This window comes from Arthrobacter sp. 260, from assembly GCF_013116745.1.
GTDB lineage: Bacteria > Actinomycetota > Actinomycetes > Actinomycetales > Micrococcaceae > Arthrobacter_D.
Genome location: NZ_JABFOE010000016.1, coordinates 1 through 55320, shown reverse-complemented (window position 1 = coordinate 55320; position 55320 = coordinate 1). Strand labels below are relative to the sequence as shown.

59 protein-coding genes (1 of these 59 only partly in view) are annotated in these 55320 nt (G+C 65.1%); 37 read left to right on the top strand and 22 right to left on the bottom strand.

All coding sequences use genetic code 11. The annotated features are described in order from the left end of the window. Positions 1-491 carry the 5' portion of a tartrate dehydrogenase gene (locus HMI57_RS15915; protein WP_171586991.1) on the bottom strand. Its footprint begins 607 nt before the window's first position, so the window shows 491 of its 1098 coding nt (coding positions 1-491); the start codon lies at positions 489-491; its stop codon lies beyond the left edge, outside the window. A gap of 265 nt (positions 492-756) precedes the next feature. Between HMI57_RS15915 and HMI57_RS15910 the strand changes: the two genes are divergently transcribed. The 3 genes from HMI57_RS15910 (at position 757) to HMI57_RS15900 (ending at position 3720) form a co-directional block, all read left to right on the top strand. Continuing rightward, entirely contained in the window at positions 757-2385 is a 1629-nt protein-coding gene (locus HMI57_RS15910; RefSeq protein ID WP_171586990.1) for a DASS family sodium-coupled anion symporter, read from the top strand. Between the two features lie 107 nt (positions 2386-2492). After that, positions 2493-3383 carry a LysR family transcriptional regulator gene (locus HMI57_RS15905; RefSeq protein ID WP_171586989.1) on the top strand — a complete coding sequence of 297 codons (891 nt, stop codon included), beginning with the start codon at positions 2493-2495 and terminating at the stop codon, positions 3381-3383. After that, a complete protein-coding gene (locus HMI57_RS15900; RefSeq protein WP_171586988.1) occupies positions 3376-3720 on the top strand; it encodes a hypothetical protein in 345 nt (114 codons plus the stop codon). Before HMI57_RS15905 ends, HMI57_RS15900 begins: the two co-directional genes overlap by 8 nt. Here HMI57_RS15900 and HMI57_RS15895 read toward each other — a convergent pair. From HMI57_RS15895 to HMI57_RS15885, 3 genes are all read right to left on the bottom strand, one after another. Further along, the gene (locus HMI57_RS15895; RefSeq protein ID WP_171586987.1) at positions 3707-4195 is read right to left on the bottom strand and encodes a pyridoxamine 5'-phosphate oxidase family protein; all 489 of its coding nucleotides are present in this window, start codon (positions 4193-4195) and stop codon (positions 3707-3709) included. The genes HMI57_RS15900 and HMI57_RS15895 overlap by 14 nt on opposite strands. A 3-nt stretch (positions 4196-4198) precedes the next feature. After that, positions 4199-5065, bottom strand: coding sequence for a universal stress protein (locus HMI57_RS15890; RefSeq protein ID WP_171586986.1), 867 nt, complete (start codon positions 5063-5065; stop codon positions 4199-4201). A gap of 131 nt (positions 5066-5196) precedes the next feature. Further along, positions 5197-5898, bottom strand: coding sequence for an FCD domain-containing protein (locus tag HMI57_RS15885; protein WP_171586985.1), 702 nt, complete (start codon positions 5896-5898; stop codon positions 5197-5199). A 157-nt stretch (positions 5899-6055) separates the two neighbouring features. On the opposite strand from HMI57_RS15885, the gene HMI57_RS15880 reads away from it, so the two are divergent. Genes HMI57_RS15880 through HMI57_RS15870 form a run of 3 tightly spaced genes read left to right on the top strand, consistent with a single transcriptional unit; the run spans position 6056 to position 10237 of the window. Next, positions 6056-7435 (top strand): SLC13 family permease, encoded by a 1380-nt coding sequence (locus HMI57_RS15880; RefSeq protein WP_171586984.1) that lies wholly within the window; start codon positions 6056-6058, stop codon positions 7433-7435. 59 nt (positions 7436-7494) lie between these two features. Next, positions 7495-8709, top strand: coding sequence for a CoA transferase (locus HMI57_RS15875; RefSeq protein ID WP_171586983.1), 1215 nt, complete (start codon positions 7495-7497; stop codon positions 8707-8709). Between the two features lies 1 nt (position 8710). Continuing rightward, positions 8711-10237 (top strand): carboxyl transferase domain-containing protein, encoded by a 1527-nt coding sequence (locus HMI57_RS15870; protein ID WP_171586982.1) that lies wholly within the window; start codon positions 8711-8713, stop codon positions 10235-10237. A 40-nt stretch (positions 10238-10277) separates the two neighbouring features. Here the strand turns inward: HMI57_RS15870 and HMI57_RS15865 are convergent, their stop codons facing one another. The 3 genes from HMI57_RS15865 to HMI57_RS15855 all read right to left on the bottom strand — a co-directional run bounded on the left by HMI57_RS15865 (position 10278) and on the right by HMI57_RS15855 (position 13115). Further along, a complete protein-coding gene (locus tag HMI57_RS15865; protein ID WP_171586981.1) occupies positions 10278-11663 on the bottom strand; it encodes an MBL fold metallo-hydrolase in 1386 nt (461 codons plus the stop codon). A 70-nt stretch (positions 11664-11733) separates the two neighbouring features. Further along, a complete protein-coding gene (locus HMI57_RS15860) occupies positions 11734-12507 on the bottom strand; it encodes a sulfite exporter TauE/SafE family protein (RefSeq protein ID WP_171586980.1) in 774 nt (257 codons plus the stop codon). After that, a complete protein-coding gene (locus tag HMI57_RS15855; RefSeq protein WP_171586979.1) occupies positions 12504-13115 on the bottom strand; it encodes a rhodanese-like domain-containing protein in 612 nt (203 codons plus the stop codon). Before HMI57_RS15855 ends, HMI57_RS15860 begins: the two co-directional genes overlap by 4 nt. Before the next feature lie 124 nt (positions 13116-13239). On the opposite strand from HMI57_RS15855, the gene HMI57_RS15850 reads away from it, so the two are divergent. The 3 genes from HMI57_RS15850 to HMI57_RS19615 all read left to right on the top strand — a co-directional run bounded on the left by HMI57_RS15850 (position 13240) and on the right by HMI57_RS19615 (position 15105). Then, complete coding sequence (locus tag HMI57_RS15850; RefSeq protein ID WP_171586978.1) at positions 13240-13497, top strand: metal-sensitive transcriptional regulator; 258 nt, start codon at positions 13240-13242, stop codon at positions 13495-13497. A gap of 185 nt (positions 13498-13682) precedes the next feature. Next, on the top strand, positions 13683-14264 hold the full coding sequence (sigK, locus tag HMI57_RS15845) for an ECF RNA polymerase sigma factor SigK (RefSeq protein WP_346655241.1): 582 nt from the start codon (positions 13683-13685) through the stop codon (positions 14262-14264). Between the two features lie 7 nt (positions 14265-14271). Beyond that, the gene (locus tag HMI57_RS19615) at positions 14272-15105 is read left to right on the top strand and encodes a GAF domain-containing protein (RefSeq protein ID WP_171586976.1); all 834 of its coding nucleotides are present in this window, start codon (positions 14272-14274) and stop codon (positions 15103-15105) included. Positions 15106-15133: 28 nt separating this feature from the next. Here the strand turns inward: HMI57_RS19615 and HMI57_RS15835 are convergent, their stop codons facing one another. Further along, entirely contained in the window at positions 15134-16156 is a 1023-nt protein-coding gene (locus HMI57_RS15835) for a hemolysin family protein (protein ID WP_171586975.1), read from the bottom strand. Continuing rightward, positions 16153-17583: a hemolysin family protein gene (locus HMI57_RS15830; RefSeq protein WP_171586974.1), complete on the bottom strand. Its 1431-nt coding sequence runs from the start codon at positions 17581-17583 to the stop codon at positions 16153-16155. Before HMI57_RS15830 ends, HMI57_RS15835 begins: the two co-directional genes overlap by 4 nt. A 247-nt stretch (positions 17584-17830) precedes the next feature. On the opposite strand from HMI57_RS15830, the gene HMI57_RS15825 reads away from it, so the two are divergent. The 4 genes from HMI57_RS15825 (at position 17831) to HMI57_RS15810 (ending at position 20675) form a co-directional block, all read left to right on the top strand. Continuing rightward, a complete protein-coding gene (locus tag HMI57_RS15825) occupies positions 17831-18310 on the top strand; it encodes a DNA alkylation repair protein (RefSeq protein WP_171586973.1) in 480 nt (159 codons plus the stop codon). Positions 18311-18411: 101 nt separating this feature from the next. Then, on the top strand, positions 18412-19188 hold the full coding sequence (locus HMI57_RS15820; protein WP_171586972.1) for a thioesterase family protein: 777 nt from the start codon (positions 18412-18414) through the stop codon (positions 19186-19188). A 70-nt stretch (positions 19189-19258) separates the two neighbouring features. Then, positions 19259-20290 carry an aldo/keto reductase gene (locus HMI57_RS15815; RefSeq protein ID WP_171586971.1) on the top strand — a complete coding sequence of 344 codons (1032 nt, stop codon included), beginning with the start codon at positions 19259-19261 and terminating at the stop codon, positions 20288-20290. Positions 20291-20390: 100 nt separating this feature from the next. Further along, on the top strand, positions 20391-20675 hold the full coding sequence (locus HMI57_RS15810) for a DUF427 domain-containing protein (RefSeq protein ID WP_171586970.1): 285 nt from the start codon (positions 20391-20393) through the stop codon (positions 20673-20675). On the opposite strand, the gene HMI57_RS15805 is transcribed toward HMI57_RS15810, so the two are convergent. Both HMI57_RS15805 and HMI57_RS15800 read right to left on the bottom strand, forming a co-directional pair. Beyond that, positions 20665-21096: a DUF2177 family protein gene (locus HMI57_RS15805; RefSeq protein WP_171586969.1), complete on the bottom strand. Its 432-nt coding sequence runs from the start codon at positions 21094-21096 to the stop codon at positions 20665-20667. The genes HMI57_RS15810 and HMI57_RS15805 overlap by 11 nt on opposite strands. Beyond that, on the bottom strand, positions 21093-21476 hold the full coding sequence (locus HMI57_RS15800; protein WP_171586967.1) for a DUF2177 family protein: 384 nt from the start codon (positions 21474-21476) through the stop codon (positions 21093-21095). The genes HMI57_RS15805 and HMI57_RS15800 overlap by 4 nt, the downstream gene beginning before the upstream one ends. 19 nt (positions 21477-21495) lie before the next feature. On the opposite strand from HMI57_RS15800, the gene HMI57_RS15795 reads away from it, so the two are divergent. Then, positions 21496-22248 carry a lipoate--protein ligase family protein gene (locus HMI57_RS15795; RefSeq protein WP_171586966.1) on the top strand — a complete coding sequence of 251 codons (753 nt, stop codon included), beginning with the start codon at positions 21496-21498 and terminating at the stop codon, positions 22246-22248. Positions 22249-22282: 34 nt separating this feature from the next. Continuing rightward, the gene (locus HMI57_RS15790; protein ID WP_228721154.1) at positions 22283-23089 is read left to right on the top strand and encodes a PIG-L family deacetylase; all 807 of its coding nucleotides are present in this window, start codon (positions 22283-22285) and stop codon (positions 23087-23089) included. A gap of 95 nt (positions 23090-23184) precedes the next feature. Here HMI57_RS15790 and HMI57_RS15785 read toward each other — a convergent pair whose 3' ends face one another. Then, positions 23185-23814, bottom strand: coding sequence for an MBL fold metallo-hydrolase (locus HMI57_RS15785; RefSeq protein ID WP_171586964.1), 630 nt, complete (start codon positions 23812-23814; stop codon positions 23185-23187). After that, positions 23814-24899 (bottom strand): S-(hydroxymethyl)mycothiol dehydrogenase, encoded by a 1086-nt coding sequence (locus tag HMI57_RS15780; protein ID WP_171586962.1) that lies wholly within the window; start codon positions 24897-24899, stop codon positions 23814-23816. The genes HMI57_RS15785 and HMI57_RS15780 overlap by 1 nt, the downstream gene beginning before the upstream one ends. A 708-nt stretch (positions 24900-25607) precedes the next feature. Between HMI57_RS15780 and HMI57_RS15775 the strand changes: the two genes are divergently transcribed. The 8 genes from HMI57_RS15775 (at position 25608) to HMI57_RS15740 (ending at position 31565) form a co-directional block, all read left to right on the top strand. Further along, positions 25608-25868 (top strand): hypothetical protein, encoded by a 261-nt coding sequence (locus HMI57_RS15775; RefSeq protein ID WP_171586960.1) that lies wholly within the window; start codon positions 25608-25610, stop codon positions 25866-25868. A gap of 221 nt (positions 25869-26089) precedes the next feature. Continuing rightward, positions 26090-26227, top strand: coding sequence for a hypothetical protein (locus HMI57_RS15770; protein ID WP_171586959.1), 138 nt, complete (start codon positions 26090-26092; stop codon positions 26225-26227). A 387-nt stretch (positions 26228-26614) separates the two neighbouring features. Then, on the top strand, positions 26615-27214 hold the full coding sequence (locus tag HMI57_RS15765) for a hypothetical protein (protein WP_171586958.1): 600 nt from the start codon (positions 26615-26617) through the stop codon (positions 27212-27214). Positions 27215-27255: 41 nt separating this feature from the next. After that, positions 27256-28608, top strand: a complete 1353-nt coding sequence (locus HMI57_RS15760) for an IS256 family transposase (protein ID WP_171586957.1) — start codon at positions 27256-27258, stop codon at positions 28606-28608. 48 nt (positions 28609-28656) lie between these two features. Next, on the top strand, positions 28657-29625 hold the full coding sequence (locus HMI57_RS15755) for an HNH endonuclease signature motif containing protein (RefSeq protein ID WP_228721157.1): 969 nt from the start codon (positions 28657-28659) through the stop codon (positions 29623-29625). Positions 29626-29777: 152 nt separating this feature from the next. Next, the gene (locus HMI57_RS15750) at positions 29778-30245 is read left to right on the top strand and encodes a hypothetical protein (protein ID WP_171586956.1); all 468 of its coding nucleotides are present in this window, start codon (positions 29778-29780) and stop codon (positions 30243-30245) included. Between the two features lie 75 nt (positions 30246-30320). Continuing rightward, positions 30321-30551, top strand: a complete 231-nt coding sequence (locus HMI57_RS15745) for a hypothetical protein (protein ID WP_171586955.1) — start codon at positions 30321-30323, stop codon at positions 30549-30551. A gap of 144 nt (positions 30552-30695) precedes the next feature. Further along, positions 30696-31565 (top strand): NAD(P)H-binding protein, encoded by an 870-nt coding sequence (locus HMI57_RS15740; RefSeq protein WP_171586954.1) that lies wholly within the window; start codon positions 30696-30698, stop codon positions 31563-31565. A gap of 13 nt (positions 31566-31578) precedes the next feature. On the opposite strand, the gene HMI57_RS15735 is transcribed toward HMI57_RS15740, so the two are convergent. Together HMI57_RS15735 and HMI57_RS15730 are read right to left on the bottom strand one after the other, a co-directional pair. Continuing rightward, positions 31579-31836, bottom strand: a complete 258-nt coding sequence (locus HMI57_RS15735; RefSeq protein ID WP_318779267.1) for a mycoredoxin — start codon at positions 31834-31836, stop codon at positions 31579-31581. Positions 31837-31973: 137 nt separating this feature from the next. After that, positions 31974-32411 carry a VOC family protein gene (locus tag HMI57_RS15730; RefSeq protein ID WP_171586953.1) on the bottom strand — a complete coding sequence of 146 codons (438 nt, stop codon included), beginning with the start codon at positions 32409-32411 and terminating at the stop codon, positions 31974-31976. A gap of 128 nt (positions 32412-32539) precedes the next feature. On the opposite strand from HMI57_RS15730, the gene thrS reads away from it, so the two are divergent. The 4 genes from thrS (at position 32540) to pdxS (ending at position 36837) form a co-directional block, all read left to right on the top strand. Then, positions 32540-34555: a threonine--tRNA ligase gene (gene thrS / locus HMI57_RS15725; protein WP_171586952.1), complete on the top strand. Its 2016-nt coding sequence runs from the start codon at positions 32540-32542 to the stop codon at positions 34553-34555. Between the two features lie 5 nt (positions 34556-34560). Continuing rightward, positions 34561-35244 (top strand): HIT domain-containing protein, encoded by a 684-nt coding sequence (locus HMI57_RS15720; RefSeq protein ID WP_171586951.1) that lies wholly within the window; start codon positions 34561-34563, stop codon positions 35242-35244. Then, positions 35234-35854: a phosphatidylinositol phosphate synthase gene (gene pgsA, locus HMI57_RS15715; protein ID WP_171586950.1), complete on the top strand. Its 621-nt coding sequence runs from the start codon at positions 35234-35236 to the stop codon at positions 35852-35854. Before HMI57_RS15720 ends, pgsA begins: the two co-directional genes overlap by 11 nt. 68 nt (positions 35855-35922) lie before the next feature. Continuing rightward, positions 35923-36837 (top strand): pyridoxal 5'-phosphate synthase lyase subunit PdxS, encoded by a 915-nt coding sequence (pdxS, locus tag HMI57_RS15710; RefSeq protein ID WP_171586949.1) that lies wholly within the window; start codon positions 35923-35925, stop codon positions 36835-36837. A gap of 76 nt (positions 36838-36913) precedes the next feature. On the opposite strand, the gene HMI57_RS15705 is transcribed toward pdxS, so the two are convergent. The 3 genes from HMI57_RS15705 to HMI57_RS19610 all read right to left on the bottom strand — a co-directional run bounded on the left by HMI57_RS15705 (position 36914) and on the right by HMI57_RS19610 (position 40025). After that, a complete protein-coding gene (locus HMI57_RS15705; RefSeq protein ID WP_171586948.1) occupies positions 36914-37624 on the bottom strand; it encodes a GNAT family N-acetyltransferase in 711 nt (236 codons plus the stop codon). A gap of 6 nt (positions 37625-37630) precedes the next feature. Next, positions 37631-39640, bottom strand: a complete 2010-nt coding sequence (locus HMI57_RS15700) for a M3 family metallopeptidase (protein ID WP_171586947.1) — start codon at positions 39638-39640, stop codon at positions 37631-37633. 94 nt (positions 39641-39734) lie between these two features. Further along, complete coding sequence (locus HMI57_RS19610; protein WP_346655240.1) at positions 39735-40025, bottom strand: hypothetical protein; 291 nt, start codon at positions 40023-40025, stop codon at positions 39735-39737. On the opposite strand from HMI57_RS19610, the gene HMI57_RS15695 reads away from it, so the two are divergent. Next, the gene (locus HMI57_RS15695) at positions 40015-41031 is read left to right on the top strand and encodes a CapA family protein (RefSeq protein ID WP_346655239.1); all 1017 of its coding nucleotides are present in this window, start codon (positions 40015-40017) and stop codon (positions 41029-41031) included. The genes HMI57_RS19610 and HMI57_RS15695 overlap by 11 nt on opposite strands. A gap of 44 nt (positions 41032-41075) precedes the next feature. Here HMI57_RS15695 and HMI57_RS15690 read toward each other — a convergent pair whose 3' ends face one another. Together HMI57_RS15690 and HMI57_RS15685 are read right to left on the bottom strand one after the other, a co-directional pair. Further along, positions 41076-41798, bottom strand: coding sequence for a glutamine amidotransferase (locus tag HMI57_RS15690; RefSeq protein WP_171586946.1), 723 nt, complete (start codon positions 41796-41798; stop codon positions 41076-41078). After that, positions 41798-43069 carry a Mur ligase family protein gene (locus HMI57_RS15685; RefSeq protein WP_171586945.1) on the bottom strand — a complete coding sequence of 424 codons (1272 nt, stop codon included), beginning with the start codon at positions 43067-43069 and terminating at the stop codon, positions 41798-41800. Before HMI57_RS15685 ends, HMI57_RS15690 begins: the two co-directional genes overlap by 1 nt. Before the next feature lie 69 nt (positions 43070-43138). Here HMI57_RS15685 and pdxT point away from each other — a divergent pair, with 69 nt between their 5' ends. The 9 genes from pdxT (at position 43139) to HMI57_RS15640 (ending at position 53229) form a co-directional block, all read left to right on the top strand. Then, a complete protein-coding gene (pdxT, locus tag HMI57_RS15680; protein ID WP_171586944.1) occupies positions 43139-43855 on the top strand; it encodes a pyridoxal 5'-phosphate synthase glutaminase subunit PdxT in 717 nt (238 codons plus the stop codon). Further along, entirely contained in the window at positions 43839-44597 is a 759-nt protein-coding gene (locus tag HMI57_RS15675) for a YebC/PmpR family DNA-binding transcriptional regulator (protein WP_171586943.1), read from the top strand. The genes pdxT and HMI57_RS15675 overlap by 17 nt, the downstream gene beginning before the upstream one ends. A gap of 49 nt (positions 44598-44646) precedes the next feature. Beyond that, positions 44647-45219 (top strand): crossover junction endodeoxyribonuclease RuvC, encoded by a 573-nt coding sequence (gene ruvC / locus HMI57_RS15670; RefSeq protein ID WP_171586942.1) that lies wholly within the window; start codon positions 44647-44649, stop codon positions 45217-45219. A 105-nt stretch (positions 45220-45324) separates the two neighbouring features. Beyond that, complete coding sequence (ruvA, locus tag HMI57_RS15665; protein WP_171586941.1) at positions 45325-45951, top strand: Holliday junction branch migration protein RuvA; 627 nt, start codon at positions 45325-45327, stop codon at positions 45949-45951. Beyond that, positions 45951-47090 carry a Holliday junction branch migration DNA helicase RuvB gene (gene ruvB / locus HMI57_RS15660; protein ID WP_171586940.1) on the top strand — a complete coding sequence of 380 codons (1140 nt, stop codon included), beginning with the start codon at positions 45951-45953 and terminating at the stop codon, positions 47088-47090. The genes ruvA and ruvB overlap by 1 nt, the downstream gene beginning before the upstream one ends. A gap of 106 nt (positions 47091-47196) precedes the next feature. Next, a complete protein-coding gene (locus HMI57_RS15655) occupies positions 47197-47748 on the top strand; it encodes a preprotein translocase subunit YajC (protein WP_346655238.1) in 552 nt (183 codons plus the stop codon). An 86-nt stretch (positions 47749-47834) separates the two neighbouring features. Then, positions 47835-49571 (top strand): protein translocase subunit SecD, encoded by a 1737-nt coding sequence (gene secD / locus HMI57_RS15650; protein WP_171586938.1) that lies wholly within the window; start codon positions 47835-47837, stop codon positions 49569-49571. Beyond that, on the top strand, positions 49572-50582 hold the full coding sequence (gene secF, locus HMI57_RS15645) for a protein translocase subunit SecF (protein WP_171586937.1): 1011 nt from the start codon (positions 49572-49574) through the stop codon (positions 50580-50582). Between the two features lie 397 nt (positions 50583-50979). Beyond that, positions 50980-53229 (top strand): bifunctional (p)ppGpp synthetase/guanosine-3',5'-bis(diphosphate) 3'-pyrophosphohydrolase, encoded by a 2250-nt coding sequence (locus HMI57_RS15640; protein WP_171587009.1) that lies wholly within the window; start codon positions 50980-50982, stop codon positions 53227-53229. On the opposite strand, the gene HMI57_RS15635 is transcribed toward HMI57_RS15640, so the two are convergent. Next, a complete protein-coding gene (locus HMI57_RS15635; protein ID WP_171586936.1) occupies positions 53226-53867 on the bottom strand; it encodes a hypothetical protein in 642 nt (213 codons plus the stop codon). The genes HMI57_RS15640 and HMI57_RS15635 overlap by 4 nt on opposite strands. A 90-nt stretch (positions 53868-53957) precedes the next feature. Further along, the coding region (locus HMI57_RS15630; protein ID WP_171586935.1) for a DUF349 domain-containing protein at positions 53958-55320 on the bottom strand (1363 nt) is incomplete at its 5' end.

Genomic DNA, 55320 nt, shown 5'->3' with positions numbered 1-55320 from the left:
GAGGACTGAATGGCAATCTCGTTTCCCGGGCCCCGGCCGCTGAGATTACGCCCGCCGAGCCCGGCATATTCACCCTCGCTGTTTTCCCGGACAACCACCCAATCCAGCTCGGTGTGGTCGGCCTTCCGCAGTGGCGACTGGATTCCAGGCAGGAACCGCACGGGCCGGATATTCGCCCACTGGTCGAAGTTCTGGGTGATATTCAGCCGCAAGCCCCACAGGCTGATGTGGTCGGGCACATTGTCCCAACCCACTGCCCCAAAGTAGATTGCATCGAAATCCTGCAGGATTTCCAGGCCGTCGTCGGCCATCATCTTTCCGGTTTCCGCGTGATAGCCACAGCCCCAGGGAAACTCGGTCCACTCGAAAGCGAACCGCCCCGAGGAGTGCTCCGCCAGAGCATCGAGGACACGTTGTCCGGCTGTCACCACTTCCTTCCCGACGCCGTCAGCTGGGATAGCAGCGATTCTGAAAGTCTGGGTGGCGCTCATCAAAGTCTCCTAGGCAGTGGTGTGCAGCGAACGGGTATGTCACGAAGGCTGCCTACCTCCAGTAGAGCGGTACATCATGTGCTGCGTCCAAGACCCAGATCTGATACGACACATAGGCTGCGCCTATCTATGGCCGCAACTCCAGAGGCGGCAGATCGCAGAACCAATAGATTGGTTTTTCCTATTAGTTCGGTAGGGAACTGGTCTTAGACGGTCTTAAGCGGATCGGTGCATTGTGGGACCAACCTACGACGGAAGGACGAAGATGTCCGAAAATCCCCCGGCACCCGCCTCCCCGGCCGGCCAGCCGCAACGCACCGACGTTCGTGCTGCACTCCTCGGCGGGCGAACCTTTCGCAGCCTGAGCGAACAGCAACTCTCGCCCCGCGAGGAAAGATTTGAGCGGGCCCGGCAAACGCTGGGCTTCTTCCTTGCCCCAGCGGTCGCCATCATCTTCGCGCTGCTGCCGACCGGAATGGATCGCACACAGCAGCTGCTGGCCGCTGTGCTCCTCGGCGTCATCATTCTGTGGATTTGTGAGCCGGTGCCGATTCCGATCGGCGGTTTGATGGGCGTAGCCGCGGTGGTGCTGCTGGGAATAGCTCCAGCCAGCGAGGTTCTGGCACCGTTCGGCTCGACCACCATCTTCACCTTTATCGGTGCGTTCATCCTGGCCGCCGCAATGCTCAAACACGGCATAGCCCAACGGCTGGCCTTCGCCGTGCTCTCGGTTCCGGGTGTGGCCAAGTCGACGTACCGGATCATCATTGCGTTCGGCGTGATTACCTGCATCCTGTCGGCGTTCGTCTCCAACACCGCAACGGTGGCCATGCTGATGCCGACCGCGCTCGGCATCCTTGCCGTGATCGGGCAGCTGATGCAGGACCGCGGGGTCGTCAAAGCCACCTTCGATCCGCTGAGGCTGCGGGTGGGTGCAGCGCTCATGTTGATGCTCGCCTACGGCGCCAGCGTCGGCGGTCTCCTCACTCCGGTTGGTTCCCCACCCAACCTCATCGGCCGGGGGCTGATCGAGGAAGCCACGGGCGTGCGCATCTCGTTCGTTCAGTGGACCGCTACCGTCGCTCCACTCTGCGCCGCAATGTTCGTAGTCCTCGCCCTGACCATGTTCCTGCTGAACAAGCCGGAAATCCGCGAGATTGAAGGTGTGGGCGAGTTCATTCACGAGCAGAAGGCCGCTCAGGGGAAGATGTCGCGTGCCGAAATCAACACCCTGGTCGCCTTCGCCCTGACAGTTACCCTGTGGCTCCTTCCGGCGTTTGCGAGCCTGTTCGCCGGGCCTGACTCGGAGGTCTACCTCTTCCTCGATGAGCGGCTCGATGAGGGAATTGTCGCGGTTATCGGAGCGTCGCTGCTGTTCATCCTCCCCACCAACTGGAAGGAACGCAAAGCGACGATGACCTGGACCGATGCAGCAAAGATCGACTGGGGGACGATCATTCTCTTCGGGACCGGCATCATCTTCGGTGCGCTCCTTTCAGCCACAGGTCTCGCCGAAACCATCGGAAACTCAGCGGCCGAGAACCTCGGTGTCACCAACGTCATTGCGATCACCGCCTTCTCTGCCATCCTTGCCATCTTGATCTCGGAGACCACCAGCAACACGGCCTCAGCCGCCGTCGTCGTTCCGATCGTCATTCCGCTCTGTGTCGCCATCGGCGTGGACCCGTTCATTCCGGCGCTGGCGGCTACCTTCGCCGCGTCGTTCGGGTTCATGCTGCCGGTGTCCACTCCGCAGAACGCGATCGTGTACGGATCAGGGACCGTGCCCATCACGCGGATGGTTCGCACCGGCTTCGTCTTCGATGTGCTGGGAGCGATCCTGATCATCAGCATCGTTCCGGTGATGGTCGGAATCACCGGCGTTGGGGGGTAGGTCTGCAGGGCGATGGGGGTACCGTGGGGCCGGTCGGCTGCCTAGGGTGGGTATAGGGGCCACCCACTGACCGGCCGCCTATTCGCGCACGACGTCGAGGAGACTGCATGGACACGAGGAAGCTGAAGTACTTCCTCGCCGTCGTCGACTGCAATGGCTTCAACCGCGCCGCTGAGGAACTGTTGATCGCGCAACCGTCGCTGTCGCAAACCATTGCGGGTCTGGAACGCGATCTGGGTGTGCCGCTGTTCCACCGGATCGGCCGGCGGGCGGTACTGAGCGAGGCAGGGAAAACCCTTGTGGGGCCGGCCCGTCAGGTGATGCGCGACCTCGAGGCGGCCGAATCAGCCGTCCACGCGTTGCGCGGGTTGCAGAGCGGTCAATTGGACATCATCACCATGCCGTCACCAGGTATCGAGCCCCTCACCTCAATGATCACCAGCTTCACCGAACTGCACCCCTCGGTCCGGCTCAACGTCGAGGCAGCCTTCACCCCCGAGGAGGTCATCGAGTCAATCCGCAACGGAACCTCGGAACTGGGCCTGGCGGGATCACATGGCGCCATCCGGGTGCCCGGGGTCGATGTGCTGGAGCTGGAGCACCAGCCCCTCATCCTGATCGTTAACCCGTTGGCGGACACCTTTGGCGATGCGGACAGGATTCAGCGGGAGGATCTCGGCGGCCACCGGCTCATCGCCAGTCAGCGTGGATCCCTGATGCGCTGGCTGGTCGACGACGCACTGGCCCACGGCGTCGAGACGGAAATAGTGGTGGAGGTTGCCCACCGCACCTCGATTCTCCCGCTGGTTCTCGGTGGGGTGGGCCATGCCGTGATGCCCTCGTCCTGGGCGGCGCTGGCTAACCGCTCCGGGTTGCGTACCCTGCTGATTGAACCGGTGTTCAGGCTCGACGTCGCACTCCTCAGCCGGGAGGCGAACCTGACGCCGGCGGCTGTCTCCTTTCTCGCCGTCGCCAAGCAGCATGCCGCCCATGGATGAGAACCGGCTGGCGTTGAGGGCTGTCAAGGCCTTCCACACCCTCGCTTGGTTCTCCATTGAAGCCTGCGTGGTGTACGTGCTCTACTCGGGCCTCGCTGGCAAGACCGACCGACGTGCAGGGATTGCCGCAGCAGTGGTTGGTGGCGAGGTTCTTATCTTTGCTGGCAACGGTTTCACGTGCCCGTTGACTCCGCTGGCCCAACGTCTGGGCGACCCTACCGGATCGGTGACCGACATCTACCTGCCGCGTTGGTTTGCGCACAATCTGCCAGCAATCCACGTGCCCCTGATTGGCGTGGCTATCTGGGCACATCTGAGAAACCTCAGGTCGTCCTAGGCGAACCGTACTCCAGCCCCGCCCGGGTAGCGTCGTCCAGCTGACCACCCCAGGACAACGGCGCGGCGATGGTGAACCGCCGCCCACTAAGGGTTTCCGGCGTGATACCGATGAAGTGGTCCTTCGTCCCGGCATCCCACGGGACAAGCAGCCTGCCCACCGAATCCATGATCTCGGGTGTTCGATCCAACCGGTTCGCGTGGCCTTTGACCACGACACTCCACGCGACGCTGCCGTTGCTTTCGGTTCCGTCCGTTTCAAAGGCAACCACCCTGCCCAGTGCTGTAGCCAGCTTGGTGCCATGACCGGTCCGGAACACCAGCAGACCGCGATCGATCCTGTAGTTCACCGGAAAGATCTCGGGATGATCGTTGACCCAGACGGCGAGACGGCCGTAGGAGCCAGCACGCAAGAGCTGCCAGCACTCATCGGCGGACAGTGAGGATTTCTGGGGAACGGCGTCGTCGGAAGCCATGACCTAGTCCAGATGCTTGATGCTGTGAAGTGGCGTCACCACGGTGGGACAAGGGAGGTGGTGCAGGACGGCATGGGCCGTCGATCCGAGCAGGAGCCGTCTGAAGCCGCCCCGACCGCGGCTCCCCACCACCAGAAGGGCAGCATTCGCCGCCGCATGCAGCAGCGCGGCCGCTGGTTCCCTGTCGGTTTCCAGCACCTTGCGGACCGCGAGGTCGGGGTAGTCCTGCCCGATGCCCGAAACTGTCTCGGACAAGACCACCCGTTCCTCTTCCTCAAGGGACTGGGTGAGCGTTCGGGGCAGCAGGCCCTCGTCCAACAGATGGTTGGGCGTATGCAGGGCGTAGACCACCACCAGTTCCTGGGCATCCCGGTCCGCCTCGGCAGCAGCGAAGGCAACCGCCTGGATCGCTTCCTCTGACCCATCAACGCCCACCACCACTCCCCGCCGTTCCCCAATCTCTTGAGGGCCAATCACAGCTACCGGGCAGTCAGCGGTGGCAGCGATCTGAAGCGCACGGTCGGTGAGGGAGCCACCCAGATGGACGCTGCCCGAGCCGACCACCAACAGCGATGCCTCGCTCGAGTACTGTCCCAACTTACCGGCCACTCCACCTTCAAGGAGCTTGGTGGTGACCTCCACCTGGTGATCCGCCCGGACACGCCGAGCGGTATTCTCCAGCAGTTGCTCGCCGAGTTTCAGGAGATTGTTGGCCCACGGAATGGGCTCTGTCACCCAGCGGTCATCGACAACGTAAAGGATGACCAGGGGAAGTTTGAGGCGCTCCGCCCTGCGCGCAGCCCACCTCACCGCGGCCTGGCTTTGGGCATTGTCCGTGGTGGCCACGGCAATCGGTTTGGACGCATTCATGGCGGGCCTCCAGGTCGGCTGAGTGGGGGGCTTCAGCGTCCCGCACCATCACAGCGTCCCGCACCACCACCAAGAAACCGTAGGGCCGAAAGTCACAAGTATGGGCACCTCGCGGCCCTCGTGATCCGTACCTACTTCAGCAACGCGACGTCCGACACCAGATCGATGTGCGACTGCATCGCGGCAGCGGCCGCTGCCGCATCCTGCGCACGGATTGCTTCGGCAATGACTCGATGCGACCGCAGCGACTGCTCCGGCCTGCCGGGTTGACCCAGCGACTCAATCCGGGTTTCCAGCACCATCTCCGCGATGAACGCCATCAACTGCCCCAGTACGGGGGAGTGGGCCGCCGCGGTCACCGACTGGTGGAACAGCTCATCCCCGCGCGTCCCCCGGTCCCCGCCGTCGATCTCCGCCGCCATGGCGTCCAACGCGGCATCGATCGCCGCGAGGTCCTCAGGAGTTCGCCGCTCAGCCGCCAGCGCAGCCAGCTTGACCTCCAGCGTGCTGCGCGCCTCAGCGATCTCGGGCAGCCGGGACTGGTGTTCACGCAGTTTCCTGATCACCGTCGCCAGAGATGGCCGGTAGACCAGCACCGCTCCCGTCCCATGCTGCACGTCAATGATGCCGAGCACCTCCAGGGCCACCAGTGCCTGCGCCAACGTTGCCCGCGAAACCCCCAGCTGCTCGGCGAGGATGCGTTCGGCCGGCAATAGGTCGCCGGGTCCCAGCTGGGCTTCCTCGATATAGACGAGGATCTGCTCCACCAGCTGCTCATACAGGCGTGGCCGCGGCGCGCGAACCAGTTGCCGTGGATCGGGCGGTGAGTTCATCAGCGGTCCTCATCGTCAACGGGAAAGGTCATGCCAGTGTATGAGCAGATCCGACGAGGACCGCTTCACAATTGACAAATGGATCAGTGTCTAACAGTCTAGTCCAGTGCGCCGGTAACGTGCGTCACATCACACTTTCACCGGCGAAAGAAGACCTATGTCCGTCCCGCTCCTCTCCATCATCATCCTGGCAGCGATGTTCCTGATTGCCACGTTGCTGCCCGTCAACATGGGCGCCCTCGCCTTCGTGGGCGCTTTCCTGCTGGGTGCAGTCTTCCTCGGCATGGAAACCGATGACATCATCGCCAACTTTCCCGGCGGCCTGTTCCTGACCCTGGTCGGCGTCACCTATCTCTTCGCGATCGCCCAAAACAACGGCACGATCGACCTCTTAGTCAACGGAGCGGTCAAACTCGTCCGCAGCCGGGTGGCCCTGATTCCCTGGATCATGTTCATCATCACCGGCGTGATCACTGCCGTCGGTGCGCTCGGCCCCGCGGCCGTGGCGATCATGGCGCCCGTTGCCCTGGGTTTCGCCGCGAAGCACAAGATCAGCCCCCTCCTGATGGGCATGATGGTGGTCCACGGCGCCCAGGCGGGCGGCTTCTCCCCCATCGCCGTCTACGGCGTCATTGTCAACGGCATCGTCGCCGATACAGGTTTCGAGTACAGCCCGATGGCCCTCTTCCTCTCCAGCCTGATCTTCAACTTCCTCATCGCCGTTGTCCTGTTCCTGGTGCTGGGCGGCCGGAAGCTTTTCTCCGCACGGGTTGAGCAGTTCGTCGAAGGCGCAGCCGACGCCCGGATGCGCGCCAGCGTGGGAGCCCGCGCCTCGGGCGCCGACGTCGACTTCCGCGGCACCGGGTCCGGCACCGATTCGCTGAAGGGCAAAGCCAAGTCGGGGAACGACGGCGGCGCTGTCGCCACCGAGTCCAAGCAGACCCTCGCGCAGTACGCCACCATCGCCGGCCTGATCATCCTGGCCGTCGTCGCCCTCGGCTTCAAGGTCGACGTCGGATTCGTCGCCATCACCGTCGCCGTCGCCCTTGCGCTGATCTCGCCGCGGTCCCAGAAGGGTGCTGTCGAGAAGATCAGCTGGTCAACGGTCCTGCTGATCTGCGGCATGCTCACCTTCGTCGGCGTCCTCCAGGAAGCCGGAACCATCGAGTACGTCTCCGACGGCGTCGCCAGCCTGGGTATGCCACTGCTGGCAGCCCTGCTGATCTGCTACATCGGTGCTGTGGTCTCCGCCTTCGCCTCCTCGACCGCGATCCTGGCAGCACTTATCCCGCTGGCGATCCCGTTCCTGGAATCCGGCGAAATCGGTGCGATCGGTGTAATCGCTGCCCTCTCGATCGCCTCCACGGTGGTCGACGTGTCACCGTTCTCCACCAATGGTGCACTGGTGCTCGCCAACGCACCCGAAGGCACCGACCGGGACCGCTTCTACAAGCAGATCCTCGCCTACGGCGGCATCATCGTCGTCGTCGGACCGCTCGTCGCCTGGCTGGTTTTGGTGGTTCCGGGCTGGCTCTAAGCCCTGCCCCGAGACCCTGAACGCCGGAACCGGACACCCCACTGAGAGGAAAAATCACCATGACCACAGCTACCCCCGCCCCCGCAGAGCGCTCCGGCCCACTCGCAGGCACCCTCGTGGTGGACCTCAGCCGCGCCCTGGCCGGCCCGCACGCCGGAATGATGCTGGCCGACCTGGGTGCCCGCGTGATCAAGGTGGAGAACCCCGGTTCCGGCGACGACACCCGCGGCTGGGGCCCACCCTTTGTGGGCCCCGAAGACAACCCCCAGGCGACCTACTTCCTGTCCTGCAACCGGAACAAGGAATCGATCGCCCTGGACCTGAAAAGCGACGACGGCAAAAAGATCCTCACAGCCCTGCTGGAACGGGCCGACGTCGTCGTCGAGAACTTCCGTCCCGGAGTCCTGGACCGGCTGGGGTTCTCCACCGAGGCGATGCATGAGCTCAACCCACGCCTCGTCATCCTCTCGATCACCGGCTTCGGCCATGACGGACCCGAGTCCAGCCGAAGCGGCTACGACCAGATCCTGCAGGGTGAAGCGGGACTGATGTCGCTGACCGGGCCCAGCCCTGACGACCCGCAGCGCGTCGGCGTCCCCATCGCCGACCTGCTCTCCGGGATGTACGGCGCGTACGGCGCCCTCGCGGCACTCCTCGAACGGGAGAGGACCGGCAAGGGCCAGGTGGTGCGCACATCGCTGCTTGCTGCGCTGGTCGGCGTCCACGCCTTCCAGGGAACCCGGACCACTGTCGCTGGCGAGGTGCCGCAGGCGCAGGGCAACCACCACCCCTCCATCGCTCCCTACGGCCTTTTCAGCTGCGACGCCGGGAAGGTCCAGATCAGCGTTGGTAGTGAGAAACTGTGGCAGAAGTTCGCCACAACCTTCGGGCTCGACGCCGGCCGCGCCGAGTTCGCCACCAACGGCGACCGGGTGCGGAACCGTGACCAATTGATCAGCGAAATCGAGAAGGCCTTTGCCGCCTACGAATCCGTTCCGTTGCTGGCGAAGCTCAACGAAGCGGGAATCCCGGCGGGCAAGGTCCGCTCACTCGATGAGGTCTACGAGTGGGAACAGGTCAAGTCGCAGGGACTGCTGATCGACGTCGAGCACCAGTTGTTGGGCAAGGTCAGCCTCCCCGGCCCACCGCTGCGGTTCTTCGACGGCGCCGAGCAGGAGACCACCAACTCCAACCACACCGCCCCACCCCTGCTGGACCAGGACGGCGCCGACATCCGGCGCTGGCTCGACGACGCTCTCGCGAAGGACTCCTAGGGTGACGGCCGGCCAGCCGGTGCGCCATCTGACCGCTGCGGAACTGATCGACGTCGTCCTCGATCCGGGGACCTTTACGTCCTGGGATGAACCGGTCCCCGGCCCGCACCCTGACGAGAAGTATGAAAGGGAACTGCAGGCCGCGCGGGACAAAAGCGGCGTTGACGAGTCGGTGCTCACCGGCGAAGGGCTGATCCGCGGTCGACGGGTAGCGGTGATCGTGTCCGAGTTCCGGTTCCTCGCCGGTTCCATCGGGCTGGCCGCCGCGAACCGGATCGTAGCGGCCATTGAGCGCGCCACCCGGGAGGAACTGCCCCTGCTGGCAGGACCGGCGTCGGGCGGCACCCGGATGCAGGAGGGTACCCTCGCGTTCCTGTCGATGGTGAAGATCTCGGCCGCGGTCCGCACCCACCGCCGGGCCCGATTGCCCTACCTGGTGTACCTGCGGCACCCCACCACCGGCGGGGTGATGGCCTCCTGGGGATCACTGGGTCACGTCACCGTCGCCGAACCGGGTGCGCTTCTCGGGTTCCTCGGTCCCCGGGTGTACGAGGCGCTGTACGGCGCCCCCTTCCCGGAGAACGTGCAGGTCGCTGAAAACCTGTACGACAAGGGACTCATCGACGCGGTGGTCCCGCCGGAGTTGCTCTCCGAAATCGTCGATCGGGCACTGAACGTGCTTTCCCCGCAGGCCACCGAGCCGGTGGCACCGCCAGCGACTCTTGACGTCGTCCCCGCCGCCGTTGACGCGTGGACCTCCATCGAGATCTCCCGCAACCGTCGCCGCCCGGATCTGCGCCGGCTGCTCGCCTGGGCCGCGCAGGATGTGCTGCCGCTCAATGGCACCGGGCAAGGGGAGAAGGACCCCGGGCTCCAGCTGGCGCTGGCCCGCTTCGGCGACCAGTCCTGCGTGGTCCTGGGCCACAACCGGTCACGGGCTACCCCGGAGAGTGCGATGGGTCCTGCCTCGCTCCGGGAGGCACGGCGCGGGATGAAGCTGGCTGAGGAACTCGGCCTGCCCCTGTTGACGGTGATTGATACGGCTGGCGCGGCGCTCTCCAAGGATGCCGAGGAGGGCGGGCTCGCCGGGGAGATTGCGCGCTCGCTCTATGACCTGATCGGGTTGCACTCGCCGACCGTCTCGGTACTGCTGGGTCAGGGAGCCGGCGGGGGAGCGCTGGCGCTCCTTCCCGCCGACCGGACCATTGCCGCCCACCACGCCTGGCTTTCGCCGCTGCCGCCCGAAGGTGCGAGCGCCATCATGCACCGGAGCACCGAGTTCGCTCCGGCGCTGTCCGAGGCGCAGGGGGTCAACGTGGCTGCGTTGCATGCCAATGGGCTAGTGGACCACATCGTCGACGAGCGCGACGACGCCGCCGAGGAAGCCAAGGCGTTCTGCCTGCGGCTGGGGGCTGCCATCGAGTACGAGCTCGCAGCCCTTGCTGGCACCCCGATGGACGACCTGCTGGTCCGCCGGACCGCCAAGTACCGTGACCTGGGGCCTCGCCTGGCAACCGCCGCTGAATAACGGGGCTGCCTGGGCGGCGCTGAATAACCGGGGCCGTACCCTAGTTCTGGTCCGCCAGCCAGGCGGCATAGCTGCCCTCGAGTTCGACGACGTCGTAGCCCGCGTGGCGGAGCGCATTCGCCGCAACCGAGCTGCGGACCCCGCTCTGGCAGTAGGTGACCACTGTGCCTTGCTGGGGAAGCTGGTCGAGATTCCAGAGCACGCGGCCTCCGCTGAGCTGGTACGAGCCGGGGATGTGCCCCGCAGCGTGCTCGCTTCGGGCACGGACGTCGAGCAGCATGGACCGGTCGAACGACTCCAGCTCCGCGGGCGTGACTGTGCGGGGGACGCTGGTCGGTAGGCCGTCCAGTCCGGTGACGTACCCGGCAACACGGTCAATTCCCACCCGGATCAGGTGGTCCCAGATCTCCTGGGCCTGGTCCCGGCCGTCCGCCAGCAGTACCAGCGGGCGGTGATCCCGGTCCGGATCCACCGCCCAGGCGCCGAAGCTGGCGGTGCTTCTGCCTGCGGGAATGTTCAGCGCGCCGATCACCGTGCCCTGATGGACCATCGTGTTGGGGCGGGTGTCGACAAAGCTCAGTTCATCCGCGGCCAGTCCGTGGGCGACGTCGGCCGCGTCCAGTTGCTGCAGCGGCGGCCTCGGCCCAAGGAGGGCGGGCCCGTCACGGTTCTCCCGCTTCATCCGGGCGAAGTAGGCGTGGGCGTCCGGCTGTCCATCGAGCAGTTCATCAATGAACCCCTGCTCGTCCCCGGCTGCCAGGTAGGGACCCCACCAGGCGTACAGACGCTCGTACCCCACCGTGGTGGAGGGCACAGCACCCAGGGCCTTGCCGCAGGCACTCCCGGAGCCATGGCCCGGGTGGACCTGCACATAGTCGTCCAGGTGCAGGAACACATCCCTCAGGCTGGCGAAGAGTTGCTTCGCCCCGGCAAAGCGGGTGTCAACGCCACCGGCCGCCTCATCCAGCAGATCGGGCCGGCCCAGGTCTCCGGCAAAGACGAAGTCGCCCGAGAGCAGGTAGCCCGGCTGGTCGGTGAAAGCGCCGTCGGTGACCAGGAAAGACAGGTGCTCGGGGGTGTGACCCGGGGTATGGAGTGCTTGGACGGTGATATTACCAATCGTGATCGTGTCGCCGTCGTGCAGCAGGTTGGCGTCAAACCCGTACTGCCAGTCAGGTCCACCGTCCCCCGACACATACAGGGCTGCACCGGTGGCGGCGGCCAGCTCCCGGCTTCCGGACAGGTAGTCGGCGTGGATATGGGTTTCGGTGACGGCAACGATGGTCATACCGTTCGCTGTGGCCAGCGACTGGTAGACACCGATGTCCCGGCGCGGATCCACTACCACTGCCTCACCTTTGCGCTGGCAGCCGATGAAGTAGCTGGCCTGGGCAAGGTCTTCGTCGTAAATGCGTTCGATAAGCATGGAATTCTCCTTCGAAGTGATGCGGAGTGATGCGGAGTGATGCGGTGTGATGAGGGGATGAAGATGGGGGTTATGGGGAGAGGAGTAGTGCGACGGCGGAGGTGGCAACCACCCATGCCGCAACGGTAAAGATGAGGATGGCGAACGAGACCCTGAGGATTCGCTCCGGCAGGAGCGCGGCGAGCCGGCTCGCGATCAACGAGCCGAGGATGGCTGGAAGGGCGAAGGCCAGGACGAGCGGCCAGTCGATAGTGAAGCCGACGGCGTGGGCGCTGAATCCCGCGGCCGAATTGATGGCGATGATCGCTAGGGAAGATCCCACCGCCTGCTTCAGCCCGAGTCCCAGGAACAGGGTCAACGCGGGGGTGAGCAGGAAACCGCCGCCCACGCCCAGCAGGCCGGTGAGGAAGCCGATCAGCAGGCCGACGGCAAGCGCCTTCGGCGCGCAGGTCCTGAAAGAGCGGCGTGGGCCAGAGCTGCAGGACCCGGCAGTTTCGGTGACCGAGCCGAGCATCCGGATTCCCGCGACCATCATGATTACGGCGAAGAACAGCATGAGGAGGTCCGGGTTCAGCATGGTGCTAACCGCTGCTCCGCCCCAGGCGGCCGGGATGCCGGCTGCCCCGACGAGGCCGACGACCGGCCAGTTGATTCCCGCGCGCAGCCTGGGTAGCAGCGCTGTCACCGAGGCCATCCCCACCACCAGCAGGGAGGTGGGGATGGCTTCGCCGGTACTCATTCCGACGCCATAAACGAGCGCCGGAACGGCGATGATTGATCCGCCCGCTCCCACGAGTCCCAACAAGATCCCGACGGCGAGCCCCAGGCTGAGCGCAGTGATCATGAGGCCAGGGCGGTGGAATCCCGGCGTGGCGGCAGTTGTGCGATGGCCGATTCGCGGGTGGGTTCGTTCTGAGCCCGGTTCCAGGGGAGGGCTGAGAGGGCTGTGCCCATGGCGCAGGTGTTGGTGGCCGCGGAGAAGGTCAGCCCTGCACCGATCACGCCGGCCAGACTGCGGATTTTCGGAGAGAGGAATCGGCCGCCGGCCAGACCCAGTAGCACCAGCGAGCCGGCGGTCAGGCGGACCTGGCGTTCTAGATCCCAGCTGGTCTTACCGCTGACCACCGCACCCCCGCCGGCGGCAAACCCGGCGGTGCCTCCAGTGAGGACGTAGGCGGCGTCGAGCCCTGCGCCATGGAGCCGCTGCCGGGCCTGTTCGGCGCGGGCACCCGACTGGCAGACCAGCACTACCCGGCTGTGGAGGCGGGAAGCGAACTCCCCGGCGTGCTCGGACAGGAGCGGAAGCGGGACGTTGTAGGCGCCGCGGATGTGCTGCGAAGCGAACTCGGCCGCCGAGCGCACGTCGATGACGACGACGTCCTCGTGCTCCTGTTGCCAGACGAGTAGCTGCCGAGCGGTCAGGGACTTGAGAGTGTGGGAAGTGGTGGCCATGGGGCGCTATTTCCTTCAGTTGAGCGTGAAAGGTGGATACCCCACTGAGTATTACAGATACCCAAGGGGGTATGCAAAACACCCCATGGGGTATACTCAGATGACACCCCAACCTGGAGAAACCATGCAACTCGACACCTCAGAGCTGACCCCGGTCATCAATCGGCTAAAGCGCGCCCAGGGGCAGCTCGCTGCCGTGACACGCATGCTCGAGGAGGGTAAGGACTGCAAGGACGTCATTACGCAGTTGGCCGCCGTCTCGAAAGCGCTGGATCGCGCAGGATTCGCCATCATCGCGACCGGGTTGGAGCAGTGCCTCACCAGCGAGGACGCGACTATGGACAAGAAGCAACTGGAAAAGCTTTTCCTCTCGCTCGCCTAGCGTCGCCTGACTATATCGATTTGATCTCGATGGGAGGTGTCCTGTTGCGGGCTGGAGCTACTGGTGACATGGTTCGAGTGGTGTGGGGCGCCGCAGAGCTCTCGCGCTGACTGGTTGATTTCGCACCTACTCAGTGGCGAGGTCTCATGGTTCCCAGCAGTATGCACGGCCCTGTTACGCACGGCGTGAGTGATTCCGCCCCGGGTTTCGACCTCTCGGACCTACTGAGGCGTACCGCCGACGGTGACCAGGAGGCTTTCGCGTCTGTCTACGCACAAACCTGTAAACGGGTCTATGGCCTGGTGCTCCGGGTGATCAAAAATGCAGCAATCACCGCCGAAGTGGTGCAGGAGGTCTACCTCATGCTGTGGACGACTGCAGGGCAGTTCGATGCAGGCCGGGGCTCACCCCAGAGCTGGATCTTCACCCTCGCCCACCGCCGTGCTGTCGACCGGGTGCGCAGCGAACAGAGCGCGACGGGGCGCGATACGGCCTACAGCCAGCGGGCGGCTGCGGTCAAGGAAGACAGCATCGAGGAGACCGTCCACCACACCCTGATGTCCGAGAGTGTCAGGAAGTGCCTCGCCTCGCTCACCGAGCGCCAGGCGGAAGCCATCAACCTTGCGTACTATGGCGGACTGACCTATGTTGAGGTCGCCGAGACATTGCAGATCAAACTTCCCACCGCCAAGTCGAGAATCCAGGCTGGACTTACCCGGCTGCGGGACGCACTGGAAGCTGACGGCTACGACTCCCACTCACGGTGAGCAGAAAGTGAAGTTCTCTATGGACCCTTACCTGCAGCAGTGGTTCACCCGCCTCGCCGCCGTGAACTCCGGGTTGAGCCTCGATACCGCGTGGGAGGTCTACGCCAGCATCGGGGGCACCTGCGACGTCATCGATTTCAAGGCTTATGTGAGCGGCCTCCTGCAGCTCAGCGACTTCGAACGGGACATGGTCTCGCACGCCATCAATGAGGTTCTCGACGGCGAGCACTCGCCCGTGCGCCGCGCCGCCTACACCACCGACAACATTTCGCTGGCCTCGGGCACCCCGTCCGAGAGTACGTTCGAGAGCCCGACCGACCCGGCGCTGCGGCGGTTGTCCACCGCGGCCGCCTCGCTGTTCCCCTTGAACGACGCCGAAATCCGGCGCCTGCGGTCGCTGCATCTGACCGGTCTGATGGGGTCTTTGCCTGAGGAACGGTTTGACCGGATTACCCGCGAAGCCCGGGAAGCGTTCGGTGTCAGCTCGGCGTCGATCGCACTTATCGGCCAGCACCGCCAGTTCATCAAATCGGTGACGGGTCCCATCGGTGCGAATGTCCCGCGCCGGATTTCCTTCTGCAACCAGACGATTCGCTGCGAGCAGTCGATGGTGGTGCACGACGCCCGCGATGACACCGCGTTCAGAAACAACCCGCTGGTCCGGCTCAAGCCCCACATCAGGTTCTATGCGGGCTACGCCCTGCGCGGTCCTGGCGGCTGGCCCATCGGCACCCTCTGCGTGATCGACGACGCTCCCCGAGGCTTCTCAGCGGCTGACGAACAGACCTTAAAAAGACTGGCCGCCAAGGCCCAGGATGAAATCGAATCGATTCCGTCCTAGGGCCTCAGCGGCCCGTCGCAGCGACGACCTATGCGGCTGGGGTCATCGACATCGGAAGTACGCGCCGCAGGACGTCCGACAGGGTGATCACGCCGATGAACTTACCGTTGTCCATCACCGCAGCGAGCTGCACGCTCGCGCTTCGGATCTGGGCGAGTGCTTCATACACGGGCACGTCGGCGTCGAGCAGGAATGCTGGCCCTGCCAGTTCCCTGACCTTTCGTTGTGCGGGCTCAAGGAGCGTGTCCCGCACATGGATGACACCCGGCGCCTCACCTGCGGGGCCCTGTACCAGGATCCGGAGGTGCTTGGAGCGGGCAGCTACTTCCTGGACGTCGGCCACCGACGCGGTGTCAGGGACGACTGTAGGTTTCCCATCCGGAGCGATCAGGGAGCGAACGGTGAGCGTCTCCAGCTCCAGGACGCCCGACAGCTGCGTCTCAAATGAAGCGTCGAGTGCTCCCGACGCCGCCGAGTGCTCCACCAAGTGACGGATGGAACCGGCGTCGAGCCCGCCCACCGCCGCGCGGTTGACCGGGGTGACACCGCTCGCGGCCACGAGCCGGTTGGCAATGGCGTTGACCCAAACCAGCAGGGGTCGCACCAACCAGATGAAGCCACGGGAGGGCAGCCCAATCAGTTTGGCCGAACGCTCCGGGTGGGCAATCGCCCAGGACTTGGGGGCCATCTCGCCCACCACCAGGTGGAGGAACGTGACGAAGAGCAGGGACAGCGCGAACGCGGTTCCACCCGCGATGCCGGCAGGCACCCCCCACGATCCGAGGACCGGTCCCAGCCAGGCGTCGACAGCCGGTTTGGTGATTGCTCCCAGGGCGAAGGTACACGCCGTGATACCCAACTGGGCTCCGGCGAGCATGATGGTCAGTTCGTTGATGCCGCGCAAAGCCGCGCGGGCTGACCGGTTGTTGGCGGCCTCGGCTTCCAGACGGTAACGCCGTGCGCCCAGCAGGGCGAACTCGATCACCACGAAGAAGGCACTGAGGACGATGAGCAGCGCGGTCACCAGGGTTACGGTCAATGGGTCAGTCATCGGGTCTCATCCTCGCTGGCGTCATCCTGGGCGTCGGTGCGGCGTTCGGCACGCTCGCTGGCGTCGGCGTTGTCGGTTGTTACCTCGATCAGACGCACGAGCAGCTCGCTCGGTACGTGGCGTGCGACGTCGAGGACTTCGACGTCGAGCACCCGCCGTACCGGTTCGTCCTCCACCACATCGCGGGGATCATCGGGCAGCACCACCGTCACGGTTTCGCCGATGACCGGCAGCTGCCCGCGGGCGGCAATCAGCACACCGGAAATGGTCTCGTAGTCACCCTCGGGCAGGTCATGCCCGATGGCACGCTCCACCTCGTCGACGTGAACATCGCCGCTCATCCGCCACGTGTTGTCTTCCTCGGTTTCGATCGTGGGTGGCGCTTCGTCGTCGTGCTCGTCGGTCAGTTCGCCGACCAGCTCCTCGGCGAGGTCCTCGACGGTAATGACGCCGGTGAAGCCGCCGTATTCGTCGATGACGCAGGCGAGTTCGTTGCGGGAGTTCATCAGCTGCTCCAGCGCGTCGGGGAGTGACATCAACGCGGGCAGGACGAGCGGTGGGTGCATCACTGTGGTGACCAGTGCGTCGTCGCGCACGCTCGCGGGCAGGATGTCCGCAAGCTGCACGACGCCGAGGGGCTCCTCGGTTTCCGATACCACCGGGTAACGGGTGTGGGCATCGGCCATCAGGATGCGTACCTGGCCCACTGTTGCCAGGGGCCCCACGGTGCCGACCTGCGAGCGTGGGATCATCGCGTGCTCGATGTCCCGGTCCGGGAAGTCGAGGATGCGGTCGATCAGCATCGACAATTCTTCCGGCAGGTCGCCACTCCGGCGGGAGTCCGCGACAATCCGGTCGAGGTCCTCCGCCGTGGCAGTGGTGTCGACGTCGTGCACCGGTTCAACGCGCACCAGCTTGAGCAGCGCGTTGGCCGAGTGGTCAAAAATGGTGATCAGCCAGCCGAAGGTGGCGAGGTAGATCGTGGTGGATCGGGCCAGTCCGCGGGCCATGGGCTCGGGATTGGCGATGGCCAGGTTCTTCGGGTACAGCTCGCCGAAGATCATCTGCACTACCGCAGCGATGACCAGTGCCAGCACGGTACCGATTGAGATGCCGAGCGCCATGGGCACTCCGGCACCGCCAAGGAGGATACCCAGCGATTCGCCGACCAGCGGTTCAGCGACGTAACCAATCAGGAGGCCGGTAACGGTGATACCCAGTTGGGCGCCGGACAGCATGAAGGACGTCCGTTTGGTGACCTTCAGGGCGCGTTGGGCAGCTACGTCGCCGGCTTCGGCGCTGGCAGCCAGCTTGTTCCGGTCGACCGACATGTAGGCGAATTCCTGGGCCACGAAATAGCCGTTGGCGGCGATGATGGCGAGGATGATGGTCACGCCGAGCAGAAGCGTGAGCAGGGTGATGGTCATGATGCGGACCCCCCGCGGCTGGCCGGTGAATACTCACGGCAGCGATGTAGCTCAGGATTTAGAGTGAAAGAACAACAATGACTGGGGTCATCAGAGGACCCCGGTTTCGTACGCAGTTAGACCAGCACCTTTAGCAGTCTTGGGACATTGACAATCTTCACTATACCGAGGGTCCGGCAAAACTCAGTAACCTTGCTACACATGTGCGCCATTCGACTGGGTGCCTGCTCCGGTTGAGAATTGAACAATGAGTGACGCCGGGGAGTTCATCGATGCCGGACTGCAGCGTGAGGCATCGTGGGAGCGGGCAGCGGATCCTGGCGCCGATGGCCTGCGGCGGTATGGCTCTTCGGTGGGTGCGGTGCGTGGCACCGTCCGTGATGCCTTCCGCCGCTACCGGGGGATGGAGCACGACGCCGTGCTCGCCCTCAGCTCGGAGCTCTGGGCGATCCCGGTCTTCGAACGTCGGCTCGCGGCAGTAGTCGTCCTGCAGACGAAACTTCCGCTGCTGGTGGCCACCGACCTGACCCGGCTGGAGGGATTCCTTCGCGGGGCCGGAACACGCGAGCTGGTTGACCCGCTCGCGCACGATGTGGTCGGTCCGCTGATCGCGGGACTTTCGCACCGGGATGCCGATCGGGCGGCGTCCATTCTTGCCCGGTGGGCGGCCGACGTCGACCCCTGGCTTGGCCGCGCGGCGGAACTGTCAGGGGTGCGGACGCGCTAGCCCTCACGGCCATCCGATGTCCAACACGTCTAGACTGGTTCCTCGCTGGCGACCGGTTGGTCGCCCGCACCTCCATCGCAGTCAAGCAAAGGTGCTCAGTCATGCCAGGCTCTTACTACCGCTCCCTGGGCGAGGGCAGCTTCGAATCAACCATCCATGCGCAGGGTGCCTGGAACCCGGAAGAGCAGCACATGGCTCCGGCTGCCGGTCTGCTGGCGCACTGCCTCGAAGAGTGCAGCCCGCGCCCCGACCTGCGGATGGCACGGCTCAGCTTCGATATCCTCGGCATGATTCCGGGCGGGACGTTCGATGTGATCGCAAAGGTTATCCGGCCCGGCAAAACCATCGAACTGCTCGAAGCAGAGATGATCTCCGGTGGACGGACAGTGATCCGTGCGAAGGCCTGGCGCCTGGCGAAGGCGGACAGCTCGGCGGTGGCCGCTATCGAAGACGAGTCGATGCCCGGACCCGAGCAGGCGGGACCGTTCGCGGAAATGACCGCCTGGCCGGGTGGCTACATCGAATCGCTGGAGTTCAGGGTTGTCGAGGGACACCGCCCGGGCCGGGGACGGGTCTGGCTCCGGACACCCCACCAGATGGTCGACGGCATTGAGACAGCCGACCTGGTCCGGCTGATCGGGTTAATTGATACCGCCAACGGGGTCTCCGCCCGGGTACCTCCCGGCCCGGGAAGCTGGATGTTCCCCAACCTTGATCTGCAGGTCCACCTGTACCGGGAGCCGGCGGGCGAATGGCTAGGGCTGGAAACCAGCGTCAGCTTCGGAACCGACGGGATCGGGTTGACCTCGGCAGTGCTTCACGACACCGCCGGGCCGTTCGGGCGTGCCGAGCAGATCCTCACCATCAGGAAGCTGTAGTCCCGGGGTGTACCGGTGCAACTAGGGTGGAAGAAGAACACCCGCAATCAATTCCCCTAGGAGCATCCCCATGGAATACCGGAAGCTAGGCAACAGTGGCACGGCAGTCTCGGCGTACGCACTCGGCACCATGACCTTTGGGGCGGAGGCTGACGAAGCGACCTCCCACCAGATTATGAGCGCCTACGCGGCGGCCGGCGGCAACTTCATCGATACTGCCGACGTGTACACGGCCGGCGCGTCCGAGAAAATTATCGGTTCCTGGCTTTCGAAGAACCCTACGGAGCGCGACCGGATGGTCATCGCCTCCAAGGGACGGTTCCCGATGGGTGACGGTGTGAACGACATTGGTCTGTCACGTCGCCACCTGCGCCGCGCGCTCGATGACTCGCTCGCACGGTTGGGGGTCGACCACATCGACCTCTACCAGGTGCATTCGTGGGATCCCCAGACCCCACTTGAGGAAACCCTCGGTTTCCTTGAGGACTCAATCCGCAGCGGCAAGATCGGCTACTACGGTTTCTCCAACTACACCGGCTGGCAGCTGACCAAAGCGGTCTGGCTGGCCAAGGCCCACGGCTGGAACGCCCCCGTCACCCTGCAGCCCCAGTACAGCCTGCTGGTGCGTGAAATCGAGTCGGAGATCGTTCCCGCAGCCCTCGACGCCGGTATGGGACTGCTGCCCTGGTCGCCGCTCGGCGGCGGCTGGCTGACCGGAAAGTACAAGCGGGACACCTCGCCGACCGGGGAAACCCGGCTGGGTGAGAACCCCGAGCGTGGCATGGAGGCGTGGAAGGAACGCAACTCCAAGGAACGCACCTGGCGCATCATCGACACCGTCGTGGACATCGCCGGGTCGCGGGGCATCACCGCGTCCCAGGTTGCCCTCGCCTGGGTGGCGCAGCAGCCAGCCGTCACCTCAGTGATCCTCGGGGCGCGGAACACTGAGCAGCTCACCGATAACCTCGGAGCCGACGCCGTGACCCTCACTGCAGAGGAGATCGACCGGCTCAGCACCATCAGCGCTCCCGAGGTTTCCGACTACCCCTACGGCGTACCTGGGCAGGAACAGCGCAGCCGCAAGATCGACGGCGGACGCTAACCAAGGGTCTTCCGGCACGACCACGGAATTCCGGAGCGGGCACGCTCGTTGAGAAACAGTAGGTGCCCGCCCCGGGTGCTGTGAAAGGAAGGCCAGCATCATGGCAAAGGCAATGTGGAACGACGTCGTCATCGCGGAGTCGGACGAGACAGTGATGGTCGAGGGAAACCACTACTTCCCCCGTGAATCGGTCAAGGCCGAATACCTTAGCGACAGTGCAATGACCACTGTGTGTCCGTGGAAGGGCACCGCCAACTACCTGTCGATCACAGTAGACGGCGACACGAACGACGACGCCGCCTGGACCTACCTGGAACCGAAGTCCGCCGCCGGGAACATCCGTGGCCATGTGGCTTTCTGGCGCGGGGTCACGGTTACCGACTGATCCCGGCTTTTCTCCCGGTACGACGGTCGATGCGCCGGATCGTTGCGTAGGCGGCAGCGCAAATGCCCGCAGTCAGGAAGGTGCCCCAGATGGTGTCGATCAGCAGCATCTGGGCTGGCCAGTCGCGGAGGGTGGCGGCGTTGGTGAAACCGTAGGTGCCGTACGCGGCAAAACCGAGGACGGCACCGGAGATCGCTGCCTCCCGCAGGCTGCCGCGCTCCAGCGCGGGGCGGACGGCGAGCCAACACGCTGCCGCTGAGTACGCGAGGTAGAACACCACCGCGTAGCCCAGCGAGGTGTCCTCGGCCATCAGAGGCCCGATCCAGCCCCGGTACATTCCCGCCATGGCCAGCAGCCAGGGGATGTCGAACAGCAGAAAAAACCCCGCGACCACCGCTGCGTTCCGGATAAACCTGATCATGCGAACACCAGGTAGGTGACAAGGGTGATCAGTGCGGTCAACGCGGTGCCCCACGCCAGATCGACGATGATGAGGAGGGCGGGCCACCGTTTGAGGGTCGACGCGTTGGTCAGGTCGTACGTCGCATAGGCGAAGAGCCCAAGGGCACCACCGTAGCCGAGTGCTGCCAGCCAGGATCCGGCGGCCAGAGCCGGTTGGACTGCGAACATCACAATCCCGGCTATATAGATTAGGTAGAACGCAGCCGCGTAGAGAAAATTGGGTTTGTCGGCGAGCTGGTCGCCCAGCTGACCCCGGTAGAACTTGCTCATCGATTTGAGCCACACGGCGTCCAGCAGCAGGAACGTTGCTGCGGCAACCAGAAACTGCAGGAAGACCATGGACAGGAGCCTAACCTAGATGAGCGGTACCGAGCTGTCCCTGGTGCGCGGCGCCGCCTCAGCGGGGGCCGCCGACGATCTGGCAGCGGGGATCACCCTCCTCCGGGCCGTCGCCGCGGGAAACCAGCCCGCCACGCTCCGGCTCTACCGGCCCCAGCCCACCCTGGCGTTCGGACAGCGGGACACCCGGCTGTCCGGGTTCCCCGCCGCGGAGGCCGCCGCCCGGGAACGCGGGTTTGAGCCGCTGGTCCGGCGGGCGGGAGGGCGTGCGGCCGCCTACCATCAGGGCTGCCTGGTGATCGATCATGTGGAGCCGCAGACCGACGCTGTCGCCGGGTCACGCGCACGCTTCTCCGGATTCGGTGCCCTGCTGGCTGACGCGCTGAAATCCGTTGGCGTCGCAGCGGGCGTCGGGGAGATCCCGGGGGAGTACTGTCCCGGTGAATACAGCGTCCACGGCACCGGCACTGCCGGGCAGCTCAAACTGGTGGGCACCGCCCAGCGGGTGGTTGCGGGTGCGTGGTTGTTTTCGTCGGTGGTGGTGGTTGAGGATTCGGCGCCGATCCGTGAGGTGCTGACGTCGTCGTACGCGGCGATGGGACTCGACTGGGACCCGGCAACCGCTGGGGCGGTGGAGGACCTGGTTCCTGGGGTGACGGTCGGGAGGGTGGAGGACGCGGTTGTGGACGCCTACCGGCGAAGCGGTTACTGGCTTACCGTTCCCACGTCCACCGCTTTCACTTCCGCACCGGTGCAGCCCGGCGTATCCTGACTGCCAGAATTCCCTCAGACCGTAGGAGGCGAGGATGACGGCGCCACCCACCACCGTGCGCAGGTCGGTCATGCTGGTGGTCGCCCACCCCGACGATGACGCCTACGGTGTTGCCGGAAGCGTAGCGCTGCACTCGTCAGATCCTGGTTTCAGGTTTCTCCTGGTCCATGCCACTGACGGGTCGGGTGGCGACATCCCACCGGGCTTCCCGGCTACCCGGGAGTCGCTGGGGGCGGTCCGCCGGGGCGAGTGCCGGAACGCCTGGCGTGCCCTGGGCCGGGTCCCCGACCGTCATATCTGGCTCGACTATCAGGACGGGTCAGTGGCCGAGGTTCCGGACGGGGAGTTGGTCAACCGGATCGCTGCCCTCCTTCAGGAGGAACGCCCCGATGTGGTGGCAACTTTCGGGCCGGACGGGATCACCGGGCACCCTGACCACATCGCGGTCGGCCGGGCCACCGACGCCGCTTTTCACCGGGCTCGCGCCGACGGCGGTCCTGGGTTGCGGCGACTGCTGCACGGGGCGCTGAAGGCATCCACCTTCGAGCGGTGGAACGCCGCGCGCGTCCGGACGGGCAGGGACGCCTGGGACCCGAACCGGGTCTACCACCTGCGGGGCGTGCCCGATGAGACGGTCGCAGTTGAGGTCGACACCAGCCCGGTGGCCGACCGGATTGTGGCCGGGTTGTCGCAGCACCGCAGCCAGTTGCATGTGATCACCGATCCCACCCGGAGTGCCGCAGACTGGCGACGCACCGTCGGCCGCGAGTGCTACGTCATGGCCTGGCCGCCCCGGACCGCCGGGGACCCGCTCCTGCACGACATCTTCGAGGCGCTGTAGCTACGACGAAGCGCTGTAGACAGTCCTGACGCGGACTGCCCCGCAGCCTGGCGAGGCTACGGGGCAGTCGTCGTCGTACTGGTGGAGAATCGTGCCTAGTGGCCGCGTGCAATCCATTCGTCGAGGGATGGTGCTTCAGCGCCGACCGTCGTCGAGTCGCCGTGTCCGGGACGCACCACCGTGTCAGCCGGCAGGGTGAGCAGGCGGTTGCGGATCGATTCGATGATGGTCGGGAAGTCGCTGAAGGACCGGCCGGTGGCCCCGGGACCGCCCTGGAACAGGGTGTCGCCGGTGAAGACCGTCCCGGCCTCCTCAAGGTAGAAACTCACCGAACCGGGGGAGTGCCCCGGGGTGTGCAGCGCCTTGAGGGTAACGCCAGCTACCGTGAACTCGTCGCCGTCGTTGATGTCCTGGTCCGGCGCCGGATCAGGGTACACCTGGTCCCACAGCATCCGGTCCGCCGGGTGCAGGTGGATGGGTGCCCGGACGGCGTCGTACACGGCGCCGACCGCACGGATGTGGTCATCGTGGCCGTGGGTCAGCAGGATGGCCCGGACCTGACGGCCGTTGACCTGCTCGACGACGGCGTCCGCGTTGTGCGCCGGGTCGATGATGATGCACTCGGTGTCGTCGCCGATGATCCAGACGTTGTTGTCCACGTCCCAGGTCCCGCCGTCCAGCGAGAAGGTTCCGCTGGTGAGCAGGTGCTCCACGCGTGCAGCCATTAGAGTTCCACCACCGAGCGCAGCACCGAGCCGTCGTGCATCTTGTCGAACGCGGCCTCCACCTGATCAAGTTTGATGCGTTCGGTGACGAACGCGTCGAGGTCGAGGTTGCCCTGCTGGTAGTGGCTCACCAGCATAGGGAAGTCCCGGGACGGCAGGCAGTCGCCGTACCAGGAGGACTTCAGTGAGCCGCCCCGCCCGAACACGTCCAGCAGTGGCAGCTCCAGCACCATGTCGGGGGTGGGAACCCCGACCAGCACCACAGTGCCGGCAAGGTCGCGGGCGTAGAACGCCTGCTTGTAGGTTTCGGGGCGGCCGACGGCGTCGATCACCACGTTGGCTCCGTTGCCGTCGGTGAGGGCACGGATGGCTTCGACGGCGTCCTGGTCCTTGGAATTGACCGTGTGGGTAGCGCCCAGCTTCCGGGTGGCTTCGAGCTTCCGGTCGTCGATGTCGACAGCGATGATGGTCGTCGCCCCAGCCAGCTTGGCGCCGGCAATAGCGGCGCTACCTACGCCGCCGCAACCGATGACCGCTACGGAGTCGCCGAGACGGACGTTGCCGGTGTTGATGGCTGCGCCAATACCAGCCATGATGCCGCAGCCGAGCAGGCCGACAGCTGCGGCATCCGCTTCGGGATCCACCTTGGTGCACTGGCCGGCAGCGACGAGGGTCTTCTCGGCGAACGCGCCGATTCCGAGTGCGGGTGAGAGCTCGGTGCCGTCCTCAAGGGTCATCTTCTGGGTGGCGTTGTGGGTGTTGAAGCAGTACTGGGCTTCTCCACGGCGGCAGGCGCGGCATTCGCCGCAGACAGCACGCCAGTTCAGGATGACGCGGTCGCCGGCCTTGACCTGCGTAACGTCCGGGCCGACGGCGCTGACCACACCGGTTGCCTCGTGCCCAAGGAGGAACGGGTAATCGTCGCTGATCCCGCCCTGTTTGTAGTGCAGATCGGTGTGGCAGACGCCGCAGGTGAGGATGTCAACCAGCGCTTCACCCGGTCCGGGATCTGGCACCAGGATGGTTTCGATCGTCGCTGGTGAGTTCTTTTCCCTGACAATGACGGCTTGGACTCTATGAGCCATTTTTACACGGTCCTTTCGGTTGCTTACCGGGCGTTGACTCAAGCATAGGCACGGACACGGACAGTGACTCAATCAGGTGATCTTCACCCCACTCCGGCCTGAGAGGATCGCTGGATTGCACTGGACTGAATTGGCTCGTTGATCCCCTACAATTCTTCTACTGCGAGCGGAAATCCGCTGCCAACATGGGGGAACACATCATCAAATCTAATGTCGTAGCGTCGGGCGTGCTTGGAGCAGCGCTGCTCCTTACCGGCTGCAGCGCGAACGCGACCATCGAGCCTCAACCCGGACAAGCTGGCACCACAGCTTCCCCGCAGCCGAGCGAGACTTCTGCTTCGGCGACGGCAACTGCAGCCCCGATAGCAGGGACCATCAGTAAGGCGGAACTTGAGACTCACCTTGCTGGATTGACGGATGGTCTTGATGCTCCCTTACAGATAGTGCCCCTGGAGGATTCCGAGGCTGGAATGGAGGCCGCTGAAGAGGCGATGGAGGGGCGCGGTCATTGATCCCATCGAATGCGGGGAAAAGATGATTAACAACATGGCCCAAGCCCGAGGCAAAGCTACCGGTGGGGTAATGGGAATGGGCCAAGCCGACCCATTCGGCAGTGTTCTTTTACTTGTCGTACTCGGTGGTTCTGACGAAGAGGCACTCAGGCAGAGTTTCGATCTGGATCGTGGCTATCTGGATCAATGCTCACCAATGACCGTTACCGTGGGGGAAACGATAGTCACCCTCGTCTCCGAGGAACTGCCGCAGGACCTGGTCGGTGAAGAGTCCTACGCACTCCTTGCCACCGAGACGAGTGGAGCAGGGCAGACGACCTACACGATGGCTGTTACTGCACGCAGCAACGGTTTGATGGCGTCCGCGCAGTCTGTAGGCAGGTCCGAACCGGATGGGATACTGCAGGACAAACTAGCGGAACTAGCTGCTCAGGCGCTTGAGCCAGCTGGACCGTGAGTATTGGGAGGTTACAGTGCCCCCAGATCTGGCAACTTCCCGGCCGTAGTCTCCGCGGATACGACGAGGCTGGAATGGGTGTGGCGCTCTCCGGCTGCGCGGGCCGCCGGGCGCGACTGTACTCGAGCCAGCAGTCATCGATGAGGCGGACCGGATCATCGTGACGACCTCTGTCGAGTCCCTGTCGAATTGACGGGCAGACCTGTCAGGGCAACGATCTGGTGCCACTCACCGTTGACCTTGGGGAGCCGGTCGGGGACAGGCAACTGGTGGACGGAGCGTGCCTGGTGGTTGACGCGGTGGCCGCAGGCTACGGCGAGTACGACGCCGTGCGCTGGACGCCGAAAGGCCTTCTGTGAGGGGAAGGTCATCTTCGCCGTGGCACAGGCCCGAAGTGTGCTGGGCGCTAGGAAAATTTTCTTGAGTTCATTTCTTTTCCTACATTCATCCACCCCAAAAATGTCAGTGGCGGGTGATGTGATGGAGGTATGAAGCGGCAGGAGAACGCAGATGAGATCACCGGTTTTCCGGTGTCTGATTCTGTTGGTCCGGGCTCTTTTTCCGAGGGGGATCGTGCCAGTAAGGGGCCGGGGACTGGTGGGTCGGTGACATTAGATTCGTCGGCAGTACTGGATTCGTCGGGTGATCCGGTGTCGTTGTTCAGCTTGGGGGAGAAGATTTGGTTGGAGCCTGCCTTTGGTAGGGCCCGGCATCGTCCGGTTGCTGGTGATACTCCGCCGACGGAGGTGGAGGTAGCCGGTCCGGAAACGCTGGTGGCGATGCTGCGCCGTGGTGATGGCCCGGATCCCGCGGCTGACGCACTTGAGACTGCGCCGGACACCGCTGATCCCGGGACGGGTGGGCTGGGGACGGCTGGGCCCGGTACGGCTGGTCCTGGCACGGGTGGGCCTGGGACGGTTGAGTTGTTGGTGGCTGCTGATCGGTTGATGTCGTGGGTGGTGGCCCGGCAGGCGGAATTGGTCGCCGCGTTACACACTGAGGTTCAGGACGAGGCAGCGGCCCACGCCGCGTCCCGCCCCGGCGGGACGGTGGGGGCGGGGTTGGGGTTCACGTTGACCGCCGAGGAACTGGTGCCGCTGCTGAACCTCTCTGGACGTGCCGCTCACCGGCTGCTGGGCCAGAGCCTGACACTGGTCGAGGATCTGCCGAAGACCCTGCAATGCTTGGGGGCGGGGATGCTCACTCCCCGGCAGGCCCAGATCATCCTCGATGAGGCACTCACGATCCCGGCCGAGGCGTTGCCGGCCTTCGAAGAGGAAGTCCTCAAAACGGGGGCCCAGCTGATGGCGCCACGGCTGAAAGAGGGTGTCAAATGGTTTGTGTAAGGGGGTGGGGGCCTTAGCAGGAAGCCGAGATACTGATGTCCATGATTGATAAGGAAGCTCGTGAGGAGCGTAGGCGTTCTCAGCGTGAGGGTGTGGAGGCGTTGGAGGCCTCTGGTGCCCTGGATGAGTTGTATTCCATGATCGATGCCGGGCAGGTCGAGCTTGATGGCAAGGACGGTCTGATTCAGCGGCTGATCAAGGCGGGTTTGGAGCGGGGCTTGCAGGCCGAGCTCGGTGATCATCTGGGGTATGACAAGGGTGACCCGGACGCGGGGTTGTTTCCGAACTCACGCAATGGTGCCTTCCCCAAAACCGTCGGGACGGCTGTCGGGGACGTTGAGTTGGCCATTCCGCGGGATCGGGACGGCACGTTCACCCCGACCTTGGTCCCGAAAGGTTCCAGACGTCTGGGCGGGCTCGATGAGATGATCGTGAGCCTTTATGCCGGCGGGATGACGGTGCGTGATATTGAGCATCATCTGGTGTCCACGATCGGTACGGAGATCAGCCGTGAAACGATCTCGAAAATCACTGATGAAGTCCTCGAGGAGGTCACCGCCTGGCAGCGTCGGCCGCTGGAGGCCTTTTACCCGGTCATTTACCTCGACGCGATTGTGGTCAAGGTCCGCGACGGTGCGCACGTACGCAACAGAGCCGCCCACATAGCGGTCGGGGTCGACATGGAAGGAATCAAGCACGTCCTGGGTATCTGGGTCCAGGCCACCGAGGGTGCGAAGTTCTGGGCCGGTGTCTGCGCCGAGCTGGCTAACCGGGGGGTGAAGGACGTGTTGATCGTGTGCTGCGATGGGCTCACCGGGTTCCCCGAAGCGATCGAGGCGACCTGGCCCGATTCGCTCGTGCAGACCTGTGTGGTGCACCTGATCCGGGCGTCGATGCGGTTCGTGTCTTACGGGCAGCGTAAAGCCGTCGCGGCTGCTTTGAAAGCCGTTTACCAGGCCGCGAACGAGACCGCGGCGCGGGCCGCGTTGGAGGAATTCGCGGCCTCGGAGTTAGGGAAGAAGAACCCGAACACCGTCCGGGCCTTCGAGGACGCCTGGGATCGATTCACCCCGTTCCTGGCCTTCCCTCCGATGCTGCGCAGGGTCATTTACACCACCAACGCGATCGAGTCTTTGAACTTCCAGCTTCGAAAGATCATCAAGAACCGCGGCCATTTCCCCTCCGACGACGCAGTTGTGAAACTGCTCTGGCTGGCGATCTGCAACATCGAGGACAAACGCGCCCGCGAACGAGCCAAAGAACGCGGTCTCAACCGAGAGTCCAAACGCAAGGCCGATGGACGACTCGTCGAAGGACAAGTCACCATCAACTGGAAACAAGCCCTCGCCCAGCTCGCCCTCGCTTACCCCGAACGCATCAACCCCCACCTATGAAAACCATCCAGCGGCCACCCGCTTACACAAACAACTTGACAGGCTCGGCTGAAAGCCAAGTGCAAGCGGGTCAGGGAGAAACTCCACCCCGCATCCGCGATCACCCGCAGGCGTGCCGCAGCCGCGGACCGGCATATCGAGGTGAGCCCCGACCACGACGGGATGGCCTGGCTGTCCGCGTATCTGCCCGCCGAGCGGGCCTGCGGCATCGAGAACCGGGTCACGTTCATGGCCCGGGCCCTGCAAAACCCGCACGAAACCCGGACCCTCACCCAACTCAAAGCCGACGTCTTCGGAGACCTCCTCACCCACCACTGTGACCCCAACGCACCCGGGACAGCGGCGAATCAACGCGGGGCTGCGTCGAACACCGGAACCGGTGCCACCGGAACTCGTGACAACCCCGCGGACGCCAGTGACACCCGTGCCAGCGACACCGTCACCGGCGGGACCCGTACCCGGCCCGCGGACGCCAGCGGAACGGGTGCCGGTGAAGACCCTGCTGAGGGTGCGGGGGTGGTGGATTTGGCATCAGTGCTCGGTGTCCAGCCCGTGGTGTTCGTGACCGTTCCCGTGCTGACCCTGCTCGGCGGGAACGAACCAGCCGAACTCGAGGGTTTCGGGCCGATCGACCCGGACACCGCCCGGAACCTCGCCGCCCACGCCAAAGGATTCACCAGGATCCTCACACACCCGGAAACCGGGACAGTACTCAGCGTCGGCCGGGACCGCTACAAAGTCCCCAAAGACCTCCGCAAAACCGTCCTAGTCAGAGACAAAACCTGCCGACACCCCGGCTGCAACCGGCCCGGCCCGGTATGCGACCTCGACCACACCATCCCCTGGCACCACGGCGGAACCACCAGCTACGACAACCTCGCCGCCCTCTGCCGGAAACACCACCTGCTCAAAACCGCCGGCTACTGGCACTACCAACAACCCCACCCCGGCACCCTCACCGCCACCTCACTCACCGGCAAAACCTACACCACACAACCCCAACCACCCCCGTTCTAACCAAAGGAAACCGCGCCCCGAAGAAAACCGCCCCGAAAAGAAGACAAGGGGCACCCCCGTGGCAATTAGATCTGATTCCAAATGGCGGGCAGGGGAGGATACTGGTCGCTAAGTGGTCAGAGTCGAAGATCAATTGAGGGCTGAGGTGGCTGATGCGACGCAGGGATCGGCGTGTTCTGGTGGCCACCGCGATCACCGGTGCTGCGCTGCTCGGGGGCTGCAGCGTTCCGGACGGGCCCCGTGGCGATGCGACGTGGCACCTTGCCCGTCCCGCCGACGTATCAGCCGATTCAACCAGCCTTGAAGTGGGGGTTGAGCGCGCTGCCTGTGCCAGCGGCAGGACGGGGACTGTACTCGAGCCGGAGGTCACCTACGAGACGGACCGGATCATCGTGACGACCTATGTCGAGCCCCTGACCGGCGGCGTCCAATCATGCCAGGGCAACGATGTAGTGCCACTCACCGTTGAGCTTGGAGAGCCGATCGGGGAAAGGAAACTGGTGGATGGTGTATGCCTGGTGCCCGACGCGGTACCCGCATCGTTGTGTGAGGACGACGGCGTTCGCTGGGCTATCCGTACACCGTCTGCGTCTGCTGTCTGGGGACTACCGAAGGGATAGGTGGTCCGGCCAGGTTCGACGAGCTTCAGGGTTGATGTGACCCGGACGGGTTGTTCTGGCGGTGTGACTGGGCGTGTGCTGGAGCCAATGATCACCTACGGGGCGGACCAGATCATCATCAGGACCGATGTCGAGCCGTTGCCGGAGGGCGCATATGACTGTCCGGGCAATGAAATTGTCGAAACGACAGTCGAACTATCAGAACCAGTTGGGGACAGGGAACTGGTCGATGCGGCATGCGTGACCGGCGACGCTGTCACCACTACCTTCTGCGAGGACGACGGCGTTCGCTGGGCTCCGCGGTAACTCAGCAGCTTGCCGGACTAGCGACCAGCTATCACGGGACGCTTTCCGACCCCACTCCCCAGAACGCGGTCAGCGGGTGACCGCATCTCTCGTTAGCGTGGGGATCCAGTCATAAGTCCAGGACCCAGCGGAAAGGTTGCCCCCATGCGTATTGCAGTTACCACTCCAAACGGTCATGTGGGGCATCACCTCACCCGGGCGCTGGTCAGGGCCGGGCTCCGCCCGCTCCTGCTGATGCGTCAGCCCGACAGGCTCGACCCGGAGCTGACCGAATACGTGGACGTGGCTCAAGCCGACAGTCGGGACAAGGACCAGGTCAGCGCCGCTACTGTAGGCGTCGACGCGCTGTACTGGGTTGATCCCTCGCCCGAGAGCGACAAGCCCCTGGCTGACTACACTCTGGCCACCGGCGCGGTGGTGTCGGCCGTCCTGAAGAACAACATCCCCCGGGTGGTGTTCCAGAGCAGCGTCGGCGCGGAGAAGCGCCACGGGGCTGGCGAAATCGACGGGCTCGCAGCCACCGAGATGGCGCTGGACACCCTGAACGTGGACGTGACCCACCTGCGCTGCGGGTACTTTTTCATTAACCTTTTGTTCCAGGCGGATGCCGTCCGTGCGGGACTCCTGCAGGTGGTGGTGCCGCTGGATGCCCCGATGAGTTGGGTGGCTCCGCGGGACATCGCCGACGTCGCAGCATCAATCCTGCTGGACACCAGCTGGCAGGGCCGGAGGGTCCGCGCAGTGCACGGGCCCACCGACCTCAGCTGGCGCGAGGTGGCGTCGATCCTGACCGCCGAGCTGGGACAGCAGGTGGTGGCGGAACGGATCACCGATCAGGAGCTGTACAACCAGTATCTTGGGTTCGGTCTGCCCCCTGCGGTGGCCAACGCTGCGCTGGGCATGTCGACAGGACTGCGGGACGACTTCACTCCCGAGCAGCCACGGACCGTTGCCACGACCACCGCCACCTCACTGCCGTCCTGGGTCCACGACGAACTTATTGCCCAGATCTGAACCCAGGGTCGGACTAGCTACCCAGGCGGGCCATCACATCGGAGACTGAAGGATTGGTGGCGGCGGAGCCGTCAGGGAACAACACCGTCGGGACCGTCTGGTTGCCACCGTTGAGGGATTCCACCAGGGCTGCGGTGCCTTCGACCTCTTCGATGTTGATCTCCGTGTAGCCGACACCCTTGGCATCAAGCTGCTTCTTCAGTCGGCGGCAGTACCCGCACCAGCTGGTTGAGAACATGGTGATCGTGCCGGCATCGGGGGTGTAGTCCACGGTGCTCCTTTGAGGAATTGTTGGTGGCGGCAAGACAGGAACGCCTTGCACGGATACGCAGTGATTCACGTATACAGGGTTCAACACACGCGGGGTCGGTTAGATTCCGCGCGCGGTGACGTTGGGTTGCTGGCGGATCAGACGATCTCGCGGAGCGTGACCGTCCCATCGTCGGCGACAGACAGGCCCGGGTTGTGGCAGACCTCCCAGTGGAAGCCGTCCGGATCGGCGAAATATCCCGAATAGCCGCCCCAGCTCATCGCGGTGCCCTCAGCGACCAGTTCCGCACCAGCGCTGACAACCGTCTGGAGAATCGCGTCCACCTCGTCCGGTGAATCGACGTTGTGGCCCAGCGTCAGCGGTGGGGCGATCGGACCGTGGCCAATATCCCCTGCCTCCGCGGCCAGGTGATCGGCCCGGAAAAGTGATAGCACCAGGCCGTGGCCTACCTGGAAGAACGCCACCTCATCAGGGACGTACACGAGGGGCTCCCACCCCAGAGCCTTTGCGTAAAAAGCGTAGGAGGTGTCAAGGTTTCGGACACCCAGCGTGATGACTGTGACCTGAGGTTTCATGAGTTGATCCTACTGACACATTCGCGGGTTCAGCACCGGCGCGCGCTGGCCGGGTTGTTGGTCGCTTCAGGCGCAGCGGATACCATCAGAGAGTTAACCCACCGCACCACCTTTGCTAGGAGACCACTGTGTCAGCGCCTTCCCTTATCACCCTCCTCGTCGACGGCGAAGAGCACCAGGTGACTACGGGCACTACCGGCGTTGACCTGTTCGCCGACCGCCGCGATGTAGTTGTCGTCCGTGTTGACGGCGAATTGGTGGACCTGGATCAGCCCATCCCCGCCGGTGCCAAGGTCGAGCCAATCACCATCGGCTCGCCCGAGGGCCTGGAAGTGTTGCGCCACTCGGCGGCGCACGTCATGGCTCAGGCAGTGCAGCAGCTGCGTCCCGGCGCCAAACTGGGCATCGGCCCGTACATCACCGACGGCTTCTACTTCGACTTCGACGTCGAGACCCCCTTCACCCCCGAAGACCTGAAGCAGCTCGAAAAGATGATGCTGAAGATCGTCAACAGCAACCAGCTGTTCGTCCGCCGCGTCGCGACCGAGGCCGAAGCCCGCGAAGCGATGGCTGACGAGCCCTACAAGCTGGAACTCATCGGTCTCAAGGGCGGTTCGGGAGACATCACTGACGACGACGGCGCCTCAGTCGAGGTCGGTGCCGGCGAACTGACCATTTACGACAACATCGACCGCAAGAGTGGCGACGTCGTCTGGAAAGACCTATGCCGCGGCCCGCACCTGCCCAACACCAAGCTCATCTCCAACGCCTACGCTCTGACCCGCTCAGCCGCCGCCTACTGGCGCGGCAGCGAAAAGAACCCACAGCTGCAGCGCATCTACGGCACTGCCTGGCCCACCAAGGACGAACTCAAGGCCTACCAGGAGCGCATCGCTGAAGCCGAGCGCCGCGACCACCGCAAGCTCGGCACCGAACTGGACCTGTTCTCCTTCCCCGACGAGCTGGGCTCGGGCCTGCCCGTGTTCCACCCCAAGGGCGGAATCATCCGCAAGGCGATGGAAGACTACTCACGCCAGCGCCACGTCGACGCCGGCTACGAGTTCGTCTACACGCCCCACATCACGAAGGGCCACCTCTACGAGGTGTCGGGCCACCTGGACTGGTACCGCGACGGCATGTTCCCGGCGATGCATGTCGACGAGGAACTCAATGAGGACGGCACCGTGCGCAAGCCGGGCCAGGACTACTACCTCAAGCCGATGAACTGCCCCATGCACAACCTGATCTTCAAGTCCCGGGGCCGGTCCTACCGCGAACTGCCGCTGCGCATGTTCGAGTTCGGATCCGTCTACCGGTACGAAAAGTCAGGCGTGGTGCACGGGCTGACCCGGGTGCGCGGCATGACCCAGGACGACGCCCACATCTACTGCACCCGCGAGCAGATGAAGGATGAGCTCACCGAGACGCTGAACTTCGTGCTGGGCCTGCTCAAGGACTACGGCCTGGACGATTTCTACCTGGAGCTCTCCACCAAGAACCCCGAAAAGTCGGTGGGCTCGGATGAGATCTGGGACGAGGCAACCCGGACCCTCGCCGAGGTGGGCGAAGCCTCGGGGCTCGAACTGCGTCCCGATCCGGGCGGAGCCGCGTTCTACGGTCCCAAGATCTCTGTCCAGGCCCGCGACGCCATCGGCCGCACCTGGCAGATGTCCACCATCCAGCTGGACTTCAACCTGCCGGAACGGTTCGAACTGGAGTATCAGGCCGCCGATGGTACCCGTCAACGCCCGGTCATGATCCACCGTGCATTGTTCGGCTCGATTGAACGGTTCATGGGGGTGCTCACCGAGCACTACGCCGGTGCGTTCCCGGCCTGGCTTGCGCCCGTTCAGGTGCTGGCCATTCCGGTCGCCGAGGCCTTCAACGAGTACCTGTTCGACGTCGTGGACAAGCTCAAGGCCGAGGGCATCCGTGCCCAGGTGGACATCGGCACTGACCGTTTCCCGAAGAAGATCCGCACCGCGAGCAAGGAGAAGGTTCCCTTCGTCCTGATCGCTGGCGGCGACGACCAGGACGCCGGAGCAGTATCGTTCAGGTTCCGCGATGGCAGCCAGGACAACCAGGTGCCGGTCGACGAGGCAGTCCGGCGCATCGTCGAGGCCGTCCGGAATCGGGATAAGTAAAACGTATGGAGGGTACTACGGGGGCTGACGGGGCGAACGCCGACGGGCATTATCCTGGCGACGACGACGTGAGGGACGACTTCGAGCTTGCCGGGGTGCCCGACGCTTTTCAGCGCCTGTGGACTCCGCACCGGATGGCCTACATCAAGGGCGGGCAATCCCAGTTCAAGGACAAGGACTGCCCGTTCTGTGTGGCGCCATCCCGTAGCGACGAGGAATCCCTCATCGTGCACCGCGGCACCCATGCCTATGTGATCCTCAACCTCTTCCCGTACAACCCGGGTCACCTGCTGGTCTGCCCGTACCGCCACGTTCCCGACTACACCGACGTCGACGCCGCCGAGACGGTCGAGATCGCCGAGCTCACCCAGACGGCGATGCGCGTGCTGCGGGAGGTTGCCAAGCCCACCGGGTTCAATCTCGGCATGAACCAGGGTGTGACCGGCGGCGCTGGAATCGCAGCGCACCTGCACCAGCATGTGGTGCCGCGCTGGGGTGGCGACGGCAACTTCCTGCCGATCATCGCGCAGACCAAGGCGATCACGCAGACCCTCGACGAGGTGCGGACCCAGATGGCTGACGCCTGGCCGCAGCCGTCAGGTGCCGCGCCGTCCGATGCAGGTCCGTCATCCGATGCAGCTCCGTCAGGGGAGAAGACCCGGCAGGCCGGTGGCGACGATGCTCAATAAGTATGCGCGGAGGTTCTTCACGTCGCTGTTCAGCCCCCTGGCGAAGCTCCTCCTCAAGTGGGGTGTCTCGCCTGACGCCGTGACCATCGTCGGTACTCTCGGTGTCGCCGTCGGCGCGCTGGTGTTCTACCCGATGGGCGAGCTGTTCTGGGGCACCGTGTTCATCACGGTGTTCGTGTTCTCCGACCTGGTGGACGGCATCATGGCACGCATCAAGGGCGCGGTAGGGAGCTGGGGAAACTTCCTCGATTCCACCCTCGACCGGATCGCCGACGGCGCCCTGTTCGCCGGGGTGGCCATCTGGTTCTTCGGCGACGGTGACAACACCCCCATCGCGATTGCCGCGCTGGCGTGCCTAGTCCTCGGGATGCTCGTGTCCTATGCGCGGGCGAAGGCTGAATCGCTGGGCTTCACGGCCAATGTGGGGATCGCCGAACGGGCCGAACGGCTGGTGTCGGTGCTGGTGGTGACTGGCCTGACCGGGTTGGGGCTGCCCGAGGTGGTGCTGCTCACGGTACTGATCCTGCTGGCCCTGGCCAGCACTGCCACGGTCATTCAGCGGGTAGCGGCGGTCCACAAACAGGCGATGGCCTCCAGCGGAAGCCACTAGCGGCAGATCCCGGTCTTTCGCGGGCGTATTATTAATTGTTATCTTTTTACCTAACTTAGGGGCGAATTGTGTCCACCGTTGAAGAAACTTCGACAACCGCGCCCGTGACCGGCAGCAGCCGGGTCAAGCGCGGCATGGCTGAAATGCTCAAGGGCGGCGTCATCATGGACGTTGTCACGGCCGAGCAGGCGCGCATCGCTGAAGATGCCGGCGCCGTCGCCGTTATGGCACTCGAGCGCGTACCAGCCGATATCAGGGCGCAGGGCGGCGTGTCACGGATGAGCGACCCGGACATGATCGACAGCATCATCGAGGCCGTCTCCATCCCGGTGATGGCCAAGGCCCGGATCGGCCACTTCGTTGAGGCGCAGGTGCTCCAGTCCCTCGGCGTCGACTACATCGACGAGTCCGAGGTACTGACCCCGGCCGACTACGCCAACCACATCGACAAGTGGAAGTTCACTGTTCCCTTCGTCTGCGGTGCCACGAACCTGGGCGAGGCGCTGCGCCGCCTCAACGAGGGTGCAGCGATGATCAGGTCCAAGGGCGAGGCCGGCACCGGTGACGTCTCGAACGCCACCATGCACATGCGGAAGATCCGTTCCGAGATCCTGCGCCTCTCCTCGATGGCCGAGGACGAACTGTACGTGGCCGCCAAGGAACTGCAGGCACCCTTTGACCTGGTCAAGGAGGTTGCCCGCACCGGCAAGCTTCCGGTGGTGCTTTTCACCGCCGGCGGCATCGCCACCCCGTCCGACGCCGCAATGATGATGCAGCTCGGCGCCGACGGCGTCTTCGTGGGCTCCGGCATCTTCAAGTCCGGCAACCCGGCGGAGCGCGCGGCAGCCATCGTGAAGGCGACCACCTTCCACGACGACCCCGACATGATCGCCAAGGTCTCCCGTGGCCTCGGCGAAGCGATGGTCGGTATCAACGTCGACGAAATCCCCGAGCCGCACCGTCTCGCAGAGCGCGGCTGGTAGCAGTTCACCCACCATTACAAAAAAATGCGGACCGCCCTTCGGGGTGGTCCGCATTTTTGTGTGCTGGGGCCCGGAACTAGAGTTCCAGCCAGTACGTCTGGCCCCGGCCGATCAACTCAAATCCCCGGCGCGAATACAGCTCAAACCCCTGCGGTGTCGCGTTCAACGCGAGGTTCTCGGCGCCCGAAGCGGCAGCAGCACTGCTCAACCGGCTCAGCAGCGCAGTCCCCAGGCCCCGCCGCTGGTAGTCCGGCAGCACCTCCATGTTGAAGATGCCGCCCAGTCCCTTCAGCCCCGACACCCCGGACGGGTAGAACGAGTACCCGGCCCCCGCAATGGAGCCGTCCACCCTCGCCTCCGCGTGCCACGCCTGACGCGGCTGGGACCTCACCACCCGCAGCTCCTGCAGCAATGGCCCCCGGTAGTCGGGGACCTCGGTTGTGAGAGTCGCGGCGGCGTCGTCGTACCCGGCCGGATCCTCCACACTGGCGGCCATCCACCAGGGCTGCCACCCTGGGCTGAAACCCAGCCCGGTCAGGGGTGACCCATTGACCCCACCGCCCAGCCAGACGCCCACCCGGTGGGCGCCCAGCCGGGTCGCCTCGGCGAGGGCTGGCCGGATCCCGGCCGGCGAGATTTCCAGCGGAAAGAGCAGGATCAGTTCCCGGCGCGCCGGAAGCCAGACCCACTCCGAGCCGTGGGTGGTGAACATGCGCCCGCCCGTGGCCGAGGACACCGCAGCGAACCAGGATCGTTGCAGGCGCTGGCACGCCGCGATGGTGACCATGGGTTCCTAGGCCAGCCCGCGACGGGTGAGCAGCGGATCAATCAGGGCGTCGCGGCCACGGAAGTTGCGGAACGCCTGCAGCGGGTCAATGCTGTTGCCGCGCGACAGCAGCTCGGTCCTGAAGTGGTCACCATTCTCGCGGGTAAGGCCACCGGAGGACTTGAACCACTCGACGGTGTCAGCGTCAAGCACTTCGCTCCAGATGTACGCGTAGTACGCGGCCGAGTAGCCTCCGGCGAAGATGTGCTTGAAATAGCCCGTCCGGTAGCGCGGCGGTACGGGGGCGAAGTCGAGGCCGGCCTTGGTCAGCGCCTCCCGTTCGAACTCCACCGGGTCCTCGACGGTGGTCCCCGCCGGGATCGCGTGCCAGGCCAGGTCCAGCAGCGCAGCCCCCAGATACTCGGTCGTCGCGAAGCCTTCACCCCAGGTCTGGGCGGCGAGCAGCTTCTCGACGGTCCCGGCCGGCAGCGGCTCACCCGTCTGGTAGTGCCTGGCGTAGTTGGCCACCACCTCCGGCCACAGGATCCACATCTCATTCACCTGTGACGGGTACTCGACGAAGTCCCGCGGCACTGAAGTCCCGGAGAAGGTCGGGTAGGTGACCGACGAGAACAGGCCGTGAAGGGCATGCCCAAACTCGTGGAACGTGGTCACCACCTGGTCGAACGTCAGGAGGGTGGGTTCGCCGGCGGGCGGCTTGGGGATGTTCAGGTTATTCACGACGACGACGTGCGTGCCGGTGAGTGTCGACTGCTCGACGAAGGAGTTCATCCAGGCGCCGCCGTTTTTGGTGTCCCGGGTGTAGTAGTCGCCGAGGAACAGTCCCAGTTCCCCGCCGTCGGCGTCCCTGACCTCCCAGACCCGCACCTCGGGGTGGTAGCCCTCAAGGTCGGACCGCTCGGAAAAGGTCAGGCCGTAGAGTTTGTTCGCGGCGAAGAAGATGCCGTCCTGCAGCACCCGCTCCAGTTCGAAGTAGGGGCGCAGGGCGGACAGGTCGACGTCGAACTTGTCGGCACGCACCTTCTCTGAGTAGTACGCCCAGTCCCAGGCTTCGATCGGATGGCCAGCGGCGGCTTCAAGGTCCACTGCCTCGGCCCGCGCGTTGCGGACCGCCGCGGGAGCCAGCTGGCCCAGCATCTGGTGGATGGCGTCAAGCGACGGGGCCGTCTGGTCGTCGGTAGCGGCAGCGGCGTGGCTGTCGAACCCCAGCAGTGCGGCGCGGTTGGCGCGCAGCTCGGCCATCCGGGCGGCAATGCCGAGGGTCCGGTTCTCGTTGTCGGCGAATCCGCGGTTGACTGAGGCCTCGTGCAGCCGCTGTCGGGTAGCCCGGTTGGTCAGGGTCTCCATCGCCGGCTGCGCCGTGGGCAGGATCAGGGTGAGCAGGAACTTCCCCGGGTGGCCAGCGGATTCGGCTGCAGCAGCGGCCGATCCGATGTCGTCAGCCGACAGGCCGGCGAGCTCCTCAGCCGTGTCGACCAGGAGCGCCGAGTTGTTCGTGTCCCGGAGCAGCCGCTGCTGGAAGTCGGTGCTGAGCTGGGAGAGTTCGGTGTTCAGTGCCCGCAGCTTGCCCTGGGCGTCGTCATCGAGCTGGGCACCGGCGCGGATGAACCGCTTGATGTACTCCTCGACCAGCCGCGTGGACTCGGCGTCCAGGCCGTCGGTCGGCACTGCCTTGATCCTGTCGAAGAGGCCCCGGTTCAGGGAAATGTTGTCCTCGTGCTCGGCGTAGCGGGGAAAGATCTCAGTCTCCAGCGCCTGAATAGCGGGCGTGGAGTGCGCGGAGGAGCTGTTGTAAAACGTCAGCGCCACCCGCCGGAGGGTGGACCCGGCACGTTCGAGGGCAACAACTGTGTTCTGAAAGGACGCTGGCTCCGGCGAGGAGACGATCGACTCGATTTCCGCTAGATGCTCGGCGAACCCCGCCTCGAAGGCTGGCAGGTAGTGGTCATCCTGGACCAGGCCAAAGGGCGGGAGATGGTACGGCAGGGTACTGGGGGCAAGGAAAGGGTTGCTCATAACAACTAACCCTTACACATGGCGGGCGGGCACTCCAGCAACCCGCGAATCAGCTTCGGCGCGCGGCGGGGCCCGGATCGCACGGCGGGGCCTATCATGGGGGAACATCGACGAGGGGGTCAGCCGTGCGGGCAACTTTGACCAGTTTGGCAGGAGCAGTGCTGGCTATCGGGCTGCTCAGTAGCTGCTCGGCGCCGGGGGAGAGCCCGACCCCCGACGGACAGGCGCCGACGACTGCGTCCGCTGCAAGCGAGCCAGCGGCCACAGGTGAGCCGGCCCCATCACCGGCCACCGACACCGCGACCGCGGAACCCACAACACCTGAGCCCACGCCGGGCGAGGGGCCGCCGTGTGACGCGGACAGGTGTTTCAGCGTGGCCGCCACCGGTGACTTGCTGATCCACCCCGGACTGTGGGAGCAGGCCGCCGCCGACGGGGAGGCGGCCGGCACGGGGGACCTCGACTTCGAGCCGCTGCTCGCGGGGCAGCGCGGGTATCTGGACCGGGCCGATCTGGGAATCTGCCACATGGAAACGCCGGTGGCGTTACCAGAGGGCCCGTTCAGCGGCTACCCCCAGTTCAATGTTCCCCCGCAGATCCTCGACGCTGCCCGCGACGTCGGCTACGACGCCTGCACCACCGCGAGCAACCACACGATCGACGCCGGAACCGAGGGGCTGAACCGCACCCTCGACGTCCTGGACGGACTGGGCCTGGAACACACTGGCTCCTACGCCGATGAGGAGTCTTCAGGTGACGTCATGATCCTTGAGACCCCCGCGGCACGGGTGGCGGTGATCCAGGCGACCTATGGCCTGAACGGGCTGATCCCCGAGCAGCCGTGGCAGGTGGACCTCATCGACGCCGCTGTGATGACTGAGAAGGCCAGGCAGGCCAGGGACGAAGGCGCCGACGTCGTCATCGCTGTCATCCACGCAGGCGATGAATACGCGACAGTGCCCAACGCACAGCAGGTGGAGGTGGCCCACGCCCTCGCCGACAGTGGGGAGGTCGACTTCATCTACGGCCACCACACCCATTCGGTGCTGCCGATCGAGAAGTACAACGACACCTGGATTGTCTACGGCCTGGGCAACGGCGTCAGTGAACTGTCCCCAACCTACGCGGTGAACAACGAGGGCCTGATGGTGAGGGCCCAGTTCGCCCAGGACGACGGCGGCGACTGGACGGTCAGCGACCTCGCCTGGGTGCCCTCCATCATCGTCGCCGACCCGTACCGCTGGTGCGCGCTGGCCCCGGACCAGCCCGCCGGGACCTGCACTGCTGCCGACCGTGAGGCGGAGGTCAGCGGACGGATCGCGCAGGTGGTCGACACGTTCGGCGCTGTCGACGACGGCGCCCACCTCTGGGACCTCAGCGACGACCAGTGAGCGGTACGGCTGGGGATAGCCAGCCCGGAGCCGGGGGGCTTTCCCTAGCGGGGGCGGGCCCCCGCATGGCGGCGCGCCAGGTCAGCGAGGCTGTCGTCGAGGTCCGCTGGCTCGAATGCGCCGAACTTACGCTCGGCGGCCTTCCTCAGCAGGAAGTCGGCAATGGCCGGGTTCTTCGGCAGCAGCGAGCCGTGCAGGTAGCTCGCGACAACATTCAGGTGGCGTGCGCCCTCGTGGCCGTCCTGGGAGTTGTTGCCGGCACCCTTGGTGACCGTACCCAGTGGACGGACGCCGGGACCCAGCCGGGTCTGGCCACTGTGGTTCTCGTACCCGTGGATCTCGCCGAACTCCTCGCTGTCCGCGACCACGTTCCCGATCAGGCGCTCATTGGTGCCGTGGGTTTCCAGATCGAGAATCCCGATGCCGGGGATGACCGTGCCGTCGTGGGTCTTGAAGAAGTTGCCGAACAGCTGGTAAAGCCCGCAGATGACGAGCATCGGCAGGCCATCCTCGGCGAGTTCCCGCAGCTTCGGAGCGATGGCCTGCAGATCCTGCTGGATGACCAGCTGGCCGCTGTCCTGCCCGCCGCCCCCGATGATCAGGTCAATGTCTTCGGGAAAGGTGTCCCCGGCGCTGTGCTCAAGGATGTTCGCCGTGTACCCGTGCCAGGCCAGCCGCTGTTTCAGCACCAGGACGTTGCCCCAGTCGCCATAGATGTTCATTTCGCGGGGGTAGAGCTGCAGGATGTTCAGGGTGCCTTTGGACATCAGGAAACCACCTCGACTGTCGTGATCTTGGAGAGGTCCCGGCGGACCGCGAGCATCGCGGTGTAGGTGCAGAAAATCCGCTTGGGCTGGTCATGGGTGGCGCTGATGAACGCCTTCAACGCCGCGGTCGTGTCGGGTTCGACGGCGCGGACGTCGACGTCGTCGTACTTGAGCCGCAGCGCCATGTCATAGGCCCGGACACCGCTAACCATGTCCACCCCGGCCAGTCCGAGGGAATCGAAGTCGACGTCCCAGAGCCAGGACATGTCCCGGCCGTCGGCGTAGTTGTCGTTGATGGCGATCATGGTGGCGTACCCGGCGGCGTCGAAGGACTTCAGCCCGAGCCGGAACCCGCTCGGGTTCTTCACCAGCACCAGTTCGAGCGGCTTGCCGTCCACCACGAGGGATTCACCGCGGCCGAAGGCGGGCTCGACGGTGGCGAGGGAGGCGAACAGGGCGGCACGGTTGATGGCCCCGCCGAGAACGGTACGCGCCATGGCCAGCGCCGCGGCCGCATTGAAGATGTTGTAGACCCCGCGGAGCCGCAGGTCGACGCTCGTCGATTCGCCGTCGGTCAGGAACATTGCCGTGTTCCCATCGACGTGTTCGAGGATCACATCGGCGGGGAGGCTCGACGGGGGAGCGACACCGATATCCCCGCGCAGCTCGTCGTCGTTGGGAAAGGTGCTGCGCAGCGACGCGTCGAGCCCGAAGTAGGTGATCTCGGCGTCGTGGACTGTCGACGCGATCCCGGCGACGCGGGGGTCCTCACGGTTGAGCACCACTGTACCGGTGGTCTTCGCGGCGATCTGTTCCAGGAGACGGGTGGTCTGGTCGATTTCGCCGAAACGGTCCAGCTGATCGCGCAACACGTTCAGCAGCAGGCAGTGGGTGGGCGGGACCAGTTTCACGAAGTGGACCGCGTGCGCCTCGTCGAGCTCGAGGACCGCGATGTCGGCCTTGAGCCGGCCCCGCCAGTTCACCTCGCCGAGCAGCGCGGCGGCCACTCCGCGGGTGAAGTTGCTGCCGGTGCGGTTGGTGAAGACGGTCAGGCCCTGGCCCTGGAGGAGTTCCACGACCATCTTGGTGGTGGTGGTCTTCCCGTTGGTTCCGCTGATGACCACCACACCGTGGGGCAGGCCGGTCAGGGCGCGGCCCATGAACCCCGGATCGATCTTCTCGACGACCAGGCCCGGCAGCGCCGAGCCTCCGCCACGCAACCGCGAAATGCGGCGCACGGCCTTACCGACCAGCACACTGAAGGGAAACATGGAACCTAACTTATCGCAGTCCGGGCTCCGGTTTATCGCTGGCTGGCCCGCCCAACCTAGAATGGATCAATGACCACTTACCCCGTACCCGCCCCCTCCGGCGTGCATGTTGGCGTGCTGGCTGTCCAGGGTGACGTGCGGGAACACATCCGCACCATCGAGTCCCTCGGCGGGCGGGCCAGCGCGATTCGCCGGCCCGGCGAGCTGGCCGGGATCGACGGCCTCATCATCCCGGGCGGCGAATCGACGGCGATCGACAAGCTCACCCGGGCCTTTGACCTGGCCGGACCGCTGCAGGAACTCATCGCGTCGGGGCTCCCGGTCTACGGATCCTGCGCCGGGATGATCATGCTCGCCGATGCCATCGCCGACCCCGCCACCGACCTGCAGGGCAGGCCACAGCAGACGCTGGGCGGTCTCGACATCGTCGTCCGCCGGAACGCTTTCGGCCGCCAGCGGGACTCCTTCGAAACGGATCTCGAGTTTGCCGGCCTGGCGCCGTCGTCGTCGGGGGAGGTGCCGCCGGTGCGGGCCGTGTTCATCCGTGCGCCCTGGGTGGAGCGGGTCGGGGAGTCGGTCGAGGTGCTTGCGCAGGTACCGGCGCAGGCTGTTGCCAGTGACGCGCCGCAGCCGGATGCGGGCCGGGTCGCTAGGATTGTTGCGGTGCGGTCGGGGAACCTGCTCGCCACCAGCTTTCATCCCGAGGTAACCGGGGAGCGGCGGATACACGAATTGTTTATGCAGATGATCGTAAGGAGAACGGTAGATCATGTCGGGGCACTCTAAATGGGCAACCACCAAACACAAGAAGGCCGCGATTGATGCGAAGCGGGCCAAATCCTTTGCCAAGCTGATCAAGAACATCGAGGTGGCCGCGCGAGCTGGCGGCGCCGACATGGCCGGTAACCCCGGCCTGGAACTCGCCGTGCAGAAGGCCAAGAAGACCTCTGTGCCGATCGACAACATCAACCGCGCCGTGAAGCGCGGCGCCGGGCTGCTTGGCGACGCCGTCGAATACCAGACCATCATGTATGAGGCCCGCGGGCCGCAGGGTTCGGCACTGCTGATCGAGTGCCTCACCGACAACAAGAACCGTGCCGCCTCGGAGGTCCGCCTGGGTGTCACCCGCAACGGTGGCTCGATGGCCGACCCGGGGTCGGTGTCCTACCTGTTCACCCGTAAGGGTGTGGTCACCCTCCCGGCCAACGAGCTCACTGAGGATGACCTGCTGCTCGCCGTGCTCGACGCCGGCGCCGAGGAAGTCAAGGAAACCGGCGGGCGTTTCGAGGTCATCTCTGAACCGCAGGACCTCCGGGCCGTCGTCGCCGGCCTTGAGGAGGCCGGAATCGACTACTACACCGACGAGGCCGAGTTTGTGCCCTCCATGCAGGTGGAACTCGACGCCGACGGCGCGCGCAAGTTCATCCGCCTGGTCGACGCGCTCGAAGACCTGGACGACGTCCAGAACGTATATTCCAACGCCGACCTCTCCGACGAGGTACTGGCCGAGCTGGACGGCGACGACTAAGCCCAGTGGCTACCCTTCCCCTCCAGCCCCCTCACCGCCGGGCCATCCGATGACCCTGCGCGTGATGGGGGTGGACCCGGGCCTGACCCGCTGTGGCCTGGCGGTGGTCGACATCGAGCCCAACCGGCGGTCATCGCTCGTCGCCGTGGGGGTGGTCGGCACACCGGCGGGCCAGGACCTCGACCAGCGGCTGCTCGTCATCTCCGACGCCGTCGATGAGTGGCTCGACACCCATTCACCCGACGTGCTCGCCGTCGAACGGGTGTTCAGCCAGCTCAACGTGAGCACGGTGATGGGCACCGCCCAGGCATCAGGGGTGGTGATCGTCGCCGCCGCACGCCGCGGCATCCCGGTAGCCCTCCACACGCCCACCGAGGTGAAAGCCGCCGTCACCGGCAACGGCCAGTCCGACAAGGTAGCGGTCACCAAGATGGTCACCAAGATTCTGCGGCTGGACACGGCGCCCAAGCCGGCCGACGCCGCCGACGCCCTCGCCCTGACCATCACCCACGCCTGGCGGCAGGGTGTTGCAGCGAACCGGGCCTCGGCCAGCGGTGGCACCGCCACGGCGGCCCAGCGGATCTGGGCTGAGGCCGAAGCCAAGGCCCGACGACGGCGCTAGCCCCGCCGTACACCGTCGTTAACGGTGTGGCGCACGGGTCAACGAGCGTTGATACCGGTACGCTGTTCGTAGATATGTTCGGATAGAAATTTTGGAGTAGCTCGCATGATCAGTTCCCTCCGCGGCACGGTTGCCCACGTTGGCCTCAACTCGGCAGTGCTGGATGTCAATGGGTTCGGCATGCAGATCCTGGCCACCCCGCAGACCCTCGCCACCCTGCGTACGGGGCAGGAGGCGCAGGTCTTCACCGCGATGATTGTCCGTGAGGACTCGATGACCCTGTTCGGGTTCGAGGAGGCCGACCAGCGCGAGGTGTTTGAGACCCTGCTTGGCGTCAGCGGCGTCGGCCCCCGCCTGGCCCTCGCCGTCCTGGCCGTGCATACCCCCGAGGCCATCCGGGTGGCTGCCTCCTCCGGAGATGACAAGGCGTTCAGCAAGGTACCGGGAATCGGCCCGAAGGGCGCCCGGCGAATCGTGCTCGAACTGGCGGACAAACTCGTTCCCCTCGGCACTACCGGTGGAACCCCGAAGAACGCCTGGCAGGGTCAGGTGCTGACGGCGATGATGGGTCTGGGCTGGTCCGAGAAGGATGCGGGCGTCGCCATTGATGCAGCGACCGCAGAGGCGCCCGAGATAGCCGCCACCGGCGACGTGGGAGCCATCCTGAAGCTCACGCTTCGCCGTCTCGGCCAGGACGGCGCCCGAGCCTCCGCCCGGAGCCGGGTGAGCTGATGGCGCGCGACGACGCAGCAGCGGGGGAGGAGACCCCAGTGGTTTCACCCGCCGGCGACCCCGAGGACCGGGCGGTTGAGGCTGCGCTCCGGCCCAAGAACCTCGACGACTTTGTGGGCCAGCAGCGGGTCCGCCGTCAGCTGTCCCTGGTGCTGGAGGCATCCCGGCTTCGCGGCCGGACGGCCGACCACGTCCTGCTCTCGGGCCCCCCGGGGCTGGGCAAGACCACCCTCGCCATGATCATCGCCGCCGAAATGAACGCACCACTGCGGATCAGTTCCGGACCGGCGATCCAGCATGCCGGTGATCTTGCCGCCATCCTCTCCTCCCTCACCGACGGCGAAGTCCTCTTCCTCGACGAGATCCACCGGATGTCCCGACCGGCGGAGGAAATGCTCTACATGGCGATGGAGGACTTCAGGGTCGACATCATCGTCGGCAAGGGGCCCGGGGCGACGGCCATCCCGCTGGACCTGCCGCCCTTCACCCTGGTCGGCGCCACCACCCGCGCCGGGCTGCTGCCCGGACCGCTGCGCGACCGGTTCGGTTTCACCGGGCACCTGGAGTTCTACTCGACCGAGGAACTTGAGCTGGTGCTCCGTCGGTCGGCCATGCTCATGGATATGAAGGTCAATTCGGCGGCGTTCTCCGAGATCGCCGGCCGGTCCCGCGGGACCCCCCGTATCGCGAACCGGCTGCTGCGCCGGGTCCGTGACTGGGCGCTCGTCCACGGGGTGGACCTGATCGACGCCCGCTGCGCCGGGGCAGCCCTGGACATGTACGAGGTCGACGCGAAGGGCCTGGACCGCCTGGACCGGGCCGTACTGACTGCCCTGATCACCAAGTTCAACGGCGGCCCGGTGGGACTATCCACCCTGGCCATCGCCGTCGGCGAGGAACCCGAGACGGTGGAGACGGTCGCAGAACCCTACCTGGTCCGGGAGGGGATGCTGGGGCGCACGCCCCGCGGACGGATCGCCACCCGGGCCGCCTGGGACCATCTGGGCCTCGTCATGCCAGCCACCGTCGCAGCCGCGATGCCGGACGATCTCTTCGCCGTCCTGTCCGAGGAAACACTCTCCGATGACACCCTCGTTGGTGGCAACGGTGAGATAACGGAATGGGTCAATACCGACTGATAGGCGAGCCGCAAGGACGCGGACAATCCCGTTTCCCTTTACACTGATATGACGTGCGGCACGTCAGGTGCGTGCGGATCCCAAGATATAGAAACGGAATTACTCTGTGTTCTCAACCTTATTAGCCCAGACTGCCGCCCCAGAGCAAGGCTTTGATATTTTCAGCCTTCTTTTGCCGCTGGCGCTCGGAGCATTGATCTTCATGATGTTCCGGAGGCAGCGGAAGACCCAGAAGACCATCAAGGAACAGCGCACCCAGATGGTTCCCGGCACCGAAGTAATGACCAACTTCGGCCTGTTCGGCACTGTGCTCTCCCTCGATGTGGAGAACAACAAGGCGGTGCTGGAGCTCGGCCCCGGCGCCACCGCCACCGTGCACATGCAGACCCTCACCAAGGTGGTCCAGCCTGAGCCCGCCGAGGACGACGACGATACCCCAGCCGTTCCCGACGACGCCTCATCGCTGACCAGCCCCACCGCCGACAGCCCTGTCACCGATACCCGGACCGCCACCGTCGACGGCCAGGACCAGCCGAGCAAGGACGGGGTACTCCCCGCCGAGTCCGGTACGGAGCGTCTCGACGCCCGTGCGGACGACGATCTCCGTCTGGACTATGACAGCAAGCGGGACAACACCCGGGACAACAAGGACAACTAGCGCCGGGTGGGGCGGCCGGGATCCGGTGACAGCCCCACCCCCACCAGCAGTACACAGCGCGCTCTTTCGATAAAAGGAAATTCCACATGCCTCGTACCGGCCCAGGCACGGCAGCGAAACGGACACTCGTTTGGCTCGGCGTTATGTTTGCATTACTCGCAGTTCTCCTGGGCAGCGGGTCCATCTGGGGCACCGCGAGCTGGAGCCCCAAGCTGGCTCTCGACCTGGAGGGTGGCACCCAGATGATCCTGGCACCGCAGGTCCAGGGTGGCAGCGACTCCATCACGGAAGAGCAGCTGGACCAGGCGGTGGAAATCATCCGGCAGCGTGTGGACGGCAGCGGCGTGGCCGAAGCCGAGATCAACACCCAGTCCGGCCGCAACGTGATCGTGTCTCTCCCCGGCATCCCCGACGCTGAAACCCGCGAGCTCATCCAGGCCTCGGCGCAGATGGAATTCCGTCCGGTGCTGTTCGGCGGCCCGGGCCAGGCGCCCGCCGCCGAGGAGCCCACCCCCGAGGAGGAGCTCCCGACACCGACCGCCGAGCCCACTGACGCGAGCGATCCGAACTGGATCACCGCCGACATCTTCTCCGAGTTCGAGGCCCTGGACTGCACCTCTCCCGAGGCGCTTGAACCAGCCGAAGAGCCCGCACCTGCTGATCAGCCGATGGTGGCCTGCGAGCCGAACACGCAGGGTAAATACATCCTTGGTCCCGTCGAAGTACCTGGAACGGACATCGACTCCGCGGACTTCGGCATGCAGCGCGGCGCTCAGGGTCAGTCGCTGAACACCTGGGCCGTCAACATCCAGTTCAACGCCGAGGGCAGCGAGACCTTCCGCGAGGTGACCGAACGGCTATTCGCCTTCGGACAGGGAGACCCCCGGAACCAGTTCGCCATCGTGCTGGACGGCACGATCATCTCGGCTCCGACCACCAACGCGGTCATTCCCGACGGTCGCCCCTCGATCAGCGGCAGCTTCACCGAGGAATCCGCCGCAGCCCTGGCCGAGCAGCTGAAGTACGGCGCACTGCCGATCAGCTTCGAGATCCAGAGCGAGCAGCAGATCTCCGCAACCCTGGGCGCGGACCAGCTGCGCCTGGGCCTCATCGCCGGTGTCATCGGCCTCATCCTGGTCGCAGGCTATTCGCTGCTGCAGTACCGGATGCTCGGCCTGGTCACCATCACCTCCCTCGTCGTCGCCGGCCTGCTGACCTACCTGGCCATCTGCATCCTCGGCTGGACCGAAAACTACCGGCTTTCCCTTGCCGGTGTCGCCGGCCTGATCGTCGCCATCGGGCAGACCGCCGACTCCTTCATCGTCTACTTCGAGCGAATCCGCGACGAGCTCCGGGACGGTCGGGGGCTGGTCTCAGCCGTCGAGAACGGGTGGCGCCGGGCCAAGAGCACAGTGCTGGCATCAAAGGCCGTCAGCCTCCTCGCCGCCGTCGTGCTGTACTTCGTGGCCGTCGGCAACGTTCGCGGGTTCGCTTTCACCCTCGGGCTGACAGCGATCGCCGACCTCATTGTGGTCTTCCTCTTCACCCACCCCGTTATGCGCCTCCTGGCGATGACCAAATTCTTCGGCGAGGGGCACCGCTTCTCCGGCGTCGACCCGAAGAAGCTGGGCGTCATGCCCCTGTACCGCGGTGCCGGACGCATCCGGATGCCCTCCGCAACACCGGAGTCGGCCGCACCGCGCACCAAGAACAAAGCTGTGTCAGGTGAAATCGCCCGCCGCACGACCATTGCCGAACGGCGGCTGGCTGAACAAAAAGCCCACGCCGCGCGCAGCAATGGTACCGATCAGGAGGAAAAGTAAATGCGGGGCAATAGTTTCGCCAGGTTCGGCAACGACCTCTATTCGGGCAAACGCTCCTACCCCTTCGTAGGGAAGCGCAATCTGTGGTTCACCATTGCGGCTGTTGCCGTCCTGGTCTCGATCATCATTCCGATCGTCAAGGGCGGGTTCAACCTGGGGATCGACTTCCGTGGCGGGTCCGAGTTCACTGTCTCCAGCGTTGAGAACACTGACATCACGCTCGGCGAGCAGGCGGTCACCAGCGTGGTCCCCGACGCAGTCCCGAGTGTCACCAATATCGCCCCGCAGACCATGCGGATCCAGACCGAGCGGCTGTCCGACGACGAGACGCTCAGCGTCCGCGATGCACTGATCAGCGCCTACGACGTCACCGCGGAAGAGGTGACCACCAACTTCGTTGGACCGACCTGGGGCGAGGACGTCAGCCGGCAGGCACTGATCGGCCTGGTGGTCTTCATCGGGTTGGCGGCCATCCTGATGGCCCTGTACTTCAGGACCTGGAAGATGTCAGCGGCAGCACTGATCGGCCTGGTGGTGGTGATGACCGTGACGGCCGGGCTGTATTCCCTCAGCGACTTCGAGGTCACGCCGTCGGCGATGATCGGCTTCCTGACGGTGCTGAGCTACGCGCTGTACGACACGGTGGTGGTCTTCGACAAGATCAAGGAGAATACCGCCGACCTCGATGTGTCGACGAAGCGGACCTTCAGTGAACAGGTGAATCTGGCGGTCAACCAGACCCTCGTGCGATCCATCAATACGTCGGTTGTCGCTGTGCTTCCTGTTGCGTCGATCCTCTTCATCGGTGCGCTGCTCCTGGGCGCCGGTACCCTGCGGGACCTGTCGCTGGCGCTGTTCATCGGCATTATCATCGGCACCATCGGCACCCTGTTCATTGCCGCACCAATGTACGCGTGGCTACGGATGCGGGAGCCCGACATCAAACGGCAGGAAAAGCGAGTGCTCCACCGCCGGTCGGTGGAGGCTGCGGACGCCGTCGCCACCACCTGATTTTCAGCAACTGAAGGAAGTGTCCCGGACCCGGAGTGGTCCGGGACACTTCCATTTCTGGCACGTGGTAGTACGCCTGTGGAGAACCGTTTCAGCACGGTTTGGTTTGCACGTCTAGACTTAAATGTGCATGCCGAAGAACAAGCATGGTGTAATTCTTTTCAGCCGTTTCACGGTTGAGGAATCGGGGTAGTACGTGGCAGATGCCAGTGGTCCAGCAGAGCGGCCCGACACTGATGGCAGTGTGGAGCGCGCCGGTTCAACCACGCGCCCATCGACTGCCCAGCTCGCACAGGTTCCCACCCCACCCGTGGCAGCATCCCCGGTCCGGACCCGTGACGTGGCGGTTGCCTCGTCAGGATCCGCGCCGTCGGCTGCCAGTGCTGACCACAGCGGATTGCCGGAGCGGAAGGTCAGGACCAGGTCCCGGCTGGCCCGCCTGACCGGCAGGGCGTCGAGCGGATACTCTCCGGTGCTCGAACCATTGCTGCGCACCGTCCGGGCGAACAACCCCAAAGAGGACCTTGACCTCATCCAGCGGGCCTACCTCGTCGCCGAACACAGCCACGAGGGACAGAAGCGCAAGAGCGGTGACCCCTACATCACCCACCCGGTGGCCGTCGCAACCATCCTTGCCGAATTGGGCATGACGGGTACCACCCTCGCCGCTGCCCTGCTGCACGACACGGTCGAGGACACGGCGTGCACCCTTGACGACATCAAACGGGACTTCGGTCCCGAAGTGGCGATGCTCGTTGACGGCGTCACCAAGCTCGACAAGGTGTCGTTCGGCGATGCGGCCCAGGCGGAGACGGTCCGCAAGATGGTCGTGGCCATGGCGAAGGACATCCGGGTCCTGGTGATCAAGCTCGCCGACCGGCTCCACAACGCGAGGACCTGGCGTTTCGTTTCACCGGAGTCCTCGGCACGGAAGGCCCGCGAAACTCTCGAGATCTTTGCGCCCCTGGCACACCGCCTGGGCATGAACACGATCAAGTGGGAGCTGGAGGACCTGTCCTTCGCGGCACTGCACCCGAAGGTGTACGAAGAGATCGTCAGGATGGTCGGCGACCGCACCCCGGAGCGGGAAAAGCACCTGGCCGTGGTGCGCAGCCAGATCGGCGAGGACCTGAAGTCGGTCAAGATCAAGGCCACGATCACCGGCCGGCCCAAGCACTACTACTCGATCTACCAAAAGATGATTGTCCGCGGCAAGGACTTCGACGACATCCATGACCTGATGGGTATCCGGGTGCTCGTGGACAGCGTCAGGGACTGCTACGCCACCCTGGGCCAGCTCCACGCCCGCTGGAATCCGCTGCCCGGCCGGTTCAAAGACTACATAGCGATGCCCAAGTTCAACATGTACCAGTCGCTGCACACCACGGTGATTGGGCCGGGTGGGCGTCCGGTGGAGATCCAGATCCGCACCCACGACATGCACCGCCGCGCCGAGTATGGCGTCGCCGCCCACTGGAAGTACAAGGGTAACGGCGCGAAGGGCGGGGATGGCCCGGACAACAGCGATATGGGGTGGCTGCGCAGTCTCGTCGACTGGCAGCAGGAGACCTCCGATCCTGACGAGTTCCTCGATTCGCTGCGGTTCGAGATCAATGCCCGCGAGGTATTCGTGTTCACCCCCAAGGGCGAGGTGATGGCGTTGCCCGCCGGGTCGACACCGGTCGACTTCGCCTATGCGGTGCACACCGAGGTGGGGCACCGGACCATCGGTGCCCGGGTCAACGGCAAACTCATCCCGCTGAACAGCGAACTCAATCACGGTGACTGGGTGGAGATTTTCACCTCGAAGGCTGAAGGTGCCGGACCCAGCCAGGACTGGCAGGGGTTCGTCAAGAGCCCCCGGGCGCGGAACAAGATCAGGCAGTGGTTCACCAAGGAGCGCCGCGAGGAAGCCATTGAGAAGGGCAAGGAGTTGCTCACCCGCGCCATGCGGAAGCAGAACCTGCCGCTGCAGCGGATGATGACCCACGACGCCCTGATGGCAGTGGCGCAGGACCTGCGGCACGCCGACATTGCCGCGCTGTATGCCGCCGTCGGGGATGGGCACTCCTCGGCCCAGAACGTGATCGAGCACCTTGTGGCCCTGATGGGTGGGAACGAGGGAGCCGAAGAGAGCATCGCGGAGACCGCTGTCGCCACCAGCCCCCGCCGTCCCAAGTTCTCCGACTCCGGGGTGACTGTTCGCGGCGTAGGCGACGTGTGGGTGAAGATCGCCCGCTGTTGCACGCCCGTCCCGCCGGACCCGATCATTGGCTTTGTTACCCGCGGTTCGGGGGTGTCTGTTCACCGCAATGACTGCCGGAACGTCGAGGAGCTCCGAGACCAGCCGGACCGCATCGTCGAGGTCGAGTGGGCCCCCACCCAGTCCAGCGTGTTCCTGGTGGAAATCCAGGTCGAGGCGCTGGACCGGAAGAGCCTGCTCTCCGATGTCACCCGGGTCCTCTCGGAGAACCACGTGAACATTCTCGCGGCGAGCGTCAACACGTCGACGGACCGGGTGGCAATGTCCCGGTTTGCTTTCGAAATGGGCGACCCGAAGTACCTGACCCACATTCTCAACGCCGTCCGACGGATCGACGGCGTGTTTGACGTGTACCGGACCACCGGGGCGCAACGCCGCCTTTAGGCCGGGCGCGCGGCGTCCACCTGATGCATCGCTGACTGCATCCGGGCCAGTGCCCGGTTTTTCCCGGGGACGCGGCGTGCGGCTTCGATAGCTGTCACCACCAACCGCAGGTCGCAGTTGAGCCCTGGCAGGGTGGCCAGCCGGACGAGTGTGGGAACCGTCCACGCGTCGTCCCCGTGGACCGCAATATCCAGTGCGGTCCGGAGTGGGGAGGTCACCCCCACACCGCCGATCAGCCGCACATCACAGGGCCCCAGCGCCACCTGATGCATGAGGGCGTCGCTGAAGGGCGGCAGCGCGGTGGTTCGGCGCCGGTGGTCTGTCACCAGGATGACAGTGGCAGGCAGGGCCGAGCAACCGTAAACCCAGGCGGCACTCTGGCGGGCCAGAACCACCTTGGACCGTAGCGGTCCCGGGACACACAGTATTGCGGACTGCGCTCTGGAGGCCGGGTCGAGGCGATGGTCGGCGCGGGCATACGACTGACCACACACCCGGTGCACCAGGCCGTCGATGCGCATGGCCTGTAACTCCGCGCTACTGAAGATATCGTCGGCGCGGAAGAGCACGCCACCGGTCGAGTTCACCGGCACCCCGGACTCCGGTCCGGGGGCGGTGCCAAGCTGCGCGAACGCCATGGACCCAAGCATCCCGAACGGCCCGGCAATACGAAAGCCCCGACCCCCGGATGTGGATAACTCGGGGGTCGGGGCAATCGTCAGAACGGTCTAGGAGAAGTCCTGCGCCGACTTGCGCAGCATCTCCATCCACTGCTGGCGGGCGGCGAGTGCTTCCTTGGCGGCAGCGATACGCCTGGCGTCGCCCGCCTTCTCCGCCGCGTCCAGGTCCTCCTGGAGTGCTGCGATGGTCGACTCAAGCTGGCTCAGGGCACTGTTGGTGCGGGCCTGGGTCTCAGGGTTGGTCCGCTCCCAGTGGGCGTCGTCGGCGGCCTTGACCGCGTCCTCCACTTCCCGGATGCCGGCTTCGATCCGGCCCATGTCTGCGCGTGGCACCTTGCCAGCTTCTTCCCACCGGTCGCGGATCGACTGGAGAGTCTTCTTGGCTGCCGCAAGATTCTTGATGGGCAACAGCTGGCGCGCCTCAACGAGCAGCGCCTCCTTGACCACGAGGTTAGCTCCGTATTCCTCGTCAATCGCCTCGTTGGTTGCCTTCCGGGCGGTGAAGAATTTGTCCTGGGCGGCACGGAACCGTGCCCACAGGGCGTCGTCGTCCTTGCGGCTGGCCCGTTTGGAAGCCTTCCACTCGTCCATGAGCCTGCGGTACTCGCCGGCGGTGTGGCCCCAGTCGGTGGAGGTGGACAGCGCCTCTGCCTGCTGGATGAGTGATTCCTTGGCCTGCTTGGCCGACGCGTTGTCGGTGTCCAGCTGGGAGAAGTAGGCGCGGCGGTGGCGGTCGAAGATGGTGCGTGCCGCGCGGAAGCGCTTCCAGAGCCCGTCCTCGGTACCGCGACCCAACCGGACGCCGTTCTTCTGCGCGGCCTTCCAGGTCTCGAACAGCTCGTTCATCCGGGTGCTGCTGGCTTTCCACTGCACAGTGGACGGATCGCGGCCGGCGATTTCCTCGGCTTCCGCGACGATCGCCTCACGGGCAGCCAGCTCGGCTGCCTTCACGGCGTCCTGTTCGGCCTTTTCGGCGGCTTCCAGTTCGGCGATCAGGCCGGTCAGCGCATCGAGGCGTGCTTCGAGGGCCAGCACGTCGCCGACAATCTTCTTCTCGGCGACCTGTTCCCGCAGGTGGTCCGCGGTCTTCTGCATGTCGGACGAGGGGGCCTTGGCATGCACTCGCTGCTCAAGCAGCGCGATCTGGCTGGCGACGTCGTCGTACTTGCGCACGAAGTAGGCGAGGGCTTCATCCTTCGACGCGTCGGGGTACTGGCCGACGGCGTGCTCCTCGCCGTTGACGATCAGGAACACGTGGCCGTCGTCCTCGACGCGGGCAAATTTGGCGGCCTCGCTCAGGGGAGTGCTGTGCGACGGCGGAGCGGCGACCGCTGCGCTGGGCTTCCCGCCAGGCTTCGCGCCCGAACGCTGCGCCATCGCAGCGGGGCTCGGGGTGGCACTGGGGTGGGGG

Bases quoted from the DNA above. Each gene is read 5' to 3' on its own strand.
- HMI57_RS15910 (WP_171586990.1), top strand. From the start codon at position 757: ATGTCCGAAAATCCCCCGGCACCCGCCTCCCCGGCCGGCCAGCCGCAA.
- HMI57_RS15905 (WP_171586989.1), top strand. From the start codon at position 2,493: ATGGACACGAGGAAGCTGAAGTACTTCCTCGCCGTCGTCGACTGCAAT.
- HMI57_RS15900 (WP_171586988.1), top strand. From the start codon at position 3,376: ATGGATGAGAACCGGCTGGCGTTGAGGGCTGTCAAGGCCTTCCACACC.
- HMI57_RS15895 (WP_171586987.1), bottom strand. From the start codon at position 4,195: ATGGCTTCCGACGACGCCGTTCCCCAGAAATCCTCACTGTCCGCCGAT.
- HMI57_RS15890 (WP_171586986.1), bottom strand. From the start codon at position 5,065: ATGAATGCGTCCAAACCGATTGCCGTGGCCACCACGGACAATGCCCAA.
- HMI57_RS15885 (WP_171586985.1), bottom strand. From the start codon at position 5,898: ATGAACTCACCGCCCGATCCACGGCAACTGGTTCGCGCGCCGCGGCCA.
- HMI57_RS15880 (WP_171586984.1), top strand. From the start codon at position 6,056: ATGTCCGTCCCGCTCCTCTCCATCATCATCCTGGCAGCGATGTTCCTG.
- HMI57_RS15875 (WP_171586983.1), top strand. From the start codon at position 7,495: ATGACCACAGCTACCCCCGCCCCCGCAGAGCGCTCCGGCCCACTCGCA.
- HMI57_RS15865 (WP_171586981.1), bottom strand. From the start codon at position 11,663: ATGCTTATCGAACGCATTTACGACGAAGACCTTGCCCAGGCCAGCTAC.
- HMI57_RS15860 (WP_171586980.1), bottom strand. From the start codon at position 12,507: ATGATCACTGCGCTCAGCCTGGGGCTCGCCGTCGGGATCTTGTTGGGA.
- HMI57_RS15855 (WP_171586979.1), bottom strand. From the start codon at position 13,115: ATGGCCACCACTTCCCACACTCTCAAGTCCCTGACCGCTCGGCAGCTA.
- HMI57_RS15850 (WP_171586978.1), top strand. From the start codon at position 13,240: ATGCAACTCGACACCTCAGAGCTGACCCCGGTCATCAATCGGCTAAAG.
- HMI57_RS15835 (WP_171586975.1), bottom strand. From the start codon at position 16,156: ATGACTGACCCATTGACCGTAACCCTGGTGACCGCGCTGCTCATCGTC.
- HMI57_RS15830 (WP_171586974.1), bottom strand. From the start codon at position 17,583: ATGACCATCACCCTGCTCACGCTTCTGCTCGGCGTGACCATCATCCTC.
- HMI57_RS15825 (WP_171586973.1), top strand. From the start codon at position 17,831: ATGAGTGACGCCGGGGAGTTCATCGATGCCGGACTGCAGCGTGAGGCA.
- HMI57_RS15820 (WP_171586972.1), top strand. From the start codon at position 18,412: ATGCCAGGCTCTTACTACCGCTCCCTGGGCGAGGGCAGCTTCGAATCA.
- HMI57_RS15815 (WP_171586971.1), top strand. From the start codon at position 19,259: ATGGAATACCGGAAGCTAGGCAACAGTGGCACGGCAGTCTCGGCGTAC.
- HMI57_RS15810 (WP_171586970.1), top strand. From the start codon at position 20,391: ATGGCAAAGGCAATGTGGAACGACGTCGTCATCGCGGAGTCGGACGAG.
- HMI57_RS15805 (WP_171586969.1), bottom strand. From the start codon at position 21,096: ATGATCAGGTTTATCCGGAACGCAGCGGTGGTCGCGGGGTTTTTTCTG.
- HMI57_RS15800 (WP_171586967.1), bottom strand. From the start codon at position 21,476: ATGGTCTTCCTGCAGTTTCTGGTTGCCGCAGCAACGTTCCTGCTGCTG.
- HMI57_RS15795 (WP_171586966.1), top strand. From the start codon at position 21,496: ATGAGCGGTACCGAGCTGTCCCTGGTGCGCGGCGCCGCCTCAGCGGGG.
- HMI57_RS15790 (WP_228721154.1), top strand. From the start codon at position 22,283: ATGACGGCGCCACCCACCACCGTGCGCAGGTCGGTCATGCTGGTGGTC.
- HMI57_RS15785 (WP_171586964.1), bottom strand. From the start codon at position 23,814: ATGGCTGCACGCGTGGAGCACCTGCTCACCAGCGGAACCTTCTCGCTG.
- HMI57_RS15780 (WP_171586962.1), bottom strand. From the start codon at position 24,899: ATGGCTCATAGAGTCCAAGCCGTCATTGTCAGGGAAAAGAACTCACCA.
- HMI57_RS15775 (WP_171586960.1), top strand. From the start codon at position 25,608: ATGACCGTTACCGTGGGGGAAACGATAGTCACCCTCGTCTCCGAGGAA.
- HMI57_RS15760 (WP_171586957.1), top strand. From the start codon at position 27,256: ATGATTGATAAGGAAGCTCGTGAGGAGCGTAGGCGTTCTCAGCGTGAG.
- HMI57_RS15750 (WP_171586956.1), top strand. From the start codon at position 29,778: ATGCGACGCAGGGATCGGCGTGTTCTGGTGGCCACCGCGATCACCGGT.
- HMI57_RS15740 (WP_171586954.1), top strand. From the start codon at position 30,696: ATGCGTATTGCAGTTACCACTCCAAACGGTCATGTGGGGCATCACCTC.
- HMI57_RS15730 (WP_171586953.1), bottom strand. From the start codon at position 32,411: ATGAAACCTCAGGTCACAGTCATCACGCTGGGTGTCCGAAACCTTGAC.
- HMI57_RS15720 (WP_171586951.1), top strand. From the start codon at position 34,561: ATGGAGGGTACTACGGGGGCTGACGGGGCGAACGCCGACGGGCATTAT.
- pgsA (WP_171586950.1), top strand. From the start codon at position 35,234: ATGCTCAATAAGTATGCGCGGAGGTTCTTCACGTCGCTGTTCAGCCCC.
- HMI57_RS15705 (WP_171586948.1), bottom strand. From the start codon at position 37,624: ATGGTCACCATCGCGGCGTGCCAGCGCCTGCAACGATCCTGGTTCGCT.
- HMI57_RS15700 (WP_171586947.1), bottom strand. From the start codon at position 39,640: ATGAGCAACCCTTTCCTTGCCCCCAGTACCCTGCCGTACCATCTCCCG.
- HMI57_RS15690 (WP_171586946.1), bottom strand. From the start codon at position 41,798: ATGTCCAAAGGCACCCTGAACATCCTGCAGCTCTACCCCCGCGAAATG.
- HMI57_RS15685 (WP_171586945.1), bottom strand. From the start codon at position 43,069: ATGTTTCCCTTCAGTGTGCTGGTCGGTAAGGCCGTGCGCCGCATTTCG.
- pdxT (WP_171586944.1), top strand. From the start codon at position 43,139: ATGACCACTTACCCCGTACCCGCCCCCTCCGGCGTGCATGTTGGCGTG.
- HMI57_RS15675 (WP_171586943.1), top strand. From the start codon at position 43,839: ATGTCGGGGCACTCTAAATGGGCAACCACCAAACACAAGAAGGCCGCG.
- ruvC (WP_171586942.1), top strand. From the start codon at position 44,647: ATGACCCTGCGCGTGATGGGGGTGGACCCGGGCCTGACCCGCTGTGGC.
- ruvA (WP_171586941.1), top strand. From the start codon at position 45,325: ATGATCAGTTCCCTCCGCGGCACGGTTGCCCACGTTGGCCTCAACTCG.
- ruvB (WP_171586940.1), top strand. From the start codon at position 45,951: ATGGCGCGCGACGACGCAGCAGCGGGGGAGGAGACCCCAGTGGTTTCA.
- secD (WP_171586938.1), top strand. From the start codon at position 47,835: ATGCCTCGTACCGGCCCAGGCACGGCAGCGAAACGGACACTCGTTTGG.
- secF (WP_171586937.1), top strand. From the start codon at position 49,572: ATGCGGGGCAATAGTTTCGCCAGGTTCGGCAACGACCTCTATTCGGGC.
- HMI57_RS15635 (WP_171586936.1), bottom strand. From the start codon at position 53,867: ATGGCGTTCGCGCAGCTTGGCACCGCCCCCGGACCGGAGTCCGGGGTG.